Source organism: Streptomyces sp. NPDC006643, from assembly GCF_042870175.1.
Classification (GTDB): Bacteria; Actinomycetota; Actinomycetes; order Streptomycetales; family Streptomycetaceae; genus Streptomyces.
In genome coordinates, this window is sequence record NZ_JBIAHA010000011.1 from 56,156 (window position 1) to 113,826 (window position 57,671).

Consider the following 57,671-nt stretch of genomic DNA (forward strand, 5'->3'; position numbering starts at 1 on the left):
CCGGCGCGGACGAGGTGGTGGCGGGGGACGCCGACTCCGAGGCCGGTGCCGCCGTGCCGCGCGGGGCGTACGCGCCGGCCATGCCGCCCGGCTGCCGGTCCTGGGCGTTGACGTCCGCGTCGTCCAGCCACCGGGCCTGGCCGACGGCGGCCGGGGCGATGACGCGTGTGCCGCTCTCGGAGAGCGGGGCGCCGCGGCCGGGCTTGTTGTCACCGACGATGTACGCGCCCTCGTCCGAGGCGCGGTCGGAGTCCGAAGCGGAACCGGAATCCGAGTCCTTCGCGTCGGCCTCCTTGTCCTTCTTCTCTTCCTTCGTGTCCTTCTCTTCCTTCGTGTCCTTCTCGCTCTTCTCGGTCTTGTCCTTCTTCTTGTCGGCGTCGGCGTCGGCCTCGCTGCCGGCCTTCGTCCCGTCGTCCTTCTTCAGGGCGCCGCCCGGCGTCCAGCCCGCGTCGGCGAGGAGCGCCTGCGCCTCGCGTGTGTTCTGGTCCCCGAGCGCGTCGCTGCTGTCGGCGTACGCGTGCTGTCCGGCCAGCGCCAGATGGCTGCCGGGCGGGTTCGCCGGCAGGCCGAGCGGCTTCAGTACGGCCTCGGCCAGCTTCTTCCGGTCGAGCGCGCGGGCCACCGCCCGCCGTACCCGCTCGTCGGCCAGCGGTCCGGTCTCCCCGTTGAGCGCCAGCTGCGTGAAGGCGGGCTCCAGAGACTTCCGTACGACATAGCCGCCGAGGCCCTTCTGCTCCTTGGCGTACTTCGCGAGGGCCCTGGTCGACTTCTCGCGGGACTCCCGCGCGGCCTCGGCCTTCTCCTCGTCGGAGCCGTTCTCCTCGGCCCAGGAGCGCATCGCCGACGCGGCGGCGGTCTCGGCGCCCGGACCCCGCGCGCCGGCCTCGGGCCCGACGCCCGACTGCGGTCCCGCCCCGGAGCCGCGCTTGCCGTCACGCGCCTGAAGGATCCGCTGTGCCACCGGGCTGTCGATCTCGGCCAGGTCGAGCGTGCCGGCGGCGAGCGCGGCGGCGCGCTTGTCGCGCGGTACGGCGCTGAGGACGATCGTGTCGAGCTTCGGCCGCGCGCCCCACCAGCGCGGGTTGCGGACGAGGGTGATCTCGCGGTCCGCGCGGTCCATCTCCTTGAGCTGGAAGGGCCCGGCCGTGGCCTTGAGCTTGGCGCGGGCGCCGTCGTTGAACGAGTTCGGCGCCCCCATCACGTCCTTCGGGTACAGCGGACTGAAGAGGGCGCGCCAGTCGGCGTACGGCTTGTTGAAGGTGACCCGGACCTCAAGGTCGTTCGCGCCGCGCTCGATCTTCTGGATGCGCTCGTAACCGGCGTTGCGCGCGGTCCAGTACGCGGAGTCCTTGCCGCTCAGCGCGCGCCACTGGGCCACGAAGTCGGGGGCGCCGAGTTCGCGTCCGTCGCTCCACACCGCCTGCTGGTTGAGCTTGTAGAGCACGACCTGCTTGGGCTCGCGCTCGACGATCTTCGCGGACTCCAGATAGTCCGGGTTGCGCTGCGGACGGCCGGTCTTGTCGAGCGTGAAGAGGGCGGGCAGTACGGCCCCGGCGATACGCGACGTCGAGGCGTCGGCGTCCGCCTGGAAGGCGTTGAGGGTCGTCGGCACGGTGTCCACGGCCCAGCGCAGCGTCCCCCCGTCGGCGATCCGGTCCCGTGCCGCCGACCCGACGTCCTGGGCGGCGGCCGGGGCCTTGCTCCGCTCGTCGCTGTCCGAGGTGCACGCGGCGAGCAGGGGCAGGGCGAGCACACCGGAGGTGAGTAGTGCGACGGAGCGGATGGTCCGGGAGCATGTCCTCCCGCGTGGGGCGCCGACCTGGGACATGGCTTCTACCTCTTCGTCCTGTTTGTGGAATTTAGAGATGATCACACCTATTGCCCGCCCACTGAAGAGGACCGATTCCCGCCGATCGCGGCGACACGGCGGCCGAAGGCGCGAAGCCCACCCGAACGGCCCAGCCAGGAACGGGACACAGGGCCGTCGGAGGGGCGAAAATAACGGTGCGCGACATCAACGACGCGGAGCGCACGGCTCACGTATGCGCCGGGAATCCCTGCACGTCCCTTCACAAGCGGGGATGTGACAAGCGACACTCGCAGGCGCGTTACCGATGGCATCGCTCCCCTGCGGAAGTGAGGGCACGTCATGTCCCAGCCGGAAGATCTGACAGCAGTCCACCGTCGTATCGATGAGCTCGTCCAACGCGTCGCGGACCTGGAGCAGACGGTCGACCGACTGAAGGAAGCCGTACCGGTCGCACCGTCCAGGCCCGCGTCCCAGGACCGCCCGGAAGTGGTCACCATCCCCGACGCGCCGTACAACGCGGCGCTGTGGACGGACTCCGACGACGAGGGGCTCGGCCTGCGGAACCGGCGCGCCCCCTAGGCCCCAGGGCCCTTGGTCGGTCGGCCCATTGGCCTCTTCGCCTCTTGGCCTCTTCAGCCTCTTGGCCGGGGCAGACGACCCCCCACCCGATTCCCACTCCATCTCCATACGGAGTCTTCGTTGGCAACAGGCACGGAACGACCCCAACTGAATACGGGCGTGCACGACACCTCGCGTGCCGCCATCACCGCCCGCCATCTGCGGACGGACCGCTGGTGGCTGGCGCCCGCCGCCACGGCGGCCGGACTGCTCGCCTTCATCGTCTACTCGACGTGGCGCGCGTTCGGGAACGCCCACTACTACGCGGCGCCCTACGTCTCCCCGTTCTACTCGCCCTGTCTGGCGGAGAACTGCGAGCCGATGAAAGGCGGCCCCAACCTGGAGATCTTCGGCGGCTGGTGGGGCATCTCCCCCGCGCTGATCATCCTGATCTTCCCGCTGGGCTTCCGGATGACCTGCTACTACTACCGCAAGGCGTACTACCGGAGCTTCTGGGCCTCCCCGCCCGCCTGCGCCGTCGCCGAACCGCACAAGAAGTACAGCGGCGAGACCCGCTTCCCGCTGATCCTCCAGAACATCCACCGGTACTTCTTCTACGCGGCCGTGCTGGTGGCGGTCATCCTCACCTACGACACGGTGCTCGCCTTCCGGAACTCGGACTACGAGTGGGGCCACATGGGCCTCGGCACGATCCTGATGGTCATCAACATCGTGCTGATCTGGGCGTACACCGTCTCCTGCCACTCCTGCCGCCATGTCATGGGCGGCAAGCTGAAGCACTTCTCCAAACATCCGGTGCGCTACCGGCTGTGGGGCTGGGTCGGGAAGCTGAATCACCGTCATATGCAGCTCGCCTGGGCCTCTTTGATCAGCGTCGCCCTCGCCGACTTCTATGTGTATCTGCTCGCCAGCGGGGTCTTCGACGATCCGCGCCTCTTTTAGTCCTAGGGAGAGCCTTCAGCAATGACGCAACTCGAACGCGAGCAGTGGGACGTCGTGGTGGTGGGCGCGGGCGGAGCAGGTCTGCGAGCCGCCATCGAGGCGCGGGAGCGTGGCGCCCGTACCGCTGTCATCTGCAAGTCGCTCTTCGGCAAGGCCCATACCGTGATGGCGGAGGGCGGGATCGCCGCCTCCATGGGCAATGTCAACTCCGGGGACAACTGGCAGGTCCACTTCCGCGACACCATGCGCGGCGGGAAGTTCCTCAACCAGTGGCGGATGGCGGAGCTGCACGCACAGGAAGCGCCGGACCGGGTCTGGGAGCTGGAGACCTGGGGCGCGCTCTTCGACCGCACGGCGGACGGGAAGATCTCCCAGCGCAACTTCGGCGGGCACGAGTATCCACGTCTCGCGCACGTCGGCGACCGGACCGGCCTGGAGCTGATCCGTACGCTCCAGCAGAAGATCGTCGCCCTCCAGCAGGAGGACTTCCGCGAATTCGGTGACTACGAGGCCCGGTTGAAGGTCTTCCAGGAGTGCACCGTCACCTCCGTACTGAAGGACGGCGACCAGGTCGCCGGCACCTTCTGCTACGAGCGCGAGTCCGGGCGCTTCTTCGTCCTCGAGGCGCCCGCCGTCGTCCTCGCGACCGGCGGCATCGGCAAGTCCTTCAAGGTGACCTCCAACTCGTGGGAGTACACGGGCGACGGGCACGCGCTGGCGCTGCTCGCCGGTGCCCCGCTGCTGAACATGGAGTTCGTGCAGTTCCACCCGACGGGCATGGTCTGGCCGCCGTCGGTGAAGGGGATCCTCGTCACCGAGTCGGTGCGCGGCGACGGCGGAGTGCTGCGCAACTCCGAGGGCAAACGGTTCATGTTCGACTACATCCCGGACGTCTTCAAGGAGAAGTACGCGGAGTCCGAGGAGGAGGGCGACCGCTGGTACGAGGACCCGGACAACAACCGGCGCCCGCCCGAACTGCTGCCCCGTGACGAGGTGGCCCGCGCCATCAACTCCGAGGTCAAGGCCGGCCGGGGCACACCGCACGGCGGCGTGTATCTGGACGTGTCCACGCGCATGCCGGCCGAGGTGATCAAGCGCCGACTGCCCTCGATGTACCACCAGTTCAAGGAACTGGCGGACGTCGACATCACGGCGGAGGCCATGGAGGTCGGCCCCACCTGTCACTACGTGATGGGCGGCATCGCCGTCGACTCGGAGACCGCCGCCGCTCCCGGGGTGCGGGGTCTGTACGCGGCCGGCGAGGTCGCCGGCGGTATGCACGGCTCCAACCGGCTCGGCGGCAACTCGCTCTCCGACCTGCTGGTCTTCGGCCGGCGGGCGGGACTGCACGCGGCCGAGTACGCGGCGGGGCTCGACGCCCGGCCGGCCGTCGACGAGAGCCAGATCGACGCGGCTGCCGCCGAGGCGCTGCGGCCGTTCGGCGCCGAGGAGCCGGCAGGCGGGGGCGCGCCGGAGAACCCGTACAGCGTCCATCAGGAGCTCCAGCAGACCATGAACGACCTCGTCGGCATCATCAGGCGCGAGGGCGAGATGGCGCAGGCGCTGGAGAGGCTGGGCGAACTGCGCCGGCGCGCGGCACGGGCCGGGGTGGAGGGCCACCGGCAGTTCAACCCCGGCTGGCACCTCGCGATCGACCTCCGGAACATGCTGCTGGTCAGCGAGTGCATCGCCCTGTCGGCGCTGGAGCGCACGGAGAGCCGTGGCGGTCATACCCGCGAGGACTGGCCCGGCATGGATCTCGACTGGCGGCGGGTCAATCTGCACTGCGCGCTGACCGACTCGGCGCGGGACCCGTCGGCGGACCCCGCGCTCGGCCGGATCAGCCTCTCCAGGAAGACGACCGAGCCCATCCGTCCCGACCTGCTCGACCTCTTCGACAAGGAAGAGCTGGTCAAGTACCTCGCCGAAGAGGAGCTCCACGAGTGAGTGCCAGTACGACTCCGACTCAGCGCACATCCGGCTCGTCCCCCGCGGGCGGCGAGGACGTCGCGTCCACCGCGCCCGCGCCCGCGGCCTCCGCCGTCTCGTCCTCGTCGTACGAGGCCAAGTTCAGAGTCTGGCGGGGCGACGCGGAGGGCGGCGATCTGAAGGACTTCGCCGTCGAGGTGAACGAGGGCGAGGTCGTCCTCGACATCATCCACCGCCTCCAGGCGACACAGGCGTCCGACCTGGCGGTGCGCTGGAACTGCAAGGCGGGCAAGTGCGGTTCGTGCAGTGCGGAGATCAACGGCCGGCCGCGGCTGCTCTGCATGACGCGGATGTCCACCTTCACCCGCGAGGAGACGATCACCGTCACCCCGCTGCGTGCGTTCCCGGTCGTCCGGGACCTGGTGACGAACGTGAACTTCAACTACCAGAAGGCGCGGGAGGTACCGGCGTTCGTGCCGCCGCCCGGGGTCGCGGCGGGCGAGTACCGGATGCAGCAGGTCGACGTGGAACGCTCGCAGGAGTTCCGCAAGTGCATCGAGTGCTTCCTGTGCCAGGACACCTGCCATGTGGTGCGTGACCACGAGGAGAACAAGACCTCGTTCGCCGGACCGCGCTTCCTGATGCGGGTCGCGGAGCTGGACATGCACCCGCTGGACGCCGCCGAGGAGACCGGCCTGGACCGGCAGACGACCGCCCAGGACGAACACGGTCTGGGCTACTGCAACATCACCAAGTGCTGCACGGAGGTCTGTCCCGAAGGGATCAAGATCACCGACAACGCGCTGATCCCGCTGAAGGAGCGGGTGGCGGACAAGAAGTACGACCCGCTGGTCTGGCTGGGCAACAAGATCCGGCGCCGTACGACCAGTTGAGCGCGGCACGTCGCTTCGCGGGCGCCGGACGGGTTAGTTCCGCCCGGCGCCCGCGGGGGGGCTGTCGGCTCTCGTTTACGGCTCGCGCGAGCGCTCGACCAGTGACTCGACACCGTCCAGCATCCGTTCGAGTCCGAACTCGAAGAGCACACCGAGTTCGAGGTCGAACTCCTCGTCCCCGAAGAGCGTCGACAGGACCGGATACGCCCCGGCGAGCTGGATCGAGTCCATGCGCGACTCATTGGCCGCCAGCCATTCGTCGGCCGTCATTCCCGTGTCCTGCCGCGCCTGCGACTCCAACTCGACGGCCATCGCGACGCCTTGGGCGTAACCCATCAGGGCGAGATGGGTGTGGATCATCTCGTACGGCTTGAGCCCGAGCCCCCGCAGCGTCCTCAGCGTCCGCTCCGTGTAACTCATCGCGTGCGGGGACGCCATCGGCCGGGTCAGCCCCGCCATGGCACGGGCCAGCCATGGATGGCGCTCGTACCGGGTCCACAGCCACCGGATCTCCCGTGCCAGCCTCGGCCGCCAGCCGGCCGGCTCGGGGCCGGACGGGGCGCCGCTGAAGACCGACTCGGACATCAGACGCACCAGTTCGCCCTTGCTGGGGACATGGCGGTACAGCGCCATCGTCGACATACCGAACTCCGTCGCCACGCGCCGCATCGTGAGCGCGCCCAGGCCCTCGGCGTCGGCGAGCGCGATGGCGGCGCGCACGACGCGCTCACGGCTCAGGCCCTCGCCGCGCACCGCGCCCCGGCCGCCGGGGCCACGGCCCCGGTCGGGCTCCGCGACCACCGTGCCGACGCCGGGCACGGCGCGTACGAGACCTTCCTGGTTGAGCGCGGCGAGCGCCTTGGTCGCGGTCGCCATCGCGACGCCCCACTCCTCGGTGATACGGCGGGTGGAGGGCACGCGGTCGCCGGGCGCGAGGTCCCCGGAGGCGATACGGCGCCGCAGCTCGGCGGCGATGCGCAGATAGGGCGGGAGGTTGGGCGGATCGACGGTCACGGGCCCTACCGTACTAGTGCGCTTGAGTCGCCAAGCCCCCCTGTGGACAGGGCATCAGGGCCGGTGCACTAGGGAGCTGTTTGCGCCGTACACGCGGGGCCCGTTTACGTACCCGCCATGGAGAACTCACACGCACCCGGGCCCGCCGGCCGACCCGCCGACCGAGCCGCGGGCCGACTCGCCGGTCGCAAGGAATGGATCGCCCTCGGCGTCCTGATGCTGCCGCTGCTGCTCGTCTCGATGGACATCTCGATCCTCTACTTCGCGATCCCCTACGTCAGCCAGGATCTGGAGCCCAGCGCCACCCAGCAGTTGTGGATCCTCGACATGTACGGCTTCGTACTCGCCGGGCTCCTCATCACCATGGGGGCGCTCGGCGACCGGATCGGCCGCCGCAAGCTGGTGCTGGCGGGCGCGGCGGTCTTCGGCGCGGCCTCGGTCGCCGCCGCGTACGCGCACTCGGCCGACTCGCTCATCGGCGTACGCGCGCTGCTCGGGCTCGGCGGCGCCGCGCTCATGCCGTCGACACTCGCGCTGATCCGCAATCTCTTCCACGACGCGAAGCAGCGCGGCCGGGCCGTGACGATCTGGACGGGAGTCATGACGACCGGGATCTCGCTCGGGCCGGTGGTCAGCGGGCTGCTGCTCGAACACTTCTGGTGGGGTTCGGTCTTTCTGATCAATCTGCCGGCGATGGTGCTCCTGCTGGTGCTGGTGCCGTTCCTGGTACCGGAGTCCAAGTCGGCGGGGCGGGCGCGTGAGCCGTTCGACCTGGTGAGCGCGGTCCTGTCGCTCGCCGCGCTGCTCACCTTCATCTACGGCGTCAAGGAGTGGGCCCGGCACGGGTTCGCGCCGGCGCCCGCCCTGGCCGTCGCGACGGGGCTGGTGCTGGGCCAGGTCTTCGTACGCCGCCAGAAGCGCGTCGCCCACCCGATGCTCGATCTCGGACTGCTGGGGCGACGGGCCTTCGGAGGGCCGGTGTTCGCGAATGTCCTCGCGATGTTCGCCACGGTGGGCATGGCGGTCTTCTTCACCCAGTACCTCCAGTCCGTGCGAGGGCTGAGCCCGTTCGAGGCCGCGCTGTGGAGCCTCGTACCGGCCTCGGGTGTGCTCGTGGCGGCGCCGGCGGCGGCGATCCTCGCGCAGCGCACCGACCGCGCGTACGTCATGGGCGGCGGCTTCGTCTTCGCTGCGGCCGGCTTCTTCTGGCTGACCCAGGTGCGGACGGACTCGGCACTCTGGTTCTGTCTGGTGGCCGGCGGCATCTATGTGGGAGGCCTCGTCGCCGCCATGACCCTCGCCAACGAACTCGCCCTCGGCGCCGCCCCGCCGGACCGCGCGGGCTCGGCCGCCGCCGTACTCGAATCCGGGCAGGAGCTGGGCGGGGCGCTGGGCATGGCCGTCCTCGGCTCGGTCGGAGCGGCGGTGTACAGCCGGGAGATGGCGGGCGCCCTGCCGGCCGACGCGGGCGCCGCGCTGCCGGGCGGGGTGGCCGACGCCGTACGGGAGACGCTGGGCGGGGCGGCGGCAGCCGCGGCCCGGCTGCCGGCGGAGACCGGCGCCGAGGTGCTGGCGACGGCACGGGACGCCTTCACGGACGGGATGGGGCTGGCGGCGGTCGGCGCGGGGGTCGTCATGCTGGGGGCGGCGGTCTTCTCGTTCGCGGCGCTGCGAGGCACGGCGGAGCGCGCGACCGGCCGGGCCGGGGACGCCTCCGAGGGGGGCGACCTTGCTCGTGCACAGAGCGGCGTCCTAGAGTGAATGCGCTTACACAACAGGTCCGACCAGTGGAACCGGGCCTGACGGAGAGCGATCGGTCAGAATAGCGAACGGTCGGAAACCAGCACGGCGAGAGCGGACGGTCGGATCGGTTGAGTGCCCCCACGGTGTATGACGTCGCCGAGCGGTCCGGCGTCTCCATTGCGACGGTTTCGCGGGTCTACCGGAATCCGGACTCCGTACGCGCCCAGACCCGGGACCGGGTCCTGGAGGCGGCCCGCGCTCTCGGCTACGTACCGAGCGGCAACGCCCGTGGCCTGGCCAGCCGCACCACCGGCGTACTCGGCCTCTGCTTCCCCGACTACGCGGACCCGGACGCCGAGACCGACGCGGAGGCGGAGGCGGATGCCGAGGCCGACGACTCCGCCGTCATGCTCTACTCCGACCAGATCATCCGCGGCATGGAGCGGGCGGCGCGGCGGCACGGGTACGCGCTGCTGATCGCCGCGTCGCTGGTCGGCGGTCCGGAGAGCCTGGTCGCCAAGGTGGCGGGGCGGGTGGACGGATTCGCCGTGCTGGCGAAGACCGTGCCCACCGAGGACCTTGAGGTGATCTCGCGACGGCTGCCGGTGGTGATGCTGGCGGGGCCGCGTGAGATCGACCACCTCGACCACATCGAGGTGGCGAACTCCGACGGGGAACGGGAGTTGGCCCGTCATCTCATCCGTGACCACGGGCTGCGCTCACTCGCCTTCGTGGGCGGCGACCCCGAGTCGCCAGACGCGGAGGCGCGGTTCCGCGGCTACCAGGAGGCGTGCCGGGAAGCGGGGCTGCCGGTGGCCGACGAGCCTGATCTGCGCGCCGAGATGATGACGCAGGCGGAGGGCGTACGGACCACGGACGCGCTCCTGGACCGGGCGGCCGGGCGGGAACGGCCGCAGGCCATCCTCTTCGCCAACGACCAGATGGCGATCGGCGCGCTGCACGCGCTGGAGCGGCGTGGGCTGCGGGTGCCTGACGACATCGCGGTGACCGGCTTCGACGGCATTCCGCTGAGCCGGATCGTCCGCCCGTCGCTGACGACGGTGCGGCAGCCGATGCGGCGCCTGGGCGAGGAGGCGGTGGAGCTCCTGGTCCGCCGGCTGGCCGACCCCACGAGACCCCCGGTCTCGCTGATGCTCCCGGTCTCGGTGGCCCACCGCGCGAGCTGCGGCTGCGGTGACGCCTCCGGCGCGGGTGGCGGGTTGCGCTGAGCGGGGCGGTGGTCGTTGCCGGGGTGGCCTCCGGCGGGGGTTGCGGGGTTCGCCTCCGGGTTGCGGTTGTCGGCTGACGGTCAGGGTGCGGGGTCTTCGGAGGGGGGTGTCCGGACGGCGTGACTTACGCCGCGTGCAACGCTCGTTGGACCCGACGACCCGGGTCGTTCACGCGACACAAGTCAGCCTGAGTGTCCGAACACCCCCCTCCTGCGACCCCGCCCCCCTCACACCGCCACGACGTCCCCACAAACCCCGGGGGTGGGTGAGGTTGGGGTGGAGTGGGCCGGACCGTGCGGCCATGACACCCCGTCTTGCCGGGTGGCCCGGCCTGTCCGGTGGTGGACTACCGGGTCCCCTGACACCCCCCGCGGGTTGGGAGGGGGACGCGCAGGGGGCGTGGTCGGACACTCAGGCTGACTTGTGCCGCGTGAACAACGTGGGTCGTCGGGTCCAACGAACCCTGCACGCGGCGTAAGTCACGCCGTCCGGCCATGACCCCGGAGCGGCACCCGGACACCGACCGCAACCCACCAAGCCCGTCCGGCGCCTGAGGACACCCCGACCCGCAGGCGCGGACCCCGGCGGACCCGGGAAACGAAACCCCGCAACCACCAAGCGACCCCGTCAACCAAGCCTCGCAGCAAAAAAGGCGCGGCGGGCCCGTGCCAGCCCCGCGACCTCCCCGCTCTCGCCCTCGTACTCGAAGTGCCCCGCACGCAGAACGTGCAGCTCACGCGGTCCCGGCAGCGCGTTGTACACGGCGAACTGCCCCGGTGGCGGCACCGCCGGATCGAACAGCGCGGGCGCGACCATCATCGGCACCCTGATCCGGGTCGCCGCGGTGGCGGCGTCGAAGTACGCGAGGACGTCCATGACCTCCGGGTGCTCCTCGCGGTACGCCCGTACCGCTTCCCCGCTTCCCGTGCTGGGCAAGGTGACCCGCAGCGGATGATTCCCGAACGTCGGTACCGTCAACTGCCCGCAGGCGAACCGCTCGTCCCACGGCAGCGCCAGCGCTCCCAGCCCGCCGCCGAAGCTCTCCCCCACATACCCCAGCCGCGCGCCCGCGTCTTCCTCGGATGCCGTCCTCAGCTCCGGCACCAACTCCAGCAGCGCCGACGCCGCGCACCACAGATCGGCCACGCAGTCGCCGATCACATAGGTCGCGCAGGACTCGATGCCGTACAGCACATGCCCCGCCGCCTCACCGGGGATGCCAGGGCGCCGGCTGCGCGAGCCCATCCCCCGTACGCACGGCAGGATCGCGGCGCTACGGGGCAGCGGAAGCGGCACATCGGCGCCCGGCTCCTGCCGCCCGCCGTAGCCGTGCCCGATCACGAAACCGTGCTCGGCGGGTCCCTCGGCCGGCAGCACCAGCCAGCCGCCGACGCGCAGGCCGCCGACCGAGGTGTAGGACACCCCGAAGATCCGACAGCCGTCCCGTTCGTCCTCCTGCGGGCCGACGGCCGGCGCGGTCGTCACGCCGGTGGCACTCGCGAAACGGTCCCGCCAGTACGCGTCGAATCCGTCCGGAGGGGCAGGTGCCGGGATGTCGAGCAGCTCGTCGAGGCTCCGGCCGTATGCCGGGTCGAAGGGGTAGCCGTGCTCGAACTCAGACATGAGCGCGACATTAACCCTGGCCCGCCGTCGATGACCACAACCGGAATCAGCTCAGCCACTTCCGCAACGCAAATAGCCCACCTAGCCTGCGGAGGCAGGGCTTCCGGATGTCCCACATGTTGCACGAGTGTGACCAAAGCCCCTCTTGCGGTTCTCGGAATGCCTGGAGCAGAGTGATGTATGCGCTTACAGGCAGCGCATACATCGGTGAGCTCAAGGAGGAGCCGTCCATGCATCCCACCGCCAGAACCGCCTCTGTCGCCGTCGCTCTCACGATGGCCGCCGGGATCACCGCGTGCGGCAGCTCGGGGGGCGCGGGCGTCGCCGCCGACAAGAAGCAGACGCTCACCGTGTGGGCCATGGGCGCCGAGGGCGAGAAGCTCGCCGAGGTGGCCAAGGTGTACGAGGACGCGAACCCCCACATCACCGTCAAGGTCACCCCCGTCGGCTGGGACGTCGCCCACCAGAAGCTGGTCTCCGCCGCTGCCGCCGGCACCCTGCCGGACATGACGCAGATGGGCAGCAGCTACATGGGCGAGTTCGCCGAACTCGGCGTTCTGGAGCCGGTCGACACCAAGGCCTTCAAGAAGGACGCCTTCTTCCCCGCCGCCTGGGAGCAGGGCGTGGCGGACGGCGAAGTCTACGGCGTCCCCTGGTACGTCGAGACCCGCGTCCTCTACTACCGCACCGACCTGGCGAAGAAGGCCGGCATCACCAAGCCCCCGACCAACTGGGCCGAACTCCAGCAGGCCGCCACCGCCTTCCAGGACAAGGCGGGCACCCAGTGGGGTCTCCACCTCCAGTCCAGCGGCCTGGACGCCGTACAGAGCTGGTCCCCCTTCCTGTACTCGGCGGGCGGCTCGATCGTCTCCGACGGCAAGGCCACCATGGACAGCCCCGAGGCCGTCAAGGCGCTCAAGGAGTACGCCACGTACTTCGACAAGGGCCTCTCCAACAAGAGCTTCCAGCCCGGCTACGAGGTCCTGACGGACTTCAACTCCGGCGACGTCCCGATGTTCTACTCCGGCCCCTGGACCATGGCCGGCATCAACGACAACTACCCCGACCTCAAGGGCAAGTGGGCCATCGCCAAGGTTCCGGCCGACCAGGCCTCCGCCTCGATGGCCGGCGGCTCCAGCCTCGTCGTCTCCAAGGACAGCGAACACAAGGAAGCCGCGAAGGAGTTCCTCAGCTACCTCACGGACACCGAGGGGCAGAAGGACTGGTTCAAGCGCTCGGGCGACCTGCCGGCCAACATCAGCGCCTGGGACTCCGGTGAACTCGCCGACGACGCCAACTTCAAGATATTCCGCGAGCAGATGGAGACCGCCCAGCCCTGGCCGGTCGAGCCCCAGTGGACGGAGATCTCCTCGAAGGCCGATGAGGCCATCTCGCAGGTGACCCAGGGCAAGGCCAGCGCCGAGGACGCCGCGAAGAAGGCCCAGTCCGCCATCGAAGGACTCGTGAAGTAGTCGCCATGAGCACCACGACCGAACCGGCCGCAGGCGCGGCCCCGGACGCGGCTCCCGCGAAGTCCGGGCCGGGGGCACACCCCCCGGCCGGCGGCCGGAACCGGGGCAAGCCGCGGCCCGTCGCCGTCCAGCACATGGCGGGCTGGCTGTTCTCGACCCCCTTCCTGGTGCTCTTCGCCGTCTTCATGGCTCTGCCGATCGTCGCGACGCTCGTCATGAGCTTCACGGACTTCGGTCTGCGCAATGTCACCGATCCCCTCTCGGCGGAGTTCATCGGCCTGGAGAACTACACGAAGCTGTTCGGCGACGAGAAGTTCCTCAAGGCCCTGTTCAACACGGCCTACTTCGTGATCGTCGGCGTACCGCTGACCGTCGGGCTCGGGCTCGTCGTCGCGGTTCTGCTCAACAACGGCATCGACCGGGCCCGTACCTTCTTCCGGGTCGGTTTCTACGCCCCGGTCGTGACCAGCATCGTCGCGATCGCCGTCGTCTGGCGTTTCGTCCTCGACCCGTCCGACGGACTGATCGCGGGCCTCGCCGCCGAAGTCGGTCTGACGTCACCGGACTTCCTCGGCTCCGAGGCGCTCGCCATGCCCTCGCTGATCGTGATGGCCGTGTGGCGCAACCTCGGCACGGTCATGGTGCTGTTCATCGCGGGCCTCCAGGCCATCCCGCCCGATGTACGGGAGGCTGCGCGGCTGGACGGCGCGAGCACCTGGCAGGAGTTCCGCCGTATCACCGTGCCGCTCCTGCGGCCCACGATGCTCTACACCACGGTCATCACCACCATCGGCTATCTCAATGTCTTCGAGGAGCCGTTCGTGATGACACAGGGCGGGCCCTCGGACAGCACGCTCACCGTGTCGCTGGCCATGTACCGCGAGGGCTTCAACTTCTTCCACATGGGCTATGCGAGCGCCATGGCGTATGTGCTCTTCGTCGTGATCATGGCGATCACGGTGCTCCAGCTCCGTCTGCTGAAGGACAACACGAAATGAGCGCCGCGCGCACCACCTCGCCCCCGCCTCCGCCCTCCGCACCTGCCGGTCCGCTGGATCCCAAGGGGCCGGCCCGGTCCGAGCCCCCGTCCGGCACGGCACCGAGGTCCGGCGGTGGACGCCTGAGGAAGTCCGGCGTCTATGTGCTCCTCTCGATCGGCCTGCTGGTCATGGCGGCGCCCTTCCTGTGGATGGGTCTGTCGTCCTTCAAGACGGACCGGGACCTGACCGCCAGCCCGACGGTGTGGATCCCCTCCGAGTGGACGTTGGAGCACTTCGACGAACTGCTCGACCGTCTCGACGTCCCGCTCTACTTCTTCAACTCCCTCACCGTGGCCGTCCTGGTGACCGTCTCCAATCTGGTGTTCTGCTCGATGCTGGGCTACGCACTGGCCAAGCTGCGGTTCGGCGGCCGGAACAAGATCTTCGCGCTGGTGCTCGGCGCCCTGATGGTGCCCGGCAATCTGATGCTGCTTCCGCTCTTCGTGCTGATGAGCAAGCTCCAGCTGATCGATTCCTACGCGGGGCTGATGCTGCCGTTCGCCGCCCAGGCCTTCGGGGTCTTCCTGATGCGGCAGTTCATGCAGTCGATCCCCGACGAACTGCTGGAGGCGGCCCGGATCGACGGTGCCGGCGAGTGGTACATCTTCTGGCGGATCGCGATGCCACTGGTCAAACCGGCACTGGCGACGCTCTCGATCCTTATCTTCCTGGGCTCCTGGAACAACTTCGTCTGGCCGTTGATCGCCACGAACGACCCGGAGAAATACACCCTCCCGGTGGCCCTCGCCACCTTCGCCACCGACCCCAACCAGTCGGCCGGCTCCAACGGCATGTTGATGGTCGGCTCCTTCCTGATCATCCTGCCGGTGCTGCTGGTCTTCATCGTCTTGCAAAGGCACTTCACCCAGGGCCTCGCCACCACCGGCATGAAGTAGCCGCCACGGCGGCCCCTTCCGGCCTTCCCGACGCGTACCGCGGCTCCAACGCCGCCGCTCTACCGCCGCGCACTCATCGAAGAAGAGGTTTGTACCGACATGACCGAGAAGTCCACCGCTCGCGCCGACTGGGAGACCCGTATCGGGAAGCCCAGCGATCAGCGGCTCACCGGCATCGGCGAACTCCCCGCCCCCGGCGGCCTGTCCGCCGAGGACGGCACCGGCCATGTGCTGCTGACCTGGCAGCCGGTGGCGGGCGCGCTCGGATATCTCGTGCACCGCGCCGAGTCCGCCGACGGTCCCTTCGAGCCGCTCGACCACCTCGGTGGCGATGTGCTCGCCGTACCCCACCCCCCGTACGCCGACACCCTCGCCGAGCCGGGCCGCGGCTACTTCTACAAGGTCGCCACCTGGTCCGACGGCGGACCCGGCGCTCTCTCCGAAGCGGCCCCCGGCTGCGCCAGGGCGGCCGGCTCCAGTCCTGCCCCGGTCACCGTCACGGTGGACGCGGCGGCTCCCACCACTCCCCTTCCCGGGGTGTGGAACAGGATGATCGGCGCCGAGCACTTCTCCCTGCTGGCCTGGGACCGTCCGGGCGCGGGCGGCTCGGACGTCGCGAAGGAGTACGCCCGGGCCCTGGAGATCGTCCGCGACGAGATCGGCGTCCGCTCCGTCCGGGCCCACGGCACCTTCCTCCCGGAGACGCTGAGCGTCCGGCCCGACGGCTCGTTCGACTTCTCCGGACTGGACGAGGTCTACGACCGCTTCCTGGCCACCGGACTCAAGCCCGTCGTCGAACTCTCCTTCATGCCCAAGGAACTCGCCGCCGATCCGCACTACACGGTCTTCGACTACCAGGCCCTGGTGTCCAAGCCCGCGGTGTGGGAGCACTGGGGCGACCTCTGCCGCGAGGTGACCGTCCACCTCCAGGACCGGTACGGCAGGGACACCGTCGCGGCATGGGAGTTCGAGGTCTGGAACGAGGCCAATCTGGAGGTCTTCTGGAACGGCACCCAGGACGACTACCACCGGCTCTACGAAGTCGCCGTCCGCGCCGTGAAGGGTGTCGACGAGCGGATCAGGGTCGGCGGCCCGTCCTCGGCCGCGGCCGGCTGGGTCGGCGCCCTTCTTGAGTACTGCCAGGAGCGCGATGTCCCCATCGACTTCATCTCCACCCATACCTACGGCAACGCTCCCCTGGACTTCCGTCCGATGACCCGCGCGTTCGCGGAGGCGACCGGCCGGCCCGAGCCGGAGATCCTGTGGACCGAGTGGGGCGTCACGCCCACCCACTTCCACCGGGTCAGCGACTCCGTCTTCGCCGCCCCGTTCGTCCTGCGGGGCATGAAGAGCGCCCTGTCGTCCACCGACGCGCTCGCCTACTGGGTCGCCTCCGACCAGTTCGAGGAACTGGGCTGGCCGCCCCGGCTCTTCCACGGCGGATTCGGTCTGCTGACGGTCGGCAATCTGCGCAAGCCGCGCTTCTGGGCGCTGTATCTCCTCTCCCAGCTGGCCGGTGGGCGGATTCCCGCCTCGGTGAGCGGTGACGGAGCCGAGGCGCTCGTGGAGTCCCTGGCCACCCGCGCCGACGACGGCTCCACTCTCGACGTCCTGCTCTGGAACGGCACGCTCGACCAGTCCAAGATCGACGGGTCCACGCCGCTGAACCGCACGGCGACCGTACGAATCGGGGGACTTGAGCCGGGAGCCGACTACACCGTCCTCTCCCGCCGGGTCGACGAGGAGCACTCCAACATCCAGGCCGTCTGGAACGACCTCGGCGGCGGCGACTGGCCCGACGAGCCCCAGTGGGCGAAGCTGCGGTCCGCCGACGAACTGCCGGTGGAGCCCCTGGCGCCCGTGGTCGCCGACGATTCGGGCACGGCGACGCTGACCGTCCCGCTGCCGAACCCGGGCATCCGCTTCCTGCGACTCACTCGCGCCTGATCGCCCCCACAGTCCCGGGGGCCGGCGGCACCTGACCGCCGCCGGCCCTCGCGCCAGCACCGCCGCCATGGCCGGACCTCCGAGAATTCTTCCGGCCATGGCGGCGGCCAAAGACCTGGCCCAGGCACCGGCCCTGGCCACAACTCCACATCTGCCAAGGGGAGCTGGACTCTCATGGACCGTCGTACGTTTCTCGCCGCCGCGGGAACCGGGGCAACCGCCCTGACCCTCGGAGCCGTCACCACACCCGCCGTGTCCGCGCCGGCCCCAGCCGCGTCGCGTGCTCGTGTTGTTCATGCCTCTGATACACCGCTGCTGCGCCGCTGGTTCCGCGATACGTATCACTCGATCGAGGCAATGACGACCGACATCGGTCTCGCCGCCGACAAGATCGACCTCGCCGCGCCCGGCGGACCCGTACCCTCGCAGAACACCTCGCCGACCAACATCGGCTGCGGGCTGTGGTCCACCGTCGCCGCCGCCGGGCTCGGCGTGATCGACCAGGACACCATGCGCCGCCGGCTCGAACTGACCGTCACGGCCGTCGAGAAGCTGGAACGCCACCACGGATTCTGGCTCAACTGGTACGACGCCCACGACGGTTCGGTGCTCACCAGCTGGCCGGGCACCGGCGATCCGGTCCGCCCCTTCCTCTCCTCGGTCGACAACGCGTGGCTCGTGACGGGCCTGCTCATCGCCGCCGACGCGGACAGCCGACTGCGTCGCCGGGTCGGCAAACTGCTGGCCACCGCCGACTGGTCGTACTTCTACACGCCGTACGACGCCGCAGACCCGGTGGCCGGCCCCGGCCAGCTCCGCGGCGGATTCTGGACCGACACCGGCGAGCCGACGGCCCACCATTACGGGGCGCTCAACACCGAGCCCCGGATGGCCAGTTATCTGGGGATCGCCGACGGCAGCATTCCCACCGACCACTACTGGCACATGTTCCGCACGATGCTTCCCGAGCACGGCCAGGAGCAGCCGCCCGGCGGGGCGTACGACACCATCGACGGCGTCCGGGTCTTCCAGGGCCACTACACCTACCGGGGCCGCAAGCTGGTCCCGACCTGGGGCGGCTCGATGTTCGAGGCCCTGATGGTGCCGCTGTTCGTGCCCGAGCCCGAGTGGTCGCCCCGCTCGTGGGGCACCACCCACCGGCGCTTCGTCCGCTCCCAGATCGAGCACGGCCTGGCGGAGGCGGGGTACGGCTACTGGGGCTTCTCCCCCTCCGAGGTGCCCGAAGGCGGTTACCAGGAGTACGGCGTGGACGCGATCGGCATGAACATCGACGGATACGCCTCCAACACCGACCGCACCTATGTCACGCACGGTGAACCGCTGCCGCCCGCGTCCGCGTACACCAACGGCGTCGTGACTCCGCACGCCTCATTCCTCGCCCTCCCCTACGCACGGTCGGAGGCCCTGGCCAATCTCAAGGCGATCGCGGACGACTTCGGCGCGTACCACGACGGCTACGGCTTCCGGGACTCGGTCAATGTAGGGACCGGGCACGTCAGCGGTTCGGCTCTCGCCCTGGATCAGGGCATGATCGCCGCCGCTCTCGCACAGGAACTCCGCCCCGGTCTGCTCCAGCGCCCCTTCCGTACCGGCGGTTTCGCTTCCCGTATCCGTCCGATGCTGGCCAAGGAACGCTTCAGCATCTGATCCCCCCGGAATCCCGGGTCCGACCGGCGCCGCCCCGTGTGCGGCGCCGGTCGAGAGGGGTCTGAGCACGGCGCCGCACACGCCTTGACCGGGCACACATCGTCCGGTCGCGGACCATCGAGGCGGGACATAGCCTCCCAAATGTGACGCGGACCATATGCCGTAACCGGACTCGTTCAGCCGTCCGGAGCCTGCTGGCCCTGCTGGTGACGGCCGGCTGGCTGCTGATGCCCGCGCTCTCGCCGGAAGCCCGTGCGGAGGATCCCCTCACTCTTTCGCGTCAGGGCCAGATCACCGACAAGGTCGGCGCCCTCGACGGCCGGGCGGACGCGGTGACCGCGTCCCTCGACCGGCTGGACAGCGACAGCCGTATCCAGCTCTTCGTCGCCTATGTGCGTGACTTCTCCGGCAGATCCGGGCAGAGCTGGGCCGCCGCGACCGCGGAGCGGAACGGTCTCGGCCGCGACGACATCCTGCTCGCCGTCGCCACCCACGACCGGCAGTACGCCTACTCCGCCGCGTCCGACGCCCCCCTCACCAAGGCCCGGCTCGCCGAGGTGGCTCGGACGGCGATCGAACCGGCGCTCCGGCAGAACGACTGGGCGGGCGCGGCGATCGGGGCGGCGAACGGCTACCGGGCCGCCGCGGCCGGCGCCCCCGTCCCCACACCCTCCGTCACTCCCGGCCCGGCGGACCCCGACGGCGAAGCCGCCTCCAACCGGGCGGGCAGCGCGCTCGTCCTCCCCGTCGTCCTGGTGGGCGCCGCGCTGGCCCTCGGCGCGTACGCGTACATGAAGCGCAGGCACCGAGCCTCGACCCGTACGACGCCGAAAGGCGGACAGGAAGGGTGGGGGGAGCGGGGCCTGCCGACGCGAACGACGCTGCCGGAGCTGGACCGGCGGGCGGGGCTGACCCTCGTCGAAACCGACGACGCCGTACGCACCAGCCAGGAAGAACTCGGCTTCGCCACGGCGCAGTTCGGTGAGAAGGCGGCGCGGCCGTTCCAGGACGCCGTGGCGTACGCGAAAGGTGAGCTGGCAGCGGCCTTCCGGCTGCGTCAGCAGCTCGACGACGCGATTCCGGAGGACGACGACACCCGGCGTCGCATGCTGGACGAGATCGTCGCCCGGTGCACGGACGCCAACAGCCGACTGGACGCCGAGGCAGCGGCCTTCGACCGGCTGCGTGCCATGGAGCGCAACGCCCCGGAGGCGCTGACCGCCGCCGAGGCCGCGTTCCGGGAGCTGACCGGCAGGACCGTCACGGCCGCCGCCACACTCGCGGCGATGCGTGAGCGGTACGCGGAATCGGCCGCGGCCCCGGTCGGGAGCGCCGTGGAGGAGGCCGACGACCGGTTGGTGTTCGCGACGACGAACCTTGACGACGCGCGGCGCTCGATCGAGGCGGGCGACAACGGCCGCGCGGCGGTGCATGTCCGGGCGGCGGAGAGCGCCGTGGGCCAGGCGGCGACGCTGGTCGAAGCGGTGGAGCGGCGCGCGCTCGAACTCTCCGAGGCCGCCCGCAGGCTCCCCGGCTCGCTGACCGAGACCGAGACCGACCTGGCGGACGCGCGCGGTCTGCTCGAAGGCACGGCGGAAGGCACGTCCACGGCCGATCTCCAGGGCCGGATCGCGCGCGCCGAGGCGGTGGTGGCCGATGTGCGACAGGAGCAGGCCGCCGGGCCGTACGACCCTATCGACGCCCTGCGCAGGATCGAGGAGGCGGACGCGGCGCTGGACGAGGCCCTCGCGGGCGCGCGCGAGCGCGAAGTGGGGGGACGCCGGGCACGGGCGCTCCTCGACCGGGCGATGCTCGGCGCCCGCTCGGCGATCGGCGCCGCGGCCGACTACATCTCGACGCATCGCGGGGCGGTGGGCAGCGAGGCCCGTACCCGGCTGACGGAGGCCCAGCGGCGGATCGACCAGGCCGGGACGCTGACGGAGCTGGGTGACGCGCAGGGGGCGCTGGCCGAGGCCCAGCACGCGGACGGCCTGGCCAGGCAGGCGCAGGACCTCGCCGAGCAGGACGTGCGGTCGTACGGGAACCGATCCGGTCCGGGCGGTGTATCAGGGGCAGGAAACGGGCTCGGCGGCGCCGTGCTCGGCGGAATCATCCTCGGCGGTCTGTTCGGCGGCGGAGGCGGACTTGGTGGAGGTGGGGGCTTTGGCGGGGGTCTCGGCGGAGGTCATGGGGGTGGCCGTGGCGCTGGTCCTGGCAGTTTCGGCGGCGGTGGCACTCGCGGCCGGATGGGCGGCGGCGGACGTTTCTGACGCGATTCCCCTTGTCCGCAGGACGAAGAAGGAGCAGCCCGATGACGAAGCAGACGGTTCTCGGCCGTGTCGCCCAACTGGCGAAGGCCAACGTCAACGACTTGCTGGACCAGGCCGAGGATCCGCAGAAGATGATCGACCAGCTCATCCGCGACTACACGAACAACATCGCGGAGGCGGAGGAGGCGGTGGCCGCCACGATCGGCAATCTCCGTCTGCTGGAGCTGGACCACCAGGAGGATGTGGACGCGGCACGGGAGTGGGGCGAGAAGGCTCTCGCGGCGAGCAGGAAGGCCGACGAGCTGCGCTCGGGCGGCCGGAGCGAGGACGGGGACACGTTCGACAGCCTGGCCAAGGTGGCGCTCGGCCGCCAGCTCCAGTCGGAGAACGAGGCGAAGGCCGCCGAGCCCACGATCGCGTCCCAGACGGAAGTGGTCGCGAAACTCAGAGCGGGGCTGGACCAGATGACGGCCAAGCTGGCGCAGCTGCGGTCGAAGCGGGACGAGTTGGTGGCCCGGTCGAAGTCCGCCCAGGCGCGGAATCGGATGATGGACGCGGTCAAGAACATCGATGTGCTGGATCCCACCAGCGAACTGGGCCGGTTCGAGGACAAGGTGCGGCGGGAGGAGGCCAGGGCGATGGGCAAGGAGGAACTGGCCGACTCCTCGCTGGACGCGCAGTTCGAGCGTTTGGAAAGCGTCGGGGACGCGGCGGAGATCGAGGCGCGGCTGGCCGCGCTGAAGAGCGCCTGACACTTCTGCCACGCGCGCTGCCACGGCGACGACCGACCGCGGCGGGTGCGGCTGCGGTGGGCGCGCCGCGTCCGGTCCGGCCGGCCCGTTCGCGTGGGCCGGCCGGGGAGTGGAACGGTCCGGGGTCAGAACATGCTGAGGAGCTGTTCGACGGTGGGTTCCGTGGTCGAGTCACCGTCGGGCAGGGCGAGTTCGAACCAGACGGTTTTACCGCGCGGGGTGCGGCGCGAGCCCCAGGCCGCGCTGAGCAGCCCGACCAGTTGGAGTCCGCGACCGCCCTCGTCGGTGTCCCGCGCCCGGCGCCTGCGCGGCTGTACGAGCCCCGCGTCCCACACCTCGCAGACGAGTGTGCGGTCGCGGAGCAGCCGCAGCCTGATCTCGCCCTCGCCGTAGCGCATGGCGTTGGTGACCAGCTCGCTGACGAGCAGTTCGACGGTGTCGACCAGCGGTTCGAGGCCCCAGGAGTGGAGCTGGGCGCGGGCGACCTCGCGGGCGCGGCCGACGGAGCGTGGCTCGCGGGGCAGCTGCCAGTCGCCGACGGCGTCGGTGGGCAGCCCCTGGATACGGGCCATCAGCAGCGCGATGTCGTCCTCACCGTGCCGGGTGTCGAGCGTGTTGAGTACGTGGTCGCAGACGTCTTCCAGCGGCCGTACGGGATGGGTGAGCGCGCGACGGAAGGCCGTCAGGCCCTCGTCGATCGGATGGTCGCGCGATTCCACGAGCCCGTCGGTGTAGAGCGCGAGCAGTGCTTCCTCGGGAAGGTCGACCTCGACCTGCTCGAACGGTTCGCCGCCGACTCCGAGGGGCATCCCGGGCGGTACGTCGAGGAGCAGTGCCTCCTCGCCGGGCTCGACGAGCACCGGAGGGGGATGCCCGGCGTTGGCGAAGGTGCAGCGGCGGGTGACCGGGTCGTAGACGGCGTAGACGCAGGTCGCGAGATACACCTCGGAGAGGTCCGCGTCCCGCGACTTGTGAGCGACGCGGGAGGCCTGCTGGGCGCCGCTCGGTGTGCCGAGGCCGCGGGCGATCTCGTCCAGCGCGGACAGGACCTCGGCGGGCTCCAGGTCGAGCAGTGCCAGGGTGCGTACGGCCGTGCGCAGCTCCCCCATGGCGACGGCGGCGCGCAGCCCCCGGCCCATGACGTCGCCGACGACCAGCGCGGTCCGGTGGCCCGGCAGCTCGATGACGTCGAACCAGTCGCCGCCGACCTCGGTGGCGGTGTTGCCCGGCAGATAGCGGCAGGCGATGTCCAGGCCGGCGGCCTCGGGGTCGCCCGGTGGGAGCAGGCTGCGCTGAAGTATCAGCGCGCGCTCGTGCTCCCTGCGGTAGAGGCGGGCGTTGTCGATACAGACGGCGGCGCGCGCCGCGAGTTCCACGGCGAGGGCGCGGTCGCGTTCCCCGAAGGGTTCGCTGCCCTTGGTCCTGGAGAACTGGGCGAGTCCGACGACGGTGTCGTGCGCGACCATCGGCACGGCGAAGGTCGACTGGATGAGGCTGCCGGGTCCGCCGGGCACGGTCTGGACCCGGGCGGTACGCAGCGCGTTCGCGCAGGGCGAGTTGAAGGGGTATCGGTGGACGGCGCCGGCCGCGGGAGGCTCGACCGCGCCTTCGCCCGTCAGGTCGTCTCCGAGCAGGGGTGCGTCGGAGACGGCACTGGCGAAGGCGACGCGTCGCAGGGGGGCGCTGCCGCCGCCGGATTCAGAGCCGGAGGAGCCGCCGCGTCCGGGCGGCGCCTCTTCGCCGGTGAGCAGTCCCTGGTAGAGATCGACGGAGGCGAGGTCGCAGAAGCCGGGGACGGCGACGTCGAGGAGTTCCTTGGCGGTGGTCTCCAGGTCGAGGGAGTTGCCTATTCGGGCGCTCGCCTCGTTGAGGATCGCGAGGTTGCGTCGGGCGCTCGCGGCCTCACGTGCGGCGATCTGACGGCGTGTGACGTCGCTGCCGACCCCGGCGACCCCGATCGTGCGGCCGGCTCCGCCGAGTACGCGGTACAGGTTGACCGACCAGTGCCGGCGGTCCTTGCCGCCGGGGGCGACGCCGACTATCTGGATGTCGGTGGCGGATTCGCCGGTCTCCAGGACCCGCTTGAGCGAGGCGCTCAGCCGGTCCGCCTCGGGACGGGAGAGATAGTCGTGGACCGTGCGTCCGCGGTGGTCGTCGGCCGTGCCGCCGAAGACGGCGGCGAAGCGCTGGTTGGCCCGCTGGACGGTGAGATCCGTGCCGAACAGCACGAAGCCAAAGGGAGATTGGCCGAAAATGGCCTGCGACGAGGCGAGTTCGGTCTCGATCTGGCGCAGTGCGCGGACGTCCACGACGATGCAGAGCGCGGCCCGCTCACCGCTCTCCGTCTCGCTGGGCATCACATAGACCTCGGCGAGGCCGTGCGCTCCGAGCTCGCCGGGCACCTGGAAGGGCACGAGCCCTGTCCATTCCTTGCCGTCGAGGATCTCGGCGACCTTGCTGTGCCCTCGCGAACGCAGATCGGCGGGCATGAACACCTCGACCGGATCCTTGCCCCTGACCTCCTCGGGAGCGATCCCGAACAGCTCAGCGGCTCGCAGACTCCACTGGTCGACCAGCCCGTCGGGGCCGATCGAGAAGGAAGCGACTCTTATGTAGTCATAGATCGAGCCGGGCGGGCTGCTCTGCCACACGACGCCGTCCGCCGTTCCAGGTATCTCGCTCACGCGACCGTCCCCTCCAGCTCACGCACCGGACCGGCCATCCCCGCAGTATTCAGCACTACGGCCCTGACCGGTACGGCGTTCACGATCACAGCACAGTCTCGTTCGTTTTGAGCCGAGACCCGAGTGATCGTTGTCCCTTCACACTCCTAACCAGGGAGCGGCAGCTCGAACCACACCGTCTTACCCGTATTCCCCCGGCGTGTACCCCAACGTCGGGCGGAGCAAGCGACGAGCTGGAGCCCACGGCCCCCTTCGTCATCAGGGCCGGGCGACCGTGCGGTCGGCGGGTCGGGCAGCGGATCGGACACCTCCACCAGCAGTGCGGTACCGGTGAGGTCCGCAGGGCCTAAGGGAACGAGGGCCAGCCTGACACCGATCGGCCCCGGTGTGTACTGAAGGGAGTTGGTGACAAGTTCGCTGACCAGCAGGACGGCCGTATCGCGAACGGAGTGGACGAGACACCAGACACCGAGGGCGTCGCGTACCACGTGGCGTGCGCGACGTACGGCATCCGGCTGAGCGGGGAAGGTCCACTCGGCGTAGGTGCTCTCCGTCTCGATCAAGCCGACCACTTCCCCAGACTGACAGCAGGCCCACGCCCTTTTTAGGGGGGTTAATCAGCACATACCCGTAATCCGAGAAGAACTATCTTGACGGAGGCTCATGTCAGCTCGCCCGAGGTCCTGAGGTCGTCGAAGAGAAGCTGGTCGACGGGAGCCACCAGGGCCCGGTCGCCGTAGGAGAGCCAGCGGATCTCCTCGATCTCGTTGCTGGCAGCCGGCGTACCCCGGTAGTCGCCGGAGTAACAACTCATCCGGACCAGCACACCGTCCGGCTGGCCGTGGGCCTGGGCTTCGTACGTACCCAGATGGGCCGCCGTGGCCGGGAGGAGGGCCACCGCCAGTTCCTCCTCGACCTCGCGCAGCAGGGTCTCCAGATCGGTCTCCGCGCCCTCGCGCTTGCCGCCGGGGATGTAGAAGACATCCTTCCCGCGGGAACGCGCGCAGAGGATCCTGCCCTGCTCCACCCGGACCCACGCGACTGTGTCGATCAAGACCGTTGCAGCTCCGCCGTCACTCATGCGCCGGAGCGTAGCCCGGCCGGAGGTGCGGGCTCCACGAGGGGGCCCGGTCCTCGGTCGGTGAGGTGAGGTCAGCGGCTGGTCTGCTGTAGGCGCTCGACCCAGTAGAGCTGCTTGGGACCCTTGGCATCGAGGCTGTCGACCGTCTTCTGCGCCTCGTCCTTGGTGGCGTACCTGCCCACCCGATACCGGTTCCCGTTGTCATCCTGACGTATGACCAGCCAGGGCAGCACAGCTCCGCTGTCGGTCATCGTGCCCCTCCCGCCAACTGCCCGCACCACTCGGACGACCTCCTGGAAACCCCAATCCGCATATGCCCGAGCCTACGCCTGACCTTCACTCAGCGGATGCGTGTTTATACAAAGAGGTACACATCTGGCCAAGAAGATTCGGGCTCGCGAGGGCGCGCCGGGGTGAGCGCGTGTCATATCCCCGTATCCGACGCCCTGTTGGGGCGGCACACGGCCGTCCTGGTCCGATGAGGACGGCGCCGGGGTCAGCCGGTCCTCACCGTGCCGTCATCTGACCGGAAGGTGATAGGCGATGCGGTAGCGGTCCGCGGGAACGACCATGTCCGCCGTTTCGACCGCACGGCCCGACGCGTAGTACGTCCGCTCAAGGACCATCACGACATGGCCGGGCACACCGCCGAGCGACAGGAGCTCCTCCGCCAGCCCCGGGCGCGCGCCGACCTGCTCCACCACGTTGTCCACGACGACGCCGATGGCCGCCATCCGCTCCACGACCCCGCACCCGCCGAGCGGCCCCTCCTCGGGAAGCATCACCGGCGTGCGCCCCGTGACCTCCAGGGGCTCCCAGGAGGTGGAGAGCATCATCGGCTCCCCCGCGTCCCTGAAGACGTAGCGCGTACGCATCGCCGGGTCGCCCGGCTGTATCCCGAGGCGCGTCGCGATCTCCGGCGCCACCTCGTCCCGGTCGGTACTCGACTCCCATGTGCCGCGCACGCCCTCCTCGGCCTGCTCCTGCCGGAAGGGATTGGCGCCGGACGGCGGCCGGTAGCCGGAGCGCGCGATGCGGCGCGGGACGGGCTTCTCCCGGACGTAGGTGCCGGACCCGGAACGCCCCTCGACGAGCCCTTCCGCCATCAGCACCTTGCGGGCTTCGAGAGCGACCGTGTCCGAGACGCCGTACTCCTCGCGGATACGGGCCTGCGAGGGCAGCCGGGTGTGCGGCGGCAGAGCGCCGTCGACGATCTTCCGCCGAAGATCACTGGCGACGCGCAGATAGGCCGGCTGCTCACCGAATGCCACAGAGCCACTCCCAACAGGTTGACAGACAGCAACACCCTGGCAACCGTTGGTTGTTGACCGCAAGCATGGGCCACGGGTTCACCCGATGTAACGACAAGGGGTTTACGCAGGGACTTTGCCGCAGGTCCGGCTCCACCGGCAACGGCTTTACCGATGCGGTCCGTTGAACGACCGGGTCAGTCCACCCAGTACGTGTCGTGCTTGATGAAGAACGCCGTGCGCTCCTCGTCCGTCATCCGCCCGACCGTGGAGACCTTCTCGAAGTACTCCTCACGCGGCGCTCCCGGCGCGAACAGGATGAGGGTGGAGGCGGGCGCGTCCGAGTCGTTGCGGAAGCCGTGCAGCCCGCCCGGCGGCACGTACAGGAAATCGCCCTTCTCCGCGTCGATCCAGCGCTCACCGTCGTACAGCCGGACCGTTCCCTCCAGGATGTAGAAGGACTCCGAGATGGTCTTGTGGAAATGGGTGCTCGGTCCGCCACCCCTGGGCACCATGTCCATCCGGTAGAGCCCGAACTCACCGCCGGTCGACACGCTGGACGCCACGAAGTGCGTCTCGGCACCCGACGGGGACCGCACGTCGGCGGGGGTGCTCGCGGGCCGGAACACCGCGTTGACCTCGCCCTTGTCCCCGTGATGGCGGGGTTCCGGATACGACATGTGCTGCACTCCCTCAGTGGCGACGTACGACGCGTGGCCGGCCGGCCACGCCGACGGTCATCATGCCCGTCGCGCGTTCCTCTCCCCCGGGAACCTCTCCGATGTCACGGTCGTTCACCAGGAGTCACCATGGGTGAACCGATCCGTACGCATCTCCAGCCACACATCGCACCCCCAGGCGACGGTCGCCAGCGCGAGCAGCACGGCCACCGCCGCCACTCTGTCCCGGGCCCGCAGCACCCCACCCACCAGGGCCCAGACCCCCAGTGCGACGGCGGGAGCGCCGAAGATCATCACCGGGCCGTCCAGGTAGAGCAGGCTCCAGTCCCGCTCCCCCTCGAAGGCACCGCGCAGACCGGGCGCCGCACCGACGCCCCATACGGCGAGCCCTGTGACGAATCCGGCGACGACGGCCAGGCAGCCGGCCCAGCCGTTCGTCTCACGTGTCATTCGTGTACGGGCCGTCCCCGCTCGCGTGGTCACACAGGCGACGGACGCGCGATCCCGTCTCTCGGTTCCGACCGGTGGGCACGCGTGCCAGGATGGCCGGAACAGGGGAAACAGGGGGAAGGAAACCGAGTTGGGTACGGGGCGACGGCAGCGCCTGCGGGTGCTGTCCAGCAGGCTGACGGTGGAACTGCTGCCGGACGGGCCGGAGGGGGACCTCGCGTCCGCCCTGACACGGGCGTGGTGGGCGCTGGTGCGTGGCCCCGAGGGGCTCACGGTCATCCACGAGGTGCCGGACACGCCGGACACACCGGTCGCCGTCGAGTTGTGGGCCGGGCTGTACGGGGAGAACGCGCACGAGCTGGACGTGCCGGGGATGCTCGTGGCGTTGCTGGAGCCGCTCGCGGGCGCCGGGGTGCCGGTGTTCGTGGCCTCGACCTTCGACAGCGATGTGGTGCTCGTGCCGGTCGCCCGGTTCGAGGACGCGGAGCGGGCGCTGAAGGCGGCCGGTCACGAGGTCGTCGGCGGCCTCTGACGCGCCGTCACGCCTTGTTCTCCGCAGGGGCGGGTGTCGCGAGAGGGAGGCGGCGGACGTCCGGGAGGAGCAACTGCGTGAGCGACATCAACAGCATGGCCAGTCCGCACGCGTACAGCACCGGTTCGGGACCGGTGCGCAGCGCGATGACGGGGACCAGCACCATGCCCAGCGGCTGGCAGGCCATGGAGCCCAGCCATTCGTACGCGCTGACGCGGGAGAGGAGTTCGCCGGGCACGTTGCTCTGGAGCGTGGTCTCCCAGAGCGTGTTGAAGACCATCAGTCCGCAGCCGCCGAGGAAGGCGGCCACCGCCAGGGACGGTGTGGTCACCTGGAGGGCCAGCGCCAGGAGCGGCAGGGAGCACAGGCAGTCGGCGTAGAGGGCGGAGCGCAGCGGGAATCGGGCCTTCAGCCAGAGCGTCGCCAGCCCGCCCACACAGGCGCCCGCGCCGTAACAGGAGACGATGACTCCCCACGCGGCGGCGCCGCCGAGACGCTCCTCCGCGACCACGGGGCCAAGGACCGAGTAGGCGGCCTGGAGTCCGTTGGCCAGGGAGGCCGCCAGGACGACGACCCAGATCCAGCGCCGCCCCGTGAACTCCCGCCAGCCCTCGCGCAGATCGGCCAGCATGGAGTGGACGGTGAGTTTGGGCGGCACCACGCCCTTGGGCAGCAGCCGTAGGAAGTAGGCGCTGAGGAGGAAGGTCGCGGCGTCGACGGCGATGGCCCATCCGGAGCCGGCGGTGGCGACGAGTACGCCGGCGAGTACGGGGCCCGCCACGTTCCCCCCGGCGCGCGCCAGGCTGCACAGTGAGTTGGCCTCCTGCAACCGGTCGGCGGGGGCGGTCTGCTGGACGAGGCCGCTGATGGCGGGCATGAACAGCGCCGAGGCTGTGCCGTGCACGACCTGGAGCACGACCAGATGCCAGATGCCCGCGCTCCCGGTGAGCAGCAGAACGGCGAGCAGCCCCTGCCCCGCGCCGCGTACGAGGTCGGACCAGACCATCACCAGACGGCGCGGCAACCGGTCCGCCACCACCCCGCCGAGCAGCATGAACGCCATCAACGGCAGGACCCGGGCCGCGAGTACGAGGCCCAGGTCGCCGGCGTCGCCGATGTCCAGCACGGCGAAGGCCAGTGCGACGGGCGCCATGAAGTCGCCCACCACGGAGGCGAGGCTGCCGAGGAAGAAGAGGCGGAAGTCCCGTACCCGCAGGACGTCGAGCTTGTTCATCGGGAGGTCACGCGGTGACGGGGGCGAGGACGGGCCAGCGCTCCCCCGTGTCGGTGTGGAGTTCGGTCACGGTCAGCAGAAGCGGACAGATATGGGTGGGGACGAGGGCGCCGTCCGGTCGCCGTACCGAGGGGGCCGGGTGCCACGGCTGTCCGCACTCGGCCAGCAGGCTCATCCCGCCGGGGTCGACGCGTACGGCGATGTCCTCCTCCGTCAGGACGCCCAGCGCGACGAGTCCGGCGTCGCCCAGCGGGTAGGCGCCCGCGCCCAGTTCGGTGATGCCGGGCACCAGGGTGTCGACGCAGGGGGTGCCGCCGAGGGCGACGGTGTCGCAGGGGTGGCCGTCGGCGCGCAGCCGTTCGGCCGTTTCGACCATCGAGTCGGCGAGGGTACGGGCCAGTTCCCGGCGGCGCGTCGCCTGCTCGGGGGTCTCGATGTCGAGGTAGCCGACGATCCCTTCCAGGCTGAGGTTGCGGGCCCGGTCCACGGCCTCCGCGACGGCGGTGACGTCGGTGCCGCCGTCGACCTGTACGCGGACGGCTGCCCGGGTGCCGTAGCGACGGGCGGCGGCGTCGAGGCTCTCGACCGCCGCCACGTCGTCCAGATGGACGGACAGGGCGCAGTCGGCGGCCAGTTCGGCGAACGGGTCCAGGATCCGGGGGTCGCGCCAGGGCCAGGCGGCGACGAGGTCGGTGAAGCCGCCGGTGACGTAGTGCCGGGCCAGTTGGGGCCGGGTCACCGCGATGCCCCGGGCGCCTGCCTCGCGCTGCATGCGGGCGATCTCCAGCGTGCGGTGGCCCTTGATGTGGGCGCGCACGGGGACGGCGGCGCGGGCGTGGAAGGCGGCGATGTTGGCGGCGATCCGGGCGGTGTCCACATGGACGCGGGCCTCGCGCGGACCGTCCGCACCCTGCGCCTTGTCCGCGTCGTTCACGTCGTTCGCCGCGTTCATCCGAGGCCGTCCCAGTCGTCGCGCGCGTAGGAGAAGCCCGGTTCGCCGCCCGTCGCCATCTCCCGCTGGCGGGCCGCCTCCTGCGGATGGGGCACGCCGAAGCCGTTGATGCCCAGCGGGATCTCGCTTCGCCAGTCGAGCCCGAAGGTCTCCTCGATCGGCTCGTCGCGCATCGCCGCCGTGAAGAAGACGCCGAGCCCGAGCGCGGCCCCGGTGAGATACGCGGTCTGGCTCACATGGCCCAGCTCGGCATAGACCGCGCGGTAGGTGCGCCCCGTCGGGTACTTCCACGCGGACCGCTCCAGCACCGCCGTGTAGAGGAAGAGGACACCGGCCCGGGGCACGAACGTCTGGTCACCGAACCAGTGCAGCAGGGTCTCGGTGTCGGGGGCCTCGCCGGGCAGTGGCTCCAGGGCGTGGATGTCGGCGGCGTAGTGGTAGAGGCCGGGGGCCAGTCCCTCGACGTCGCGCACCACGGGGTAGATCTCGATGGGGTGCCGGGACCCGCCGGACGGACTGGCCTTGAGCACCGCCTCGCCGAAGCCGGGTACGTCGAACCGGTGCTGGACACCGCCGGTCCAGTGCAGCGCCGTGCTCAGCTGCTCCAGTGTCACGGGTGCGCCGTCGTCGAACCGGCGGGTGGTGCGGCGTTCGCGCAGCGTCCGGTCCACCGCGTTGTCGAGCGCGAGGGGCTCGGGCAGTGCGAGTGAGGGGGTGTCGTAGCGCTTGAACGGCTCGGGCTCCGGCTCCTGTTCGGCTTTCTGTCGCAGTCGCGCGGTGTCGTCGGCGGCCGTGACGAAACGTTCGCCGTCGAGCGTGCGGGTGGCGAGGTGGAAGTAGGTGGCTGCGGTGCCCCAGGAGCGCCAGGGGCTCTTCTCGTCCTCCTGGTGGTGCTCGGGCGAGCCCTCCTCGATCAGCACGCCGGCGCCCAGGAGTTGCTTGACCAGGGTGGCGTCCTCCTCCCGGGGCTCGGCCCACCGCGCGTAGCGGGCCAGCAGCTCCCAGGCCGCGGGGCGCAGCCCGGCCTGCCGGTGACGGGCCGGGACGTCGCAGACGAGCTGCCCGTTCCGGCTGATGAAGACGGCCAGTCGCGAGACGCGTACCCGCATCGGACTCCCCCGGGAAAGAGGGTCCGCCACCCTGCGGGGTGGCGGACCCGGATCTTCGTCGGTCTCAGACTCGGACTCGGTCTCAGACGGAACAGACGGGCAGCTTGCAGTACTGCGCCGTCTCGTACTCGTCGTCGACGAGAACCTCGAAGGCGTCCTGCTCCTGGATGTTCTGCATATTCACTCCCCTGGATATGCGCGGCGAGCCGCGCGAATGGAATGTGCCGCATCAGAGAATCACAGCGAGCCAGCCGGATCAACCGCTCGGAAGAAATCAGTCCGGGATTTTCCATGGGCTCCAACGAGCGCCTTTTCGGAGCAAGCCGAAATACGTAACCACAGGTGGAGCGCCATGATCCACGGTGGTTACGGATTTCGGCATATCCGACTGTCAGGTGTTCTCGCGTTTCCTCACCGGCTCTCGGGATATTCTCCGAAGTGGCGTCACCGATCGAGTACGCGCCTTCGCGCCACGTACCGCTTCCACGAATTCACCGAGTGTGGGGCGATCGAATACGGAATCGATCTCCAGCTCCACGGACATTTCCTGACCGACTCTGTCGATCATGCGCAGGGCAAGCAGGGAATGGCCGCCGAGAAGGAAGAAATTGTCCTGGAGTGCGGGCTGCTCGCCCCCGAGCAGATCCGTCCAGATCGCTCGCACCGCGACGGTGACCGGGTCGGACGGTTCCGGCGCGGCGGATTCGGTTTCCCCTGGCCCGACAGTGCTCTCGACGGGCCGGTACTCCAGCGCCCCGTAGTTGATCTTGCCGTTGCCGAAGCGGGGTATGGCGGCGCTCCGCAGAAGAACGGTCGGGATCATATGACGGGGCAGACGGCCAGCCAACTCCCGCCGGAAGGCGTCATGTTCGGCGGGGGTGAGAGGACCGGGCTCGCCCGTGCCGGAGAGCACCAGATGACCGACGAGGGACATGCCCCGCGCCGTGTCGTGCACCTTGACCACGGCCTCACGCACGCCGTCCACCGCGCGCAGCGCGGCCTCCACCTCGCCGGGCTCGATACGCAGTCCGCGCATCTTGACCTGACGGTCCACCCGGCCCAGATACTCCAGATCACCGTCGGCCGTGTACCGGGCCAGGTCGCCCGTACGGTACAGCCGGGCGCCCGGCGGGCCGTACGGGTCGGGCACGAAGGCCTCGGCGGTGCCGGACGGATTGCCCAGATAGCCGCGGCCGACCCCGGTCCCGCCGACCCACAGGGCGCCGGCCATGCCCTGGGGCACCAACTGCATCCCGTCGTCGAGGATGTAGCCGGTCATGTTGGCCAGCGGCGCGCCGATCAGCACCGGGCGAGAGCGGTCCGACGCGGTGGTGACGCGGTAGATGCTGACGTCGTCGGCGCATTCGGTGGGACCGTAGGCGTTGTACAGCTCGACGCCCGGGCAGGCGGCGAGCCACCGGTCGGCGGTCTCCCAACTCAGCGCCTCACCACCGGAGATCATGGCGCGCAGCGCGTGCGGGTTGTCCCCGATGCCCGCCTCCAGCAGGGCGGCCACCACGGCGGGGACGACCTCCATAAGAGTCGTGCGGCTCTCGACGACGACCTCCCGAAGCCGGGCCGGGGACAGCGCCTGCCGGTCGTCCAGCACCCGGAGCCGGCCGCCCACCATCAGCGGCGCGAGGAACTGCCACAGCGAGATGTCGAACGTCGCGGGCGCGGTCTGGCCCACCACGTCCTGCGCCGTCACGGAGAAGTGCTCGATCATCTGCCACAGATGGTTCGTCAGCCCCGCCGCCGTGACCGTCGCCGCCTTCGGCACACCGGTGGAACCGGAGGTGTGGATGATGTACGCGGCGGAGACCGGCGACACGGACGGCGCCGGGGTGGACGGAGCCGACGGGACGGACGGGGCCGAGGAGCCCGCCTCGCCCGGCCCGGCGCACACGGTGTCGAGGTCGAGCACCGGCAGGGGTTCGCTGTCTCCCCCGGCCTCCGGCAGGCCCTCCATCAGGGCCTGGCCCCGGGCGTCGGCGACGACCGCGACGGCGCGCAGCGTCCGCAGCATGTCCGCGATCCGGCGCGGCGCCTCACGGGTGCCGATCGGTACGTAGCAGGCACCGGTCTTGTGGATGCCGAGCAGCACCGCGAGGAAGGAGGCCGAACGCTCCGCGCACAGCACGACGTTGGTCTCCGGGCCGGCACCCGCCGCGCGCAGCCGCCGCGCCACCCGGTTGGCCCTGGCGTCCAGCTCGGCGTAGGTCAGTCGTTCGGTGCCGTCGTCCACCGCCTCGGCGTCGGGGGTACGGGCGACCTGGCGCTCGACGGTCGCGACGTAGTGCTCCTCGCGTGGGATGACCGGTCCGGCCGACAGCGCCAGGAGGTCCTTGGCGCCCTCCTCGTCGACCAGCGGCAGCAGCGCCACGTCCACGTCGGGCGCGGCCACGGCGGCGGTCAGCAGCGCCTGGTAGGCGCTGAGAAGCCGCACGGCCTGCGCACGGGGCAGCAGCGCGGTGTCGTAGGACAGCCCGAAGAGGAGGGAGTCCGTGAACTCGGCCACGTTGAGCCCGATGTCGGACTGCGTCGTACGCTCCGGCACCGGATGGGCCCGCACCGTCGCTCCGTCCAGGGCGAGCACCGCGTCGGGATCGCCGAGGACGACGCCGACGGCGCCGCGGTCACCCGGCTGGGTGGTGGTGTAGTGGCTGAACATCGCCTGGAAGACCGGCGGGGCGCCCCCGGCGCGGTCCGGGTTGAGATGCCGGGTCAACAGGGCGAACGGCATGTCCTGGTGGTCGAGGGCGTCCAGCATCCCGTGATGTGTCTCGGTGGCGAACTCCGCGAGGGGCGTGCCGGTGGCGAAGGCGGAGCGGACCGGCAGCACGTTGACCAAGTAGCCGACCTGGTCCACCAGGTCCGTCCGGGTCCGGCTGTTCACCGGCACACCCACCACCAGATCCGACTGGCCGGTGATCCGGTGCAGCAGCACCTGGAACGACGCGAGCAGCAGGTTGTGCAGCGTGGTGCCGCGGTCCCGGCTCAACCGGCGCAGCGCGGCGAGGAGTTCGGGTGAGCCGTCGAAGGAGACGGTGGCGCCTTCCGGGCCGCGCCGGCGGGTGCTGCCGGGCAGCTCCAGCACGGGCAGCTCGCCGGCCAGCCGCTCCTTCCAGAAGGTGAGCAGTTCATCGCCGCGCGACTGGAGGGCGGACTCCTCCAGCGCGGCGGGCGAGGGCCGGCCCGGCTCGGTCTCCGGCCAGTCCGCGCGGTCGTCGTACGCCTCCTTGAGCTGGTCCAGGACGACGGTCAGGGAGGTGAGGTCGCAGACGACGTGGTGCAGAGAGAGCACCAGGACGGTGTCCTCGTCGCGGTGCAGCACCGTCGCCCGGACCAGTTCGTCGCGTTCCAGGTCGAAGGGGCGGGTGGCCAGTTCGTCGGCCCTGTCCTGGACCCACCGGTCGTCGCGTCCCCTGGCGTCGACGGACTCGACGCGCAACTCCCGGTCCCGCGCGACGGACGCCTCGGGGACGCCCCCGGCCGAGCGGAGCATGAGCCGCAGGGCGGGATTGCGGCGGACCACCGACCGCAGCGCGGCGGTCAGCCGGTCGGTGTCGAGGTCGCCGGTGAGCAGGAACGCGCGCGTGACGTTGTACGCGTACGAAGCGGGGTCGCTGCGCTGGAGGAACCACAGGGCCCGTTGGGCGTGGGTGAGTTCATAGGTGCCACTTCCGCTGTCCGGCCCGGCGTCCTTGTGCGGCTCCGTGTCCTCCTGGGGGCCGGCGGCGGGCGTCGTCCCGGCGCGGGCGGCCTCCGTGAGGGCGGCCTCGGCCAGGGCCGCGACCGACTCGGCGCGCAGCACCAGGGTCTGGCGCAGCCGTACGCCCAGCAGGTCTTCCAGCTCCTGGAGGACCCGGGTCGCCATGAGCGAGTCCATCCCCAGGGACGTGGGGGCCGTGCCGGGCTCCGCCGGGGTGCCGGTGAGCTGTTCGAGCCGCTCGCAGAGGGCCAGGGTGAGCAGCGCGGGCCGCTCGGCCTCGGGCGCCTCCAAGGCGGACCGCCCACCGGGCAGCCCGTCGCGTACGCCGCGGGAGTCGGCCCCCGTGACCGTCCGCGACCAGAGCATCGGCAGCTCCTTCGCGAGGAACCGCTGCCGGGCCAGATGCCGTTGAACCTTGCCGCTGGAGGTCTTGGCGATCGCTCCCTGCGGCAGCAGCGCGACGGTACGGGCCGTGACCCCGTACTCGCGGGAGAGCACCTGCCGGATCCGGCCGGCCAGTGCCGGGTGGTCCTCTTCGGGGGTGCCCGCGCGGACCTCCTGGACCACGACGACCGCCTCCTCGCCCGCGGCGTCGGCGGGCAGTGAGAAGACCGCGCCGCAGCCGGGCCGGAAGGCGGGGTCGGCCGCGGCGACGTCGACCTCCAGGTCCTCCGGGTGGAGATTGCGGCCCCGGTAGATCACCAGGTCCTTCATCCGGCCCGTCACCTGGAGGGAGCCCTCGTGCAGGAAGCCCAGGTCGCCGGTGCGGACGTAGCTCCGGCGGTCGCTCTCCGCCTCCCCGGCCGTCCCGGCCCCGTCGGCCGCCTCCGCCTCCGCCAACTCGGCCCGGAAGGTGGCCTCGGACGCCTCCGCGTCGCCCCAGTAGCCGGCCCCGGCGCTCTCGCCGGCCACCCAGATCTCACCGATCCGCCCGTCGGGCAGCGGTGCGCGGGTGGCCGGATCCACGATCCGTACGGCCGCGTGGTCCAGCAGCCCGTACGCGATCAGCTCACGGCCGCCGTCCACGTCCCCGCCGGCGTCCGCCACCACCGTGGCGTGGCCCTGCTCCAGGGCGGACACCTCGTACGTACGGCTCGCGCACTCCTCGACGGCGTCGGTACTCGCCACCAGCAGCGTGACCTCGGCCAGCCCGTAGCAAGGAGTGTGCGTCGTGGGCCGGAAGCCCACCTCCCCGAACGTCTCGGAGAATGCCCGCAGGGTGCGCGGCGCGACGGGCGCGGCGCCGTTGAAGGCCAACTTCCAGCAGCTGAGGTCGAGTCGGGCCCTCTCCTCGTCCGTCACCTTGCGCAGGCACAACTCGTAGGCGAAGTTCGGGCCGCCGCTGATTCCGGCGCGCTCCTCGGAGATCGTCTCCAGCCAGACGGCGGGGCGGCGCAGGAAGGTCAGCGGATCGAGGATGACGGAACGGGCCCCGGTGCACAGAGGTTGCAGCAGGGCGCCGATCAGCCCCATGTCGTGGTGCAGCGGCAGCCAGCTGACCACCGTGTCGTCGGGGGTGACGCGGAAGCTGCGGCGGATGGCCGTCTCGTTGTCCATGAGGGCGCCGTGCGTCACCATCACGCCGCGCGGCGCCTTGGTGGAGCCGGAGGTGTACTGGAGGAAGGCCAGGCTGTCCGGGCTCAGCGGGTGGTCCGGGGCGTCGTCGCCCGCGGCCTGGTCGATCAGGTCGATGTCGATCCAGGGGACGCCGTCCCGCAGACCGGCCAGCTCGGGAAGCTGCGCCAGGTGCTGGGTCAGCGGCGACAGCGAGAGCACCAGGGCCGGTTCGCAGTCCCTGGCGACGTTGAGGACCCGCCGCACGGAGGACTCGTCCACGGGCATCGGCAGCGGTACGACGACGACGCCCGCCGCGAGGCAGCCCAGGAAGGCGGGCACGAACTCCGCCGCCGTGGGCATGATCAGCAGCGCCCGGTCGCCGGGCCGCACCCGCTGCCGCAGCAGTCCGGCCACCGCGCGGGCGCGCCGGTCGACCTCGGCGAACGTCAGATCCGTCCGGGTCGTCGACAGCGCACCGGGCAGAAACGTCAGGGCGGGCTTCGTACCGCGCGCGGCGGCGTGCTCGCGCACCGCCGAGGGAAGATCAATGAACACGTGCAACCCCGCTCCATCGGTGGGTGGTTGGCGCCGGTCCGTGCCTCATCGCGCGAGCCGCGCCGCGAGCAGCGGTCCGATCTCGGCCAGCGGTTCGGGACGGACCATCGCGCCGTGAGCCGCGTCGATCGGACGCACCTCCAGCCGGCCCGTCACGAAGGGCTGCCAGGACTCGGGCTCCGGCGCACCGGGGAACCGGTCCGCCATGGCCGCGAAGAAAAGCACATCGCCGTCCAGCTTCTTTGGCTCGTACGTGTGTTGAAGCCCCGCGTTCGTCGCGAACGCGCGGGCCATGGCCGTCGCCCCGTCCTGCCCGAAGTCCTCGGTCATGCGCTCGGCGGTGCCGTAGCCGAGCGAGACGGCCGCCTCGGTGAGCAGCCGCGGATCGTCCGGGGACGGCGCCCGGTCGCCGGGGGCGAACGGGTAGCTGTCCAGGAGGGTGAGGGAGCCGACCTCCTGTCCCTCCTCCTGGAGCTGACAGGCCATCTGATGGGCGACCATGCCGCCGAAGGACCAGCCGAGCAGATGGTAGGGGCCCTCGGGGCAGACCTCGCGGATCTCCTTGCGGTACTCCTCGGCCACCTCGGCGACCGACCTCGGCCGGTAGTCCCGGTCCGCGAGGGCGCGTGACTGGAGTGCGTACACCGGTCGCTCCGGCTCCAGATGGCGCAGGAGTCCCACATATCCCCAGCTGATGCCCGCCGCCGGGTGCACGCAGAACAACGGAGGCAGGGCGCCGCCCTCCCGCAGCCGCAGCAGCACGGGGAAGCCGTCCGGCTCCCGGCTGCGGGAACTCGCGGCCAGCCCGGCGACGGTCGCCGCCTCGAACACGGCGCGCACGCTCAGCTCCAGGCCCAGCTCCCGCTGGGCGCGGGCGACGAGGCGGGCGGCGAGCAGCGAATGGCCGCCCAGGGTGAAGAAGTCGTCGTCGATGCCGACCTCCGGGATGCCGAGCACCTCGGAGACGAGCCCGCACAGGGCTCGCTCGGTGGCGTCGCGGGGCGGGCGCCCCGCGACGGTGAAGGAGGGGGCGGGCAGCGCCGCGCGGTCGAGCTTGCCGTTCGGCGTCAGGGGCAGCCTCGGCACGGTCATGAGCACCCCGGGCACCATGTGCTCCGGCAGGACGCCCCGGATCCCGGAGCGCAACTCCTCCAGGTCCGGTTCGGCTCCCTGGGCGGGGACGACATACCCCACCAGCTGTCCGTCGCCCTCGGCCGACCGGCGCACCACGACGGCCGCTTCGGCGACGGCCGGACTCCGGCGCAGGGCGGCCTCGACCTCGCCGGGCTCGATCCGGAAGCCGCGCAGCTTGAGCTGGCCGTCGGCGCGGCCCAGATAGTGCAGCGCGCCGTCCCGGCCCCAGCGGACGACATCCCCCGTGTCGTACATGCGGGTGCCCGCCGGGCCGTACGGGTCGGGCAGGAAGCGCTCGGCGGTGAGATCCGGCCGGTTCAGATAGCCGCTCGCCACCCCGGCGCCCGCCACATACAGCCTGCCGGGCACTCCGGCCGGCGCCGGGCGCAGCGCCGCGTCGAGCACGTACAGGCGAGTGTTCCAGGCCGGAGTGCCGATCGGGACGGGCCCGTCGGCGAGGTCGGAGCCGGGCGCGACGGTGTACAGCGTGCAGCCGACCGTCGTCTCGGTGGGCCCGTACTCGTTGAAGACGGTGATCCCGGGGTCGGTCGCGCGGCGGTGGCGCAGCGCCCCGCCTGTCAGCTGCTCGCCCCCGGCCACCAGGCTCGCGCCGGGGTTGAGGAAGGCGGGCAGTGTCTCCAGCACGGCGAGATGGCTGGGGGTCACCTTGAGGAAGTCGATCCCCTGTCCGGGATCGGCGGCAGCCTCTTCCAGTGAGGCGACCCTGACGCAGCCGCCGGCCATGAGGGGGCCGAACAGTGTGGTGACCGTGAGGTCGAAGGAGACCGGGGAGTGCAGCAGTGCCCGGCCGCTCAGTCCGGGGTAGTGGGCGCGGGCCCAGTGGAGGTAGTCCGTGACGGAGCGGTCGGCCACGACGACGCCCTTGGGGCGGCCGGTGGAGCCGGAGGTGTAGATGACATACGCGGGATCACCCGGGCTCGGCGCGACCGGCGGTGTCACCGGTGTGCCCTCCTCCGTCGCGGCGTCCTGCGGCAGCAGCCGTTCGACGCCGTCGGGCAGCGGCACCGCGCAGTCGGCGGTGGTAAGTACGCAGACGGGATCGGCGTCCCGCAGTACGTCGTGGATCCGGGCCGCGGGGTGGTCGGGCTCCAGCGGGACGAAGCCCGCGCCTGTCTTCAGCACGGCGCAGACGGCGGTGACCAACTCGGCGGAGCGCGGCATCAGTACGGCGACGAGCCGCCCCGGTCCGGCGCCCCGGCGGATCAGCGCACGCGCCAGCCGGTTGGCGGCGGTGTCCAGGGCGCGGTGGTCGAGTGTGGTGACACCGTCGCTGACGGCGGGCAGGTCGGGTGTACGGCGGGCCTGCGCGGCGATGAGGTCCGTCAGCCGCGCCGGCGGCCCGGTCGGCGTCTCGACGGGCCCGTGGCCCGCGGCCCGCAGATAGTCCTCCTCGCCCGGCTCCAGCAGGGAAACGGCGCCGATCGGCCGGGTCGGGTCGTCGGCGACGGCGCGCAGGAACCGTTCGAAGCGACGGCTCAGCGCCTGCGCGGTGGCCAGGTCGAAGAGGTCGGCGGCGCTGTCCAGCACCCCGCTGATCCCGGCGGGCCTGCCGTGGGCGTCCTGGTTCTCCGAGAGGGAGAGGGTCAAGTCGTACTTGGTGGTGGTGGAGCCGACCGGCTCCACCACGGCGTCGAGTCCGGGGAAAGCCAGATCGGGCTGTTCGTTGTTGTCCAGCGCCAGGCTCACCTGGAACAGCGGGTGCCTGGCCAGCGAGCGGGCCGGTTTCAGTTCCTCCACGAGCCGCTCGAACGGCAGGGCCTGGTGCGCGTACGCGTCCAGGTCGCCGCGGCGCACCCGGGCCAGCAGTTCGTCGAAGCCGGGGTCGCCCGAGGTGTCGGTGCGCAGCACCAAGGTGTTGACGAAGAAGCCCACCAGGTCGTCCAGCGACTCGTCGGTCCGCCCGGCGACCGGCGTGCCGATCGGGATGTCCTCCCCCGCCCCCAGCCGGGTCAGCAGCGCGGCGAACGCGGCCTGGAGGACCATGAAGAGGGTCACTCCGCGGGAGCGCGCCAACTCAGCCAGCTCCGCGTGCAGTTCGGCGTCCAGAGCCAGCTCGACCGGCTGTCCGCGGTGGGTGGCGGTGGCCGGACGCGACCGGTCGGCGGGCAGGGGGATCTCTTCCGGCAGCGCGGCCAGGGTGCGGGTCCAGAAGGCGAGTTCCGCCGAGGCGACACTGTCCGTGTCCTCGTCGGCGCCCAGGTAGGAGTGCTGCCACCGGGCGTAGTCCGCGTACTGCACGGGCAGCGGCGCCCAGTCCGGGGCGTGGCCGGCGGTGCGCGCGCCGTAGGCCGTGGAGAGGTCACGGGCGAGCGGGACCGTCGACCAGGCGTCGGCGGCGGCGTGGTGGACCACCACGAGCAGAACATGCTCGGTGGGCCCGACCTCGTACAGATGGGCGCGCAGCGGCAGGTCCGTACTGAGGTCGAATCCGGCCGCGACGGCATCCGCGAGGGCGCCGGGCAACTGCTCCTCGGGGGCTGTGTGCACGGCCAGCGCGCCGTCGAACTCGGCGCGCCGCTGACGCGGTTCGCCGTCCACCACGGACAGGACCGTGTGGAGCACATGGTGGCGCTCGACGACGTCGGCCAGCGCGGCGCGCAGGGCCTCCCGGTCGAGCGGTCCACGCAGCCGCAGGGCCAGGGGGAGGTTGTACGCGGAGCTGTCCGGGTCGAGCCGGTTGACGACCCACAGCCGGCGCTGTCCGTATGAGAGGGGGGCGTGGTCGCTGTCGTCCTCGGTACGGCGCAGCCGCTGCCGGGCGCCTCCGGCGGCGTCGATCCGGGTCAGCAGCCCGGCCGGGGTGGGCGCTTCGAACAGGGCGCCCACCGGCAGCTCCACGTCGAACGCGGCCCGTACCTTGCTGATCAGCCGGGTCGCGAGCAGGGAGTGGCCACCCAGGGCGAAGAAGTCGTCGTCCAGACCGACCCGCGAGAGGCCCAGCAGGTCCTCGTACACCTCGCACAGCAGCCGCTCCCGCTCGGTGCCGGGCGGCCGGGAACCGGCGTCGGCCCCGAAGTCGGGTGCGGGCAGCGCCTGGTGGTCGAGCTTGCCGTTCGCCGTCAGGGGCAGCGTGTCGACCGGTACGACGGCGGCGGGCACCATGTGGGACGGCAGCACCCCCATCAGATGGGACCGCAGGACCGCGGCCCCCGGCGGTTCGGCTCCGGGCTCCGGCACCACATAGGCGACGAGTTGTTCGCCGTTCTCCCCCGTGTGGGGGACGACGGCGGCCAGGGCGACCTCCGGGTGGGCGGTCAGCGCGGCCTCGATCTCGCCCGGCTCGACACGGAAGCCACGGATCTTCACCTGGCTGTCGGCCCGGCCCAGGAATTCGAGCTGCCCGTCCTCCCGCCGGCGGGCGCGGTCACCGGTGCGGTACATCCGGGCGCCGGGCGGGCCGAAGGGGTCGGGGAGGAAGCGGTCGGCGGTCAGCGCGGGGGCGTTGAGGTAGCCGCCCGCCACGCAGTGGCCGGCGAGGAACAGTTCACCGGGCACGCCGAGGGGGACCTGGCGCAGTCCCGCGTCCAGGACATGGGTGCTCACATTTCCGATCGGCCGGCCGATGGTGGGGGTCGGCGACTGGGCGAAGTCGGCCATCGTGGCGAGCACGGTGCCCTCGGTCGGCCCGTACAGGTTGTACGCGCTCAGCCCGGCCGTCTCGCGCAGCCGCCGCCACATGCCGGGGCTGATCTGCTCACCGCCGAAGGCGACGACGGACGGCGTGTGTCCGGGGTCGTCCAGGAGCCCGGCGGCGAGGAGTTGCTCCGCGAAGGACGGCGTGGCGACGATCGCGTCGAGCCGGTGGCGGATCATCAGCCGCGCGGTGGCCGTGGGGTCGCGCCGGGTCTCGTCGTCCGTGAGGTGCACGCTGTGCCCGCCGAACAGCCACAGCAGCCCCTCCCAGGAGCCGTCGAACGAGAGGGACAGCACATGGCAGGTGCGCAGCGGGCGCCCGAGCGCCTCCTCGACGGGGCGGTGGACGACGCGCCGCTGATTCTCGAACAGGTTGAGCAGGCCGCGGTGTTCGACGAGGACACCCTTGGGCGTGCCGGTCGAGCCGGAGGTGTAGAGCACGTACGCGGGATGGCCGGGGCGCAGCGGCGCCGTGCGGTCGGCGTCCGTCGGAGCGGTGGTCGGCCGGTCGGCGAGGTCGGCGCGGGTCTCCTCGGCGTCCAGCACGATCCGCCGGGCTGCGTCGTCCGGTGGGGCGAGGGACGCGGCGGCCGTGGTGGTCAGCACGAGCGCGGGGTCGGCGTCGGCCAGCAGGCGCGCGATCCGTTCGGCCGGATACGACGGGTCGAGCGGTACGTAGGCGGCGCCGGACTTCATGACCGCGAGCATGCTCACCAGGAACTTCTCGTGGCGGTGGGCCAGCAGCGCGACCCGCTGTCCGGGCCCGGCGCCGCGCGCGATCAGCAGATGGGCCAGCCGGTTGGCTCGGGCGTCCAGTTCACCGAAGGTCAGCTCGGTGTCCTTGTGCACCAGCGCCTGCGCGTCCGGTGTCGCCCGGACGGTCTCCTCAAGGACGTCGAGCAGCGTGCGCGTGCCGTGGTCGTGGCGGGGGCCGGCGCTGTGCAGCTCCAGTTGTGCGCGCTCGGCCGGGGGCAGCAGCTCCAGCTCGCTCAGCCTGCTGTCGGGACGGCGGACGGCGGAGGTCAGGAACTGCCGGTAGTGGTCGAGCAGTCGGGCGATGCGGGGGGCGTCGAACAGCTCGGCCGAGTACTCGGCGGTCAGCCGCATACCGCCGCCGGGATGTTCGGCGAAGCCGACGCCCAGGTCGAACCGGGAGGAGCCGAGATCGACCGGCAGCTCCTCCACGAGAACCTCACCCAGCCGCGATCCGCTGCGGTCCGCGTCGGCCTGGTAGAGCGCGTGCTGGAACAGCGGGTTGCGGGACGCGTCCCGTTCCCCGCCGAGCGCCTCGACGAGCTGGTCGAACGGGAGGTCCTGGTGCGAGTGGGCGTCGAGCACCGTCTCGTTCGTCCTGGCCAGCAGCTGACGGAACGTCGGATCGCCGGAGGTGTCGGAGCGCAGCACCACGGTGTTGGCGAAGTAGCCGATCAGGGACTCGATCTCGGGCCGGCTGCGGCCGGTGAAGATCGACCCGACAGGGATGTCGTCCTGGTCCGTCCAGCGGCTGAGCGTCGCCGCGAACCCGGCCAGCATCACCGGCAGGATCCGCACCTGGGCGCGGTCGGCCAACGCGGCCAGCTCACGGCGCAGTTCCTCGGGCCAGTGGGCTTCCGCGTGACCGCCCTGCCAGCCGCGCTCGACCGGCCGGGGCCGGTCGGTGGGGAAGTCCAGGGTCGGCAGCCCGGCCAGCCGCTCGCGCCAGTGGGCGAGGTCCGCCTCCGCCGCGCCGGCCGCGAAGCGCTCCCGCTGCCACACCGCGTAGTCGGCGCACTGCACGGGCAGCGTCGGCAGGTCGGGCCGCCGCCCTGCCCGTACGGCTTGATAACAGTCGGCCAGTTCACGCATGAGGACCGGCACGGACCAGGAGTCGAGCACGATGTGGTGCATGGACAGCACCAGGACGTGGTCGTCGTCCGTGAAGCGGGCCAGGGTGACCCGCAGCAGCGGTCCCGCGGCCAGGTCGAAGGGCCGGGTCGCGACCTCGGCGGCCAGCGACAGGGCGCGTGCGCCCCGGTCGGCCGGTGCGACCTCGCCCAGTTCCAGGGTCTCCGGCACGACGGGGCCGGCCGGGTCGACGACCTGCTCGGGGTCGCCGTCGTCGCCCACGTACCGCGTCCGCAGCACCTCGTGCCGGGCGACGACGGTGTCCAGGGCGGACAGCAGGGCCGCGCGGTCCAGCGGGCCGCGCAGCCGCATGGCGAGCGGGGTGTTGTACAGGGGCAGTCCGGGTGCGAGGCGGTCCATGACCCACATGCGCGACTGCGCGAAGGTCAGCGGCAGCGGGCGGTCCCGGCCGGCCGGGGGGATCGCGTCCTGGGCGGCGGACAGGGCCCGTCCGGCGCGCAGCTCCCGCAGGAGCCGGTCGCGCTGGGCAGGCTCCAGCGACGCCAGCCTGCGTCGCAGATCCTCGCGCATCCAGCCCCTCCCCGCATGTCGGTGGCATACCGGTATCAGAGTGCGAAAGGGCAGGTCGCCGGGGGCAGTCGGGGATAGCACCGACAACCGTGCGCGAGAACGCGCCAGGAGCATGGCAGGAGGACCGAGGAGGGCACCTTGCTGACCAAGCTCATCCCGAAGACCACCAGGCTCAGCTCGCTGCTGCTGGTCGTGGCGCTCGGTGTGCTGGGCGCGCTCGCGCTGCTGCCGCTGCGCAGTCCGGACCCGGTCGGCGCCGACGCGTCCGCCCGCGAGTTCTCCGCCGAGCGGGCCCGGCCGGTGATCGAGAAGATCGCCGCCGAGCCGCGGCCGATCGGCTCGGCGGCCGGTGACGCGGCCCGGGACCACCTCGTCGCGAAGTTCCGTGACCTCGGGCTCGAACCACAGGTGCGGCGGGCGACCGCGTCGGCCGCCGAGCCGGACCAGACGGCGGTGGTGGGGAGCGCGGAGAACATCCGGGCGACGATCCCCGGCACCGACGACGAGGACCGGGTCCTGGTCGTCGCCCACTACGACTCGGTGTTCACGGGTCCGGGCGCGACGGACGACGGAATGGGTGTCGCCACGGTGCTGGAGGTGGCGCGGGCGCTCATGAAGGGCCCGGCGCCGCGCAACACCGTGGAGTTCCTGCTCACCGACGGCGAGGAGATCGGCTCGCTGGGCGCCCGGGGCTACACGGAGTCCGAGGACGCCGCCGATCCGCGGCACACGGTCGTGCTCAATCTGGAGGCGCGCGGCACGGACGGGCGGGTGGTGATGTTCGAGTCGGGCGCGCACACGGCGGGATATGTCCCGGCGCTCTCCGACCGGCCGCCGTTCGCCACTTCCGTCTCCGACGAGATCTACGCCCTCCTGCCCAACGACACGGACTTCACGGTCTTCGAGGACTCCGGGTACACGGGCATGAACTTCGCCGTCGTCGGCGGCTCCGCCCAGTACGACATGGAGTTGGACGATCTGGCCCACCAACGGCCCGAGGTCCTTCAGGACATGGGCTCCACGGTCCTGGCGGCGACGCGTCGGCTCGCCGAGCGGGATCTGGACGTCTCCGGTGGCGGCGACGTCACCTGGTTCACCCTCTTCGGTCTGCTGGCGCGTTACCCGGTGTGGCTGGGTACGGCGCTGGCCGTCGTCGCCGCGGCCGGCAGCGCGGCGGCGGTGTGGTGGGCCCGTCGGCGGGGCGCGATACGTGGCGTGGCCCTGGCCGCCGCGACGCTTCCCCTGCCGCTCCTGGCCTCCGGGGTGGTGGGCTTCCTCGGCTGGCAGCTGCTGGTGCTGATCCGGCCGCACTACGCCGACTTCCTGTTCGGGGACCCCTACCGGCCGGGCCCGGCCGTCGCGGGGCTGCTGGTGCTCACCGCGGTCGTCTGTGTGTCCTGGCTGGTGTGGATGCGGCGCGGCAGGGACGCCACGGCGATCGCCGCCGCGGTGCTGTGCTGGTCGGCCGCGCTGACCTTGCTGACGGCCGTCTTCGTGCCGGGCGCGGGCTATCTGTTCCTGTGGCCCACGCTCTTCGGGGCTGCCGGGCTGTTCTGGGCGGTGCGGCTGCCGGAGGGGTCCGTCGGGCTTCCGTGGGCCCTCGCGGCGGGGGCGGTGCCGGCTGTGGTGCTGTTCACGCCGCTGCTGGCCGTGCTGTTCCCGACGGCCGGACTCGCCTTCTCCGGTGCGGTGCTGGTGTTCGTCGCCCTGATGCTGCTGCCGGCGCTGCCGGGGCTGCTGCCCCTGCCGGTGCGGCGTTCCGTGCCGGTGGCGCTGGTGACGAGCGCGCTGCTGGGCTGTCTGCTGGTGGGCGGCGGCGCGGCCGTGGACGGTGTGGACGAGCGGCACCCCGCGCAGGCGGACCTGATGTACGTGCACGACGCGGACACCGGCGACAACAGCTGGTACGCGGGGGCGGGCTCCGACAACGACTGGGTCGGGCGGCATGTGCGCGGTGAGCGGACCGAGGTGGCGGACAAGGTGCCGGCGCTCGCACAGCCGGGCGGGTACCGGAAGGGCCCGGCGGAGGCCGGGAGCACGCCCGTGCCGGTGGTGCGCGTCGAGGAAGGCGAGGAGGGCGCGGAGAGCGGCGGGGTGCGGGAGGTCCGTCTGCGGCTGAGTTCCGAGGGCCCCAGGGCCACCGGGATGTCGCTGTACGCCGCCCCCGGCGCCGCGAAGCTGCTCGATGTCACGGTCAACGGCGAGAAAATACCCGGCCGTTCGAACCGCCCCGGCGAGTCGCGCTGGGCGTGGGGCTGCCATCTGGTCGCGCCTTCGGACGGCCCGTTCGAGGTGGTGCTGCGGATCCGGGGTACGCAGAAGCTGCCGCTGCGCGTGTTCGCGTACGCCGCCGACGCCCCCGCCGACGCGTTCGCCGCGTCCCGCCCGAAGGACCTGGCGTGGACGCCGTCGGGATTCGGGCACGCCGTCGGTATGCGCGGCGTCGAGGTCTGACCGGACGACGAACCACCTGACCGGCGAACCACCTGACCGGCGAACCATCTGACCGGTGAACGACCGAACCACCGAACGACGAACTACGTACGAAGGAGACGCGACGTGAGCGAAGTCGACAGCGACGGCAGCGAAGGCGGTGCCGGTCCGCGGGTGATCGCCCTGTGGAGCGCGCCCCGGTCCCGGTCGACCGCGTTCTTCCGGTCGGCGGTGGAGCGCGGGGATCTGATGGGACTGCACGAGCCGTTCTGCAACCTCAGGGACTTCGGCGAGACGACGGTGGACGGTCAGACCGTGCGCTCGACGAAGGCGCTGATCGCCGCCATCCGTGAACTCCCCAGCGCGCAGCGGGTGTTCCTGAAGGAGACGACGGACTACCGCTACCCCGAGGTCGAGGCGGACAAGGAGTTCCTGCGCGAGGTCCGGCACACCTTCCTGATCCGCCGCCCGGCGGAGGTCGCCGCCTCCTTCTACGCGCTGAAGCCGGACATGTCCCGGGAGCACATCGGCCTGGAGTACATGCACGAGTTGTACGACACGGCCCTGGCGACCGGTCAGCGACCGGTCGTGCTGGACTCCGACGACCTCGTCAACCACCCGGCCGAGATCATGGCCGCCTACTGGGCCGAGATGGGTCTGGAGCACCGTACGGAGGCGCTGAGCTGGCAGCCGGGCAAGCGCGAGGAGTGGGCCCGCTCGGACCGCTGGCACACCGACGTCAGCCGCAGCAGCGGCTTCACCAAGGCCGCCGCCAGCTACGAGGTCACCGTCGAGAACAACGCCACGCTCGCGGAGTTCGCGGCCCACCACGAGCCGTACTACCAGAGCCTGTACGCCAAGCGGCTCACCGTCACGCCTGGCTGACGAGGTCCCGCAACGCGCGCCGGTCCACCTTGCCGTTGGCGGTGAGAGGCAGTTCCTCCACCGCCACGGTACGGGCCGGGATCATGTACGAGGGCAGATGCGGGCGGGCGTGCGCGCGCACCTCCTCCGTGGTGGGCGCGTCACCGTCCACGACCAGGAAAGCGACCAGGGTGGGGTCCTCCCCACTCCCGACGAGGTCGACGACGGCTCCCCGGACCGCCGGGTGGCGGCGGAGCACGGCCTCGATCTCCCCAGGCTCGACCCGGTGGCCGTTGACCTTCAGCTGGGTGTCGACCCGGTCCAGGAACTCCAGATGTCCGTCCGGGCGCCGCCGTACGAGGTCGCCGGTGTGGTAGAGCCGGGCGCCGGGCGGCCCGTAGGGGTCGGGGACGAACCTCTCGGCGGTCAGCGCGGGCCGTCCGTGGTAGCCGCGTGCCACGCCCACCCCGCCCATCAGCAGCTCGCCGGGCTCGCCCACCCGGACCGGGTTCCCCCGCTCGTCCACCACATGGGCCGTCAGGTTCTCGATGGGCCGGCCGATCGGCGGCAGCGCGTCCCCCATCCCGGGCGGGCACAAGTAGTCGGTGGACGTCACGGTGACCTCGGTGGGGCCGTAGGTGTTACGGACCTGCCGGTGCGGCGCCTGGAAGCGGTCGGCCAGCTCCCCCGCGAGGGCCTCTCCCCCGATGTGCGCTGCCCGCAGGTCCGGCAGACCCGCCGGATCCAGCAGCCGGGCCACGGCCGGCGGGATGTCCATGAGGGTGACCTTCTCGTCCCGGATCAGCGCGGTGAGCGCCCGGGGGTCGAGCAGCGTCAGCCGCGATCCCTGGACGAGCGTCACGCCGTTGCACCAGGCGGCGAAGAAGTCGAAGACGCTCACGTCGAAGCTCGGGTTGGCGAACTGAAGGATGCGGTCCGGGGGCTCCAGCCGGTACTCCCGCCGGCAGTACTCGGCGAGGTTGACCACCGAACGGTGCTGCACCAGGGTGCCCTTGGGCAGCCCCGTCGTGCCGGAGGTGTACAGCAGATAGGCGAGGTTGTCCGGGTGGGCGGGAAAGCCCGGGTCGTCGTCCGGCTGCGCCGCCAGCGCGGCGGCCACGGAGGCGTCGTCCAGCCGGACGGGCAGCACGTCGTCCGGAAGCTTGTCGTACGCGTCCCCCGCCGTGACCACCACCTCGCAGGCGGCGTCGCTCACCAGATACTCCAGCCGGCCGCGCGGATGCTGGACGTCCAGCGGCAGATAGCCCGCGCCCGCCTTGAGGATGCCGAGCAGGGCCACGGGCAGGTCGAGTCCGCGGTCCAGCAGGACGCCGACCACGCTCTCCCGTCCGACGCCCAGCCGGTTCAGGTGCCGGGCCAACTGGTTGGCCCGCGCGTTCAGTTCCGCGTAGCTCAGCTGCCGTCCCTCGAAGCGGGAGGCGGCGAGCGTGGGGCGTTCCTTGACCCACCGCTCGAAGACCTGGTGCACACACAGGTCGGCCACCTCGCCGTACTCCCGGACCGTGTCGTTCCAGCCGCCCTCGTGGTCGTACACAGCTCACCCCTCGCACACACCCGGTTGACGCGGTGATGGTGACAGGGCGCGGCACGCGGCAGCCATCGGGAATCCTCCTGACTGTGTCCGCGCCCCCGCCTCGCACATGCTCGGAATCAACATTGTCCGGCAACCCAAGAGATTGCGGGACCGGGGCGGGGAGGATGAAGTGGGCGGTACCCAGGCTCGGATGGCCGAGGCAGCGTTGAGCGATCTGAACGGCATGCCCTATCTGCGGCTGAGCACGGCGGAACACATCGAGCTACGCGCCTTGGCGGAGACATTCGTCAAGGAGCACGCGGTGGAGCGGCCGGAGACCTTCGAGGAGTTGCTGGGCGAGCTGGCGGTGTACGCGCACCGGCTGCCGGAGCGGCTCCGTGCGGTGCTGACCGAGTTCCGGCTCACCGGGCGACCGCACGGCGGGCTCGTTCTGACGAATCTGCCGGTGGACGAGACGGCGGTGGGACCCACGCCGGGCGACTACACGGCGGTGCCGGGCGGCGCGGAGGTGACGACCGCGACGGCCGTACTGCTGCTGATCGGCTCGCTCCTCGGCGATCCGTTCTCCTATCTCTCCCAGCAGCGCGGCAAGTTGGTGCTGGACGTCTTCCCCATAGCGGGGCACGAGGAGCAGCAGCTCGGCTCCAGCTCCGCGTCACTACTGGAGTGGCACAACGAGGACGCCTTCCACCCGCACCGGGCCGACTGGGTCATGCTGCTGTGTCTGCGCAACCCTGACGCGGTGCCGACGATGTTCGCGCCGGTGGTGGATCTGAAGGTGCCCGACGAGCAGCGTGAGGTGCTCTTCGAGGAGCGCTTCGTGATCCTGCCCGACGAGTCGCACACGGCGGCGTTCAACTCGGAGACCACCGGTTTCGACGCGAACAGCCGGCAGGCGGACGCGTTCGCGCGGATCCAGCGGATGAACCAGACCCCGGAGCGGATTTCGATCCTCAGCGGGGACCCGGAGTCGCCTTACGTGCGTATCGACCCGGCCTTCATGCAACATGGCCTGGACGACCCCGCCGCGGAGCAGGCCCTGGAGGCGACCATCGAGGCGTTCACGGCGTGCATGAAGGATGTCGCGCTGACCACCGGTGAGCTGCTGATCATCGACAACAAGCGCGCGGTGCACGGTCGTCGTCCCTTCCAGGCCCGTTACGACGGGACCGACCGCTGGCTGCGACGGATCAACGTGAGCGCGGACCTGCGGAGTTCGTCCGGACGCCGTTTCGGCGCCCATGGACGTGCCTTGGTCTGAGCCGGTCACGGCCGTGCTGCCCCCCACCGACAAGGAGTTCGTACGTGCCCACCTTCATCCGGCACCTCACGATTGACTGCGCCCCTCCGTATCTGCCACTTGAGGTGGCGACGTTCTGGAGTCAGGTTCTCGGCCTCCCGATCGACGAGGAGGACGAGCCGGACGACGACGAGAGCTGCGTTCTCACCCCGGAGGGTCATCCCGACCTGCTGTTCGTCCGGGTGCCGGAGGGCAAGACGGTCAAGAACCGGATCCACTTCGACCTCGCTCCCGAGCTTCCTCGGGACGAGGAGGTGGAGCGGCTGACGGCACTCGGCGCCAAGATCGAGGACGACCGCCGTAAGCCGAACGGGCGAGGGTGGGTGGTCATGACCGACCCGGCGGGCAACGAGTTCTGCATCGAGGGCAATCCGGCGGAGTACGCGGCGGCCAAGGCGGCGTACGAGGCGGAGCAGGCGTCGAAACAGAAGGCCGCCGATCCGTCGTGACCATCGCCGCCAAGCCCGCGGGCAAGGAACGCAGCCTCGTACGCGACCGCGACTTCCAGCTGTTCTGGGGTGGCGATCTCGTCTCCCAGCTCGGTGCGGAGATGATGCTGTTCGCCCTCCCGCTGGTGATGGTGAGCACCCTGAACGCCTCCGGCACCCAGATCGGGTTGCTGGAGGCGTTCTACACGATTCCTTTCTTCGCCCTGCCGGTCTTCGTCGGGGTGTGGCAGGAGCGCAGGGCGCGGCGGCCTGTGATGATCGTCGCCGACCTGCTCCGGGGCGCGCTGGTTCTCACGATCCCGGTGGCCGCGGTCCTCGACCGGCTGTCGCTGGTGCAGATATATGTGGTCGCGACCCTGGTCGGGGCCCTGACGGTGGTCTACGACATCGCCGCCAGGTCCTATCTGCCGCGGTTCGTCCCCGACGCGTCCCTCGGCTCGGCCAACAGCAAGCTCACCACCGATCAGGCGGTGAGCGCGACGCTGGGTCCGGGGCTGGGCGGCTGGCTGGCCGGGATGTTCAGCGCGGCCGGCGTGATCTTCCTCAACGCGGTGGGGTACTTCGTCTCCGCGCTGGCCCTGCTGTCGATGCGGCACCGGGAGGAGGCTCACGAGCCGGACCCGGCCGAGTCGCGCAATCTCCGCCGGGAGCTGGCCGAGGGCTTCGCGGCCGTCTTCCGTAACCCTCCGGTGCGGGCCATCGCCCTGCACGCGGCCATCTACAACATGGGTGGCTCGCTGGTGAACGTCGGCTTTGTCGTCTACTTCGTCCGTGATCTGGGCATGAGCCAGTTCGCGTTCGGAATGGTGGGCGTGGTCGGCGGCGTCGGCGCCATCTGCGGTGCGCTCGGCATCCCGTTCCTCTTCGACCGGATCGGCTACGGGAAGGCGCTGCTGGTGGCGCTGTTCTTCGGCACCTGGGCCTACTTTCTCCTGCCGGCGTTCGCCGGGCCCGACTCGGCGGTGTATCTGGCGTCGGCCGCCGGCTTCTTCTTCGGCTTCGGCGGGTCCACGGCGGGCAGTGTGATCGCGGTGACGGTGCGCCAGAAGGTGACGCCCCCCGAGCTGCACGCCCGGATGAACGCCACCTACCGGCTGATCAGTTTCGGTTCCATTCCGTTCGGCGCGGTGATCGGCGGCGTCCTGGTGGACGGGATCGGCGCCCGCGAGACGCTGTGGCTGGCACCGTTCGTGCTGTTCGCGTCCGTGGTGCCGGTGGCCACCCGCACGATGTGGAAGCTCAAGCTCAGCTGATCCGACCGGGGAGCGGCCCTGACGACGGTCGCCGCCAGGGGAACGGTCAGAGCAGGTCGGCCAGTTCGCGGATGGTGTGCTCGCCCAGCACCCGCTCCATGGGAAGTTCCACCCCCTGCTCACGGGCCCGCATGACGACGCGCACGGCACGCAGCGAGTTCCCCCCGGCGGCGTAGAACTCCTCGTGCACCCCGACGGTGTCCCGCTCCAGCACCTCGGTCCACAGCCGGGCCAGCATGATCTCCGTCGCCGACCGGGGCGCCTGCGCCGGACCGGCCTGCCGCGCCTGCTGCGTGGCCGGCTCCGTCTCGTCCCGTCGCACGTCCCGTGTCTCGTCCGCCGGCGCGGCTGCGCGCTCCTCGGCCAGCGGGCAGGGCAGCGCGGAGATCCTGGTGCCGGGGGCCATGGCGGCACCCCGCAGGACGGCGGTGACCGAGCGGGCCAGCAGATCGGCGGTCTCCTGGGTGAAGAGGTCGGCCTGGAGCACGACGGCGCCGGTCAGTTCGTCCCCGTCGCCGTCCAGGTCGACGGTGATCTCGAAGTGGGCGCGCTCCTGGAGGAGCGTGGTCGGCTCGATGGCCACTCCCGCGGCCTCCGCGCCGTCCGGGAGCCAGGTGTTGTTGACGGCGAGCATCGTCTGGGTGAGTGGGGTACGCCCGCTGCGCCGGGGCAGCTTGAGCGTCTCCACCAGCAGCTCGAACGGCACGTCGGCGTTCCCGTACGCGTCCACGCACCGGCCGCGCACCTGTCCCAGCAGCGCGGTGAACTCGGGATCCGCCGAGAGATCCACCCGTACGGGGACGGTGTTGACGAAGAACCCGACCAGGGATTCCAGTTCCTCCTGGCTCCGCCCCACGAAGGGCAGGCCGACCACGACGTCGGGGCTCCTGGTCCAGCGGGCGAGCACCACCGCGTACGCCGCGAGGGCCACCATGAACGGGGTGACATCGCCGGTGTCGCCGGCGACCGCGCGCAGTTGGCGCACCATCGCGGCGGGCAGCCGCAGCGGCGCCTGTACCGTGCCGCGGCCCGGCGCCCCGGCGGGGACGTGATCGGTCGGCAGGGCCGGCTGTGCGACGTCGGCGAGTCGCGCGCGCCAGTGGTCGAGCTGGCCGTCCAGCTCGCCCGTGTCCAGGCGTTCCTTCTGCCAGGCGGCGAAATCGGCGTACTGGACGGCGAGTTCGGGCAGGACGGCGGACAGGTCCTCGCCGCGCACGGCCGCCTCGTACAGCTGGGTCAGTTCCGCCAGGAGCACGCCCAGCGACCATCCGTCGGCGACGGCGTGGTGCACGACGACGGTGAAGAGATGGTCGTCGGGCCCGGTGCGCGTCAGGCGGCACCGTACGAGGGGGCCCCGGCCCAGGTCGAAGGGGACGGCGGCCAGTTCGCGCGCCTCTGTCAGCGCCATGTCATGGCTGTCCGCCTCGTGCAGGGGCAGCGCCAGCGGCTCCGCCTCCCGCACCACCTGCACGACCTCGGCGCCCTCCAGTTCCAGGACGCTGCGCAGCACCTCGTGCCGGGCCACCACCTCGCTCATGGCGGCGGCCAGCGCCGCCGTGTCGAGGGGGCCGCGCAGCCGGAGCCCGACGGCCTCGTTGTAGAGGGGGGTGTCGGGGTCGATCTGCTCCAGCAGCCAGAGCCGCTGCTGGCCGTACGAGGCGGGCAGGACGTACAGGTCTTCGGTCATGGTGTCCTCGCTCAGCGGTAGTCGCGCAGCAACTCGGTCAGTAGCGACGTGCCGAACTCCAGGGCCTCGACGGGGATCCGCTCGTCGGCCGTGTGCAGGAGGGTGCGGTGCTCGGCCCCGGCGGGCAGGTTCATCGGCAGCCAGCCGTAGCAGCGGATGCCCAGCCCGGCGAAGAATCCGGCGTCCGTAGCGGCCGGTGTCACCATCGGCAGCGGTACGGCGCCGGGGTCGGCCTTGCTGGTCAGCTCCGTCAGCAGGTCGTAGAAGCCGCCGAACATCGGCTCGGTGATGCGGTCCTGACGTACCGCCAGTCCTTCGACCAGCAGGTCCAGTTCGGCATCGGGGCCGATCAGGGCGCGGATCTCGGCCTCGAACTCCTCCCTGGTGTGCTCACCGGGCAGGATGCGTCCGTCCAGCTCCGCGCTCGCCTCGCCCGGAAGTACGTTGATCTTGTCCCCGGCCCGGATGACGGTGGGGTTCACGGTGTGCCGCAGGACCGAGTCGAGCTGGAGCGCCGCCGCCTGCGGGAGCCCGGCGGGGGGCGCGTCGGTGGGGTCGTCGCGCAGGGCACGTACGGCGGTGGCCAGTTCTTCGGGGAGCGCCTGGGCCACATCGGTCAGCATCCGCCGGGCGGCGGGGCCGAGATGGCGCGGGAGGCGGGCGCCGGAGAGCCGGGTCAGCAGCGCGCCGAGCTGTCCGGCGGCCATGCCGGGCGGCGAGAGGCGGGAGGCGTGCCCGCCGGGGCCGCGCACGGTGGCCCGGTACCAGCAGGCGCGCTTCTCGGCGACGACGACGGGGTGGATACGCAGGCCGGCCAGGTCGAGCCCGGCGCCGCCCTCCTCGCCGATGCCGTAGCGGATGCCGCTGAACAGCTCGGGGTGCTCGGCGGTCAGCCAGCGGGCACCGTTGATGCTGCCGTGTTCCTCGTCGGCGACGACGGCCAGCACGACGTCACCGGCGGGCCGTTGACCGGACTCGTGGAGCCGGGTGAGGGCGGTCAGCATCATCGCCAGGCCGCCCTTCATGTCGACGGCGCCGCGGCCCCACACCTCGCCGTCGATCAGTTCGGCGGCGAAGGGCGGGTGCTGCCACCGCTGACCGGTGACGGGGACGACATCGCTGTGGCCGTGCAGCAGCAGCGGTGGCGCGACGCCCCGTCCGGGGAAGCGGACGATGAGGTTGGCCCGGTCCGGGGTGCGGCCGAGGACCTTGAGCTTCAGCTCCTCGCGGTGGGCGAGCCGGGCCGTCAGGTAGTCGACGCAGGCGCGTTCGTTGCCGGGCGGGTTGGTGGTGTCGATCCGGATGAGGTCCCGCAGCAGGGGCAGCGGGTCCGTCGTCAGTCGGTCGGCCATCGTGTCATTCCCCCAAGACGTGGTGGCGGGCCGCCAGCAGGCCGGCGACCTCGCGCCGCAGCGCTGTCGGGCTGCCGAGCGTCAGCGTGTCCACGGCGGCGCGGCGGTGGAACACGGAGATGTCCTGTTCCTCCGTCAGTCCGGCCGCGCCGTGCAGATGGACGGCCTCGGCCGTCACGTCCCGCGCCAGGTCGGCGGCGAGGAACAGGGCCTGGGCGGCGGTGGATCCGATGTCCTGTCCGCTGTCGCCGTCCCGGGCGACGGCCCGTACGAAGCTCTGCGCGACGGTGGCCTCGGCCGCGACCGCCGCCAGCCGGTGGGCGAGTGCCTGGTGCTGGGCGAGCGGTTTGCCGAAGGCGCTGCGGCTCTTGACGCGTTCGACGGTCAACTCCAGTGCTCCGCGCACCAGTCCGGTGAGATAGCCCGCTTGGACGATCCGGGCGCGGGCCAGCGCGTGCCCGTACGACGGTCCGTGGGGCAGCAGGCCGTCCGGGACCGGTTCCGCGTGCTCCAGCGTCACCCGGTGGAGGTCACCGCGGCCGATGTCGTCGTGCCGCCGCAGGGTCAGGCCGGGGGCCCCGGCCGGAATCAGCGCGTGCTCGTGGTCACCCGCGACCAGCAGCAGGTCGACGTCGGCGGCGAAGGCGACGAACCGGCGGGTGCCGCTGACCCGGCCACCATGTGTCGTCAGGGGCGCCGGGCGGGAGGGTTCGTCGGTGCCGTGTTCACGGACGGCGAGCGCGACGGTGCGCGTCCCCGTCGCGATCTGTTCGAGCAGGGCGTCGAGGCGTCCGTCGGCGGCGAGCAGCGACGCGGCGAGGACGGTGTCCTGGAAGGGGCTCTGGAACAGCGCCGGGCCCATCACCTCGGCGGTCGCCACCAGCCGGGACAGGGCGTCGGCGGGCCCGCCGAGCCGTACGGGCAGCAGCGGGCGCAGTTCGCCCAGGTCCGCGAGGGTGGCCCAGACCAGCTCCCGGGCGGCGGTGTCCGCCTCGCTCGGGCGTTCCTGTCCGGCGCCCTTGGGGCGGTCACCGAGGCGGCGCAGGACGGGGATCAGCTCGTCGTCGAAGAGTTCGGTGAGGCTCACAGCAGACCCAGTCCGTTGGTCGCGATCAGATAGAGCATGATCTCGGAGGTTCCGGAGGCGAGCCGATGGGCCGGACCGAGGCGCACGTTGGCCTCCAGCACCCCGTCAGCCGTCGCCTCGCCGTCCCAGGCGGTGAGCACCGAGCCCATGCCGTCGATCTCCTGGCCCGCCTGGAGGACGGGGCGGAACATCTCCCCCGCGTACCACTTGGACATGGCCGATGCCACCGGGTCGGGGGCGCCGGCGGCCAGATTCTCGACCATCTGCCAGGCCATGGCGTGACTGGCGCGCAGCCGCGCGTCCAGCTCGGCCAGGCGGACGCCGTGGACCGGGTCGGCGAGCCGCCCGGTCTCGGCCGCCCGTCTGATCACCAGGTCGAGGAGCCGGCGCGCCTTGCCGTGGAAGTCGATTCCGGTGCGCTCCAGTTGGAGCAGGTCGCCCAGGCTGCGCCAGCCGTCGTCGACCTCTCCGACGACATCCGCCGCGGTGAGCCGTACGCCGTCGATCACGACGAGGTTGAAGCGGTCGTTCTGGACGCTGGGAACGGGCTCGACATGGACGCCCGGTGAGCGCAGCGGCAGCAGGAAGAGGGTGATGCCGTACATGCCGATCGCGCTGTCGCTGGTACGGGCTGCGCAGAGCGCGACATCCGCGAACTGCGACTTCATGTTGAAGACCTTGGTCCCGTACAGCCGCCAGCCGTCGCCGTCCGCCTCCGCCCTGGTCCGCAGCGCGGAGAGGTCCGAGCCGGCGTCCGGTTCGGTGAAGAGCACGCTCGCCGCCCGCTCACCGCGGGCGAGCGCGGGCAGATGCTGCTCCTTCTGCCGCTCCGTACCGGCGAGGAGGAGGAACTTGCCGACGATGTCGATGCTGAGGACATGTACG

The 57,671-nt window shown here is 71.2% G+C and carries 39 protein-coding genes (2 of these 39 running past the window's edge); 19 read left to right on the plus strand and 20 right to left on the minus strand.

What is annotated here, in order from left to right; genetic code table 11:
* Positions 1 to 1,828, minus strand: the 5' portion of a protein-coding gene (locus ACFYNU_RS16580; RefSeq protein ID WP_356595807.1) for an ABC transporter family substrate-binding protein. Its footprint begins 710 nt before the window's first position; only the first 1,828 of its 2,538 coding nucleotides appear in the window; the start codon lies at positions 1,826 to 1,828; its stop codon lies off the left edge, out of view.
* Positions 1,829 to 2,149: 321 nt separating this feature from the next.
* Between ACFYNU_RS16580 and ACFYNU_RS16585 the strand changes: the two genes are divergently transcribed.
* The 4 genes from ACFYNU_RS16585 (at position 2,150) to ACFYNU_RS16600 (ending at position 6,153) form a co-directional block, all read left to right on the plus strand.
* Positions 2,150 to 2,389, plus strand: a complete 240-nt coding sequence (locus tag ACFYNU_RS16585; RefSeq protein ID WP_356595805.1) for a hypothetical protein — start codon at positions 2,150 to 2,152, stop codon at positions 2,387 to 2,389.
* 120 nt (positions 2,390 to 2,509) lie between these two features.
* Positions 2,510 to 3,331: a hypothetical protein gene (locus ACFYNU_RS16590; protein ID WP_356595803.1), complete on the plus strand. Its 822-nt coding sequence runs from the start codon at positions 2,510 to 2,512 to the stop codon at positions 3,329 to 3,331.
* 21 nt (positions 3,332 to 3,352) lie between these two features.
* A complete protein-coding gene (locus tag ACFYNU_RS16595; RefSeq protein WP_356595801.1) occupies positions 3,353 to 5,278 on the plus strand; it encodes a fumarate reductase/succinate dehydrogenase flavoprotein subunit in 1,926 nt (641 codons plus the stop codon).
* Positions 5,275 to 6,153 carry a succinate dehydrogenase/fumarate reductase iron-sulfur subunit gene (locus ACFYNU_RS16600; RefSeq protein WP_356595799.1) on the plus strand — a complete coding sequence of 293 codons (879 nt, stop codon included), beginning with the start codon at positions 5,275 to 5,277 and terminating at the stop codon, positions 6,151 to 6,153. The genes ACFYNU_RS16595 and ACFYNU_RS16600 overlap by 4 nt, the downstream gene beginning before the upstream one ends.
* Before the next feature lie 75 nt (positions 6,154 to 6,228).
* Here ACFYNU_RS16600 and ACFYNU_RS16605 read toward each other — a convergent pair whose 3' ends face one another.
* Complete coding sequence (locus ACFYNU_RS16605; RefSeq protein WP_356595797.1) at positions 6,229 to 7,167, minus strand: TetR/AcrR family transcriptional regulator C-terminal domain-containing protein; 939 nt, start codon at positions 7,165 to 7,167, stop codon at positions 6,229 to 6,231.
* A 117-nt stretch (positions 7,168 to 7,284) separates the two neighbouring features.
* Between ACFYNU_RS16605 and ACFYNU_RS16610 the strand changes: the two genes are divergently transcribed.
* Positions 7,285 to 8,928, plus strand: coding sequence for an MFS transporter (locus ACFYNU_RS16610; protein WP_356595795.1), 1,644 nt, complete (start codon positions 7,285 to 7,287; stop codon positions 8,926 to 8,928).
* 110 nt (positions 8,929 to 9,038) lie between these two features.
* Positions 9,039 to 10,139, plus strand: coding sequence for a LacI family DNA-binding transcriptional regulator (locus tag ACFYNU_RS16615; RefSeq protein ID WP_356595793.1), 1,101 nt, complete (start codon positions 9,039 to 9,041; stop codon positions 10,137 to 10,139).
* 627 nt (positions 10,140 to 10,766) lie between these two features.
* Here ACFYNU_RS16615 and ACFYNU_RS16620 read toward each other — a convergent pair.
* Complete coding sequence (locus ACFYNU_RS16620) at positions 10,767 to 11,762, minus strand: acetylxylan esterase (protein WP_356584205.1); 996 nt, start codon at positions 11,760 to 11,762, stop codon at positions 10,767 to 10,769.
* 230 nt (positions 11,763 to 11,992) lie between these two features.
* On the opposite strand from ACFYNU_RS16620, the gene ACFYNU_RS16625 reads away from it, so the two are divergent.
* The 7 genes from ACFYNU_RS16625 to ACFYNU_RS16655 all read left to right on the plus strand — a co-directional run bounded on the left by ACFYNU_RS16625 (position 11,993) and on the right by ACFYNU_RS16655 (position 21,807).
* Positions 11,993 to 13,234 carry a sugar ABC transporter substrate-binding protein gene (locus ACFYNU_RS16625; protein ID WP_356584203.1) on the plus strand — a complete coding sequence of 414 codons (1,242 nt, stop codon included), beginning with the start codon at positions 11,993 to 11,995 and terminating at the stop codon, positions 13,232 to 13,234.
* A gap of 5 nt (positions 13,235 to 13,239) precedes the next feature.
* Entirely contained in the window at positions 13,240 to 14,232 is a 993-nt protein-coding gene (locus ACFYNU_RS16630) for a sugar ABC transporter permease (protein ID WP_356584201.1), read from the plus strand.
* The gene (locus tag ACFYNU_RS16635; protein ID WP_356584199.1) at positions 14,229 to 15,170 is read left to right on the plus strand and encodes a carbohydrate ABC transporter permease; all 942 of its coding nucleotides are present in this window, start codon (positions 14,229 to 14,231) and stop codon (positions 15,168 to 15,170) included. The genes ACFYNU_RS16630 and ACFYNU_RS16635 overlap by 4 nt, the downstream gene beginning before the upstream one ends.
* Positions 15,171 to 15,269: 99 nt before the next feature.
* Positions 15,270 to 17,117, plus strand: coding sequence for a glycoside hydrolase (locus tag ACFYNU_RS16640; protein ID WP_356584197.1), 1,848 nt, complete (start codon positions 15,270 to 15,272; stop codon positions 17,115 to 17,117).
* Positions 17,118 to 17,291: 174 nt separating this feature from the next.
* On the plus strand, positions 17,292 to 18,785 hold the full coding sequence (locus ACFYNU_RS16645; RefSeq protein WP_356584195.1) for a glucoamylase family protein: 1,494 nt from the start codon (positions 17,292 to 17,294) through the stop codon (positions 18,783 to 18,785).
* A gap of 227 nt (positions 18,786 to 19,012) precedes the next feature.
* The gene (locus ACFYNU_RS16650; protein WP_356584564.1) at positions 19,013 to 21,055 is read left to right on the plus strand and encodes a TPM domain-containing protein; all 2,043 of its coding nucleotides are present in this window, start codon (positions 19,013 to 19,015) and stop codon (positions 21,053 to 21,055) included.
* A gap of 41 nt (positions 21,056 to 21,096) precedes the next feature.
* Complete coding sequence (locus ACFYNU_RS16655) at positions 21,097 to 21,807, plus strand: PspA/IM30 family protein (RefSeq protein ID WP_356584193.1); 711 nt, start codon at positions 21,097 to 21,099, stop codon at positions 21,805 to 21,807.
* Between the two features lie 125 nt (positions 21,808 to 21,932).
* Here ACFYNU_RS16655 and ACFYNU_RS16660 read toward each other — a convergent pair whose 3' ends face one another.
* From ACFYNU_RS16660 to ACFYNU_RS16690, 7 genes are all read right to left on the minus strand, one after another.
* Positions 21,933 to 24,491, minus strand: coding sequence for a SpoIIE family protein phosphatase (locus ACFYNU_RS16660; RefSeq protein ID WP_356584191.1), 2,559 nt, complete (start codon positions 24,489 to 24,491; stop codon positions 21,933 to 21,935).
* A gap of 146 nt (positions 24,492 to 24,637) precedes the next feature.
* Entirely contained in the window at positions 24,638 to 25,063 is a 426-nt protein-coding gene (locus ACFYNU_RS16665) for an ATP-binding protein (RefSeq protein WP_356584189.1), read from the minus strand.
* 89 nt (positions 25,064 to 25,152) lie between these two features.
* Entirely contained in the window at positions 25,153 to 25,572 is a 420-nt protein-coding gene (locus ACFYNU_RS16670; RefSeq protein ID WP_356584187.1) for an NUDIX domain-containing protein, read from the minus strand.
* A 71-nt stretch (positions 25,573 to 25,643) separates the two neighbouring features.
* Positions 25,644 to 25,823 carry an SPOR domain-containing protein gene (locus tag ACFYNU_RS16675; protein WP_069627026.1) on the minus strand — a complete coding sequence of 60 codons (180 nt, stop codon included), beginning with the start codon at positions 25,821 to 25,823 and terminating at the stop codon, positions 25,644 to 25,646.
* Positions 25,824 to 26,090: 267 nt separating this feature from the next.
* On the minus strand, positions 26,091 to 26,843 hold the full coding sequence (locus ACFYNU_RS16680) for a GntR family transcriptional regulator (protein WP_356584184.1): 753 nt from the start codon (positions 26,841 to 26,843) through the stop codon (positions 26,091 to 26,093).
* A 176-nt stretch (positions 26,844 to 27,019) separates the two neighbouring features.
* Positions 27,020 to 27,502, minus strand: coding sequence for a cupin domain-containing protein (locus ACFYNU_RS16685; RefSeq protein WP_356584182.1), 483 nt, complete (start codon positions 27,500 to 27,502; stop codon positions 27,020 to 27,022).
* A gap of 114 nt (positions 27,503 to 27,616) precedes the next feature.
* The gene (locus ACFYNU_RS16690; protein ID WP_356584180.1) at positions 27,617 to 27,952 is read right to left on the minus strand and encodes a hypothetical protein; all 336 of its coding nucleotides are present in this window, start codon (positions 27,950 to 27,952) and stop codon (positions 27,617 to 27,619) included.
* Positions 27,953 to 28,082: 130 nt separating this feature from the next.
* Here ACFYNU_RS16690 and ACFYNU_RS16695 point away from each other — a divergent pair, with 130 nt between their 5' ends.
* Positions 28,083 to 28,484 (plus strand): ACT domain-containing protein, encoded by a 402-nt coding sequence (locus tag ACFYNU_RS16695; RefSeq protein WP_356584178.1) that lies wholly within the window; start codon positions 28,083 to 28,085, stop codon positions 28,482 to 28,484.
* A gap of 7 nt (positions 28,485 to 28,491) precedes the next feature.
* On the opposite strand, the gene ACFYNU_RS16700 is transcribed toward ACFYNU_RS16695, so the two are convergent.
* From ACFYNU_RS16700 to ACFYNU_RS16720, 5 genes are all read right to left on the minus strand, one after another.
* The gene (locus tag ACFYNU_RS16700; RefSeq protein ID WP_356584176.1) at positions 28,492 to 29,718 is read right to left on the minus strand and encodes an MFS transporter; all 1,227 of its coding nucleotides are present in this window, start codon (positions 29,716 to 29,718) and stop codon (positions 28,492 to 28,494) included.
* A gap of 7 nt (positions 29,719 to 29,725) precedes the next feature.
* Positions 29,726 to 30,670, minus strand: coding sequence for an alanine racemase (locus tag ACFYNU_RS16705; protein WP_356584174.1), 945 nt, complete (start codon positions 30,668 to 30,670; stop codon positions 29,726 to 29,728).
* Positions 30,667 to 31,779: a SagB/ThcOx family dehydrogenase gene (locus ACFYNU_RS16710; protein ID WP_356584172.1), complete on the minus strand. Its 1,113-nt coding sequence runs from the start codon at positions 31,777 to 31,779 to the stop codon at positions 30,667 to 30,669. The genes ACFYNU_RS16705 and ACFYNU_RS16710 overlap by 4 nt, the downstream gene beginning before the upstream one ends.
* A gap of 391 nt (positions 31,780 to 32,170) precedes the next feature.
* A complete protein-coding gene (locus ACFYNU_RS16715; protein ID WP_356584170.1) occupies positions 32,171 to 37,603 on the minus strand; it encodes an amino acid adenylation domain-containing protein in 5,433 nt (1,810 codons plus the stop codon).
* Positions 37,604 to 37,648: 45 nt separating this feature from the next.
* Entirely contained in the window at positions 37,649 to 44,806 is a 7,158-nt protein-coding gene (locus ACFYNU_RS16720) for an amino acid adenylation domain-containing protein (RefSeq protein WP_356584168.1), read from the minus strand.
* Positions 44,807 to 44,944: 138 nt separating this feature from the next.
* On the opposite strand from ACFYNU_RS16720, the gene ACFYNU_RS16725 reads away from it, so the two are divergent.
* On the plus strand, positions 44,945 to 47,260 hold the full coding sequence (locus ACFYNU_RS16725; protein WP_356584166.1) for a M20/M25/M40 family metallo-hydrolase: 2,316 nt from the start codon (positions 44,945 to 44,947) through the stop codon (positions 47,258 to 47,260).
* A 105-nt stretch (positions 47,261 to 47,365) separates the two neighbouring features.
* On the plus strand, positions 47,366 to 48,124 hold the full coding sequence (locus tag ACFYNU_RS16730; protein WP_356584164.1) for a sulfotransferase family protein: 759 nt from the start codon (positions 47,366 to 47,368) through the stop codon (positions 48,122 to 48,124).
* Here the strand turns inward: ACFYNU_RS16730 and ACFYNU_RS16735 are convergent.
* Entirely contained in the window at positions 48,111 to 49,658 is a 1,548-nt protein-coding gene (locus tag ACFYNU_RS16735; RefSeq protein WP_356584162.1) for an amino acid adenylation domain-containing protein, read from the minus strand. The two genes, ACFYNU_RS16730 and ACFYNU_RS16735, sit on opposite strands and share 14 nt — an antisense overlap.
* A gap of 190 nt (positions 49,659 to 49,848) precedes the next feature.
* Here ACFYNU_RS16735 and gntD point away from each other — a divergent pair, with 190 nt between their 5' ends.
* From gntD to ACFYNU_RS16750, 3 genes are read left to right on the plus strand one after another with little or no spacing between them, the layout of a single operon-like run.
* Positions 49,849 to 50,919, plus strand: a complete 1,071-nt coding sequence (gntD, locus tag ACFYNU_RS16740) for a guanitoxin biosynthesis L-enduracididine beta-hydroxylase GntD (protein ID WP_356584160.1) — start codon at positions 49,849 to 49,851, stop codon at positions 50,917 to 50,919.
* Positions 50,920 to 50,963: 44 nt separating this feature from the next.
* Positions 50,964 to 51,407 (plus strand): VOC family protein, encoded by a 444-nt coding sequence (locus ACFYNU_RS16745; RefSeq protein ID WP_023538921.1) that lies wholly within the window; start codon positions 50,964 to 50,966, stop codon positions 51,405 to 51,407.
* Positions 51,404 to 52,660, plus strand: a complete 1,257-nt coding sequence (locus ACFYNU_RS16750) for an MFS transporter (protein ID WP_356584158.1) — start codon at positions 51,404 to 51,406, stop codon at positions 52,658 to 52,660. The genes ACFYNU_RS16745 and ACFYNU_RS16750 overlap by 4 nt, the downstream gene beginning before the upstream one ends.
* A 46-nt stretch (positions 52,661 to 52,706) precedes the next feature.
* On the opposite strand, the gene ACFYNU_RS16755 is transcribed toward ACFYNU_RS16750, so the two are convergent.
* The 4 genes in view from ACFYNU_RS16755 to ACFYNU_RS16770 are tightly spaced (at most 11 nt apart) and all read right to left on the minus strand, a layout consistent with a single transcriptional unit that may run on beyond the window.
* Entirely contained in the window at positions 52,707 to 54,347 is a 1,641-nt protein-coding gene (locus tag ACFYNU_RS16755; RefSeq protein ID WP_356584156.1) for a condensation domain-containing protein, read from the minus strand.
* An 11-nt stretch (positions 54,348 to 54,358) separates the two neighbouring features.
* A complete protein-coding gene (locus tag ACFYNU_RS16760; protein ID WP_356584154.1) occupies positions 54,359 to 55,699 on the minus strand; it encodes a M20/M25/M40 family metallo-hydrolase in 1,341 nt (446 codons plus the stop codon).
* A gap of 4 nt (positions 55,700 to 55,703) precedes the next feature.
* Positions 55,704 to 56,786 carry an acyl-CoA dehydrogenase family protein gene (locus ACFYNU_RS16765; protein ID WP_356584152.1) on the minus strand — a complete coding sequence of 361 codons (1,083 nt, stop codon included), beginning with the start codon at positions 56,784 to 56,786 and terminating at the stop codon, positions 55,704 to 55,706.
* Positions 56,783 to 57,671, minus strand: the 3' portion of a protein-coding gene (locus ACFYNU_RS16770) for an acyl-CoA dehydrogenase family protein (RefSeq protein WP_356584150.1). It continues 269 nt past the right edge of the window; 889 of the gene's 1,158 nt are visible here — the last part of the coding sequence; its start codon lies off the right edge, out of view; it ends in the stop codon at positions 56,783 to 56,785. The genes ACFYNU_RS16765 and ACFYNU_RS16770 overlap by 4 nt, the downstream gene beginning before the upstream one ends.

Bases quoted from the DNA above. Each gene is read 5' to 3' on its own strand.
- ACFYNU_RS16585 (WP_356595805.1), top strand. From the start codon at position 2,150: ATGTCCCAGCCGGAAGATCTGACAGCAGTCCACCGTCGTATCGATGAG.
- ACFYNU_RS16595 (WP_356595801.1), top strand. From the start codon at position 3,353: ATGACGCAACTCGAACGCGAGCAGTGGGACGTCGTGGTGGTGGGCGCG.
- ACFYNU_RS16610 (WP_356595795.1), top strand. From the start codon at position 7,285: ATGGAGAACTCACACGCACCCGGGCCCGCCGGCCGACCCGCCGACCGA.
- ACFYNU_RS16620 (WP_356584205.1), bottom strand. From the start codon at position 11,762: ATGTCTGAGTTCGAGCACGGCTACCCCTTCGACCCGGCATACGGCCGG.
- ACFYNU_RS16625 (WP_356584203.1), top strand. From the start codon at position 11,993: ATGCATCCCACCGCCAGAACCGCCTCTGTCGCCGTCGCTCTCACGATG.
- ACFYNU_RS16630 (WP_356584201.1), top strand. From the start codon at position 13,240: ATGAGCACCACGACCGAACCGGCCGCAGGCGCGGCCCCGGACGCGGCT.
- ACFYNU_RS16635 (WP_356584199.1), top strand. From the start codon at position 14,229: ATGAGCGCCGCGCGCACCACCTCGCCCCCGCCTCCGCCCTCCGCACCT.
- ACFYNU_RS16640 (WP_356584197.1), top strand. From the start codon at position 15,270: ATGACCGAGAAGTCCACCGCTCGCGCCGACTGGGAGACCCGTATCGGG.
- ACFYNU_RS16645 (WP_356584195.1), top strand. From the start codon at position 17,292: ATGGACCGTCGTACGTTTCTCGCCGCCGCGGGAACCGGGGCAACCGCC.
- ACFYNU_RS16650 (WP_356584564.1), top strand. From the start codon at position 19,013: ATGCCCGCGCTCTCGCCGGAAGCCCGTGCGGAGGATCCCCTCACTCTT.
- ACFYNU_RS16655 (WP_356584193.1), top strand. From the start codon at position 21,097: ATGACGAAGCAGACGGTTCTCGGCCGTGTCGCCCAACTGGCGAAGGCC.
- ACFYNU_RS16670 (WP_356584187.1), bottom strand. From the start codon at position 25,572: ATGAGTGACGGCGGAGCTGCAACGGTCTTGATCGACACAGTCGCGTGG.
- ACFYNU_RS16675 (WP_069627026.1), bottom strand. From the start codon at position 25,823: ATGACCGACAGCGGAGCTGTGCTGCCCTGGCTGGTCATACGTCAGGAT.
- ACFYNU_RS16685 (WP_356584182.1), bottom strand. From the start codon at position 27,502: ATGTCGTATCCGGAACCCCGCCATCACGGGGACAAGGGCGAGGTCAAC.
- ACFYNU_RS16690 (WP_356584180.1), bottom strand. From the start codon at position 27,952: ATGACACGTGAGACGAACGGCTGGGCCGGCTGCCTGGCCGTCGTCGCC.
- ACFYNU_RS16700 (WP_356584176.1), bottom strand. From the start codon at position 29,718: ATGAACAAGCTCGACGTCCTGCGGGTACGGGACTTCCGCCTCTTCTTC.
- ACFYNU_RS16705 (WP_356584174.1), bottom strand. From the start codon at position 30,670: ATGAACGCGGCGAACGACGTGAACGACGCGGACAAGGCGCAGGGTGCG.
- ACFYNU_RS16710 (WP_356584172.1), bottom strand. From the start codon at position 31,779: ATGCGGGTACGCGTCTCGCGACTGGCCGTCTTCATCAGCCGGAACGGG.
- ACFYNU_RS16720 (WP_356584168.1), bottom strand. From the start codon at position 44,806: ATGCGCGAGGATCTGCGACGCAGGCTGGCGTCGCTGGAGCCTGCCCAG.
- gntD (WP_356584160.1), top strand. From the start codon at position 49,849: ATGGCCGAGGCAGCGTTGAGCGATCTGAACGGCATGCCCTATCTGCGG.
- ACFYNU_RS16755 (WP_356584156.1), bottom strand. From the start codon at position 54,347: ATGACCGAAGACCTGTACGTCCTGCCCGCCTCGTACGGCCAGCAGCGG.
- ACFYNU_RS16760 (WP_356584154.1), bottom strand. From the start codon at position 55,699: ATGGCCGACCGACTGACGACGGACCCGCTGCCCCTGCTGCGGGACCTC.